Origin of the sequence: Nocardiopsis sp. FR4 (assembly GCF_009830945.1) — a bacterium.
Lineage (GTDB): Bacteria > Actinomycetota > Actinomycetes > Streptosporangiales > Streptosporangiaceae > Nocardiopsis.
The window spans coordinates 148408-204706 of record NZ_ML776455.1; the positions used below are offsets into that span (position 1 = coordinate 148408).

Here is a 56299-nt window from a genome sequence, read left to right on the forward strand (position 1 = left end):
TGACGGCCGCCACCGCGATCGCCGGTGTCGCCCTGGGTGCGGTGCTCGCTGCCTCGCCGGCCTCCGCCAGCGGTGGCCAGCAGTTCAACCAGAACCTGCAGCTGGTGCCGATCCAGCTCTGCAACGTGCAGGCCGCGGCCGGCCTGGTCGCGATCAACGTCCCGATCGCGTCGCCGCAGACGACGGGTGCCTGCATCAACGGCCCCGTTGGCACCAACATCGACTAGGAGGTTCTCGACATGCTGCGCAAGTTGACGGCCGCCACCGCGATCGCCGGTGTCGCCCTGGGTGCGGTGCTCGCTGCCTCGCCGGCCTCCGCCAGCGGTGGCCAGCAGTTCAACCAGAACCTGCAGCTGGTGCCGATCCAGCTCTGCAACGTCGACCTGGCTGTGGGCGTTGGCGCGGTCAACATCCCGATCCTGTCTCCGCAGTTCGCCGGCGACTGCGTCAACGGGCCCTTGGGGACCAACGTGAACCACGACCACCACAAGGGCGAGGACGACAACGGCCACGGTTACTGATCGGCCGCGGGCGCCGGGCCTTCCGGCCCCGCGGTGACAGTGAGGGACCAGATGGTTCGTCGAGGCCCCCCGGCATCCCGCCGGGGGGCCTTGCCGTCGCCGACCGGAGGTCCCGCGGGGCGGGGCCACACGACGAAGGAGGAAGACCGGATGAGGCACATGATCCTGACCGGAGCGGCGGTGCTGCTGGCGGTCACAGCCTGCGGACAGCAGGAGACCACGCCCGACGTGCCCGAGAGCGAGATGGGGGAGCAGGAGCCCACTCCGATCGACCCCGGGGCCACGGGAGGCCCCTACAACGAGGAACCCGTACAGACGGCCGAACCGGACGAGGAGGGCGCGGACGGCGGCGGCGCCCTCGTCCTCAACCGGTACGGCAACGAGAACGGCTTCAAGGACCGGCGCCCCACCGACTACGTCGCCACGGAGTTCACCACCTTCTCCGACATGGAGTGGGAGGAGTGGACGGACCAGATGGCCCATGGGGAGGGGGAGCTGTCGGGCACCTGGTGCATGGAGCAGGGGTGCCAGAACGACCCCTACGACGTCGAGGTGCAGCTGGGCGACCCGGTGGAGGTCGACGGAGCCACGTACTTCTCCACGTACACCGTGACCGAGCACCACGACATGCCCGAGGAGATGCTCCAGGCCATGGAGGAGGCCGACGGCGGACGCCTGGCGCTGCCGAGCGCGGAGTGAGCTTTCCCACGGCCGCGGAGAATCTGGGCAAAGTTCCTGAAAAGAATGTCCTTCCTGGTCAGAACGGGTGATGCGACCCCCTCGACAGGACCAGAAGGTGCCGAAACGGGCGTGGCGCGCCCGGGAGGTCTCTAGTCTGCTGAGTTGTGGGACTCAACCAGCGGACGGACGACCGCGCGGACGACGCACAGGGCACCGGAGGGCGACCGGCGCCGAGGCACGGCCGCGCCGCTCTGCTGCGCCTGGCCACCTGGTTCGAGGAGGCCGGCCCCGAACGCGCCGACGCCCTCGCCAACGCCGCCTACGCCCTCCACCCCGCCCTCCACCTGGAGGGCCGCGTGGACGAGGGCGTCGCCGCGACCAGCAGCTGGTGGCAGGCCGAGCCCGACCGCAGCACCGTCGTCGAGCACCCCGGCACGCGTCCCCCCGAACCGGTCCGCGACCACCGCGCCCAGCAGGCGCGCCTGCGCGACGCGGCCGAGTCCTCCGCGCACTGGCGCCGCGCCGGCGCCGCCCAGGTCCGCTCCCTGCTCACCGAGCCCACCGGGGACAGCGCCCGCCTGGACCTGTCCGGCGCCGGGATGGAGGTCCTCATGGAACTCCTCACCGCGGCGCTCGGCTCCGGCGACGCCAGCCGCAGGTCCACCTCGGCCGGGGACCTGGAGTTCGCCCTGCGCCTGCACGTGGTCTCCGCCCCGGGCGCCGAGGTCACCATCCGGGGCGAGGGCGGCGAGCTCACCCTGGAGGGGGTGCGCCTGTGCGTCACCCCCTACGAGCAGCACGTCCTCGACGCACCCGCCCCGGAACCCGCCGCGCCCGCGGCGGAGAGCGCCCCCGAACCCGGGACGGCCGACGAACCCGGGACAGCCGGCGAACACCGGACCGACCCCGGGGGCGCGCCCGAGGAACCCCCCGCCGACACCGGCGACCTCCCCGGACCGGACCCCGACACCCTGACCACGGGTCCGATCGAGCTGTCCCCGAACCGGCCCTGGACCCGATCGTGGGGGTGATGGAGACGGACATCTACAGCGAGGACGCCGCGCTCATCGGCGAACGGCAGGCGGCGGCACGCGCCCTCCTGGCCAGCCCCCTGCTCACCGAGCGCACCCACCCCGCCGAGTTCTCCCTCGTGCGCTCCCACGCGGAGTGGCTCGTCCAGCGCTTCCAGCGCGTGCTCGGCTACCGGCTGACCGTCGCCGACGACCACGCGCGCCTGGTCAAACGCGGACTCCCGGTCCGGGCCGCCGGGGCCTTCACGCGCACCACCGGCGCCCCCTTCACCCCCCGCACGCACACCTACCTCGCCCTGTCCCTGGCCGTCCTGGTCGAGGAGCACGGCCCCACCACCGTCCGGCGGCTGGCCGAACAGGTCCGCGCCGCCGCCTACGAGGCCGGGATCGACGCCGACCCCGGCCGCGGCCTCGGCGAGCGCCGCGCCTTCTGCGCGGCCCTGCGCCGCCTGGTCGCGCTCGGAGCGCTCACCGAGACCTCCGGCGCCGTCGCGGACCACCAGGCCGACCCCGCGGCCGACCCGGGCCTGCTCACGCACACGCAGGTCGCCCGCTCCGTGGCCGCCCACCTGCCGCGCGCCGCCGACGACCCCGACTCCTTCCTCCACGCCTTCGACGAGACCGACCCCGACGGGGACCAGCAGGGCGAGACCGCCCTGCGCCGCCTCCTGGCCGAGACCGCCGTGGTCTACCGGGAGGAACTGCCCCACCGCCAGCGCGACCGCCTCGCCGCCCACCAGTGGCGGGCCGCCGCCATGCTCAACAACCTCCTCGGCTGCGACACCGAGGTCCGCGCCGAGGGCGTGGCCCTGGTGATGCCGGACGAGGCCGGGGCCCGGCCCCGCTTCCCCTCCGACGACCCCGACGGACAGGTGGCCCTGGCCCTGGTCCGGCACCTCTCCGGCCGCCTGCACCCCGGTCAGCCCGCCACCTCGGTCCCCGTCCCGGACCGGGTGCTGGACGCCGCGCTGGAGGCCCTGTGCGGCGAGGACGCCCCCGCCCGGGCCGAGTGGGCCCGCACCGCCGGGCCCGAGGTCCCCGACCCCGCGCGGCTCCGCGCCCGGGTCCTGGGCCTTCTGTCCGACCTCGGGCTGCTGACCGGCGGCCCGGGCCGGTGGCGGCTCACCGCGGCGGCGGCCCGGTACGGGGCCGAAACGGACGAGCGCGTCCCCCTGATCCTGGACAATGACGAACACGGCCGGACCCGCCCCGACCCCACACGGGGCTCCGGTGACGACCACGAACCCGACGCTCCCGCCGACCCCGACGGCGACCTGAGCCGGGTGGCGTCCGTGCTGCGAGCGGTGGCGAACGAGAAGGTGAGCGCGACCAGTGGTGACCCAGGAGACCAGCCAGGCACCGGGAGCGGAGATGTCGACGGTTCCGGCTGAACCCGCCGCGGCCCCCTCCCGAGACGTCCCCCGCTACCGCCTCGAACGCGCGGGCATCCGCAACGTCTGGCAGTACGACGACCACGTCCTGGACTTCGCGGAGGGGCGGCTGCTGCTGCGCGGCCGCAACGGAGCGGGCAAGTCCAAGGCCCTGGAGATGCTGCTCCCCTTCCTGCTGGACGGGGACGTGCGCCGCCTGGACACCACCGGCACCAACCGCACCAGCCTGCGCTGGCTCATGGCCGAGGACCCCCGGGCGGGCCGCCTGCCCGAGGCCGAGGAGACCGGCCCCGACCTGCTCGGCGGACCCGAACCCGAGGAGGAGGGCCCGGAACAGGAGTCCACCGGGCCCGTCACCCGGCTCGGCTACCTGTGGGTGGAGTTCACCACCGAACGCGGCGAACGCGGGCTCGACGCCGCCGCCCGGAGCGGCACGGGCCCCCAGAGCGCCTCGGCCCTGCTCGCCGCCACCGCCCCGGAACCGCCCCGAGACCCCCAGACCCCGCCCAGCCACCTGACCCTGGGCGCCGCCGTCCTGGCCGTGGGCGACTCCGACCCCCGGTGCGTGTTCTTCGTCACCGAGCACCGGGTAGGCCACGACCTGGAGCTGGTCACCGACGGCCGCCCCAAACCCGTCGACCGCCTGCGCTCGGAGATCGGCGCCGAGAACTGCTTCACCAGCGCCGTGGCCTACCGCGCCCGGGTCATGCGCGACCTGTTCGGCATCGACGACTCCGTCCGCTACCGCAACCTCATCCACCTGCTCTACCGGCTGCGCCGCCCCACCATCGGCGACCGCCTGGAGGCCGGTGAACTGGTCGGCGTCCTGTCCGAGGCGCTGCCGCCCATGGACGAGTCCGTCCTGGACGAGGTCGCCCGCAACATCGCCGACCTGGAACAGGCCCGCGCCGACAAGGAGGCCCTCACCGGGGCCCGGGCGGGCGTCACCGCCTTCCTGGAGGACTACCGGGGCTACCTCGCGCACTGCCTGCGCGCCCGCCTGGACGAGGTCGGCGAGCAGATCGACGCCGCCGCCGCACGCACCGGCGAGACCGAGCGCCTGCGCGCCGAACTCGACCGCCTCATCACCGCCGAGAGCCAGATCTCCGAGGAGCGCGACCAGGCCCGCCGCACCCGCGACACCGCCCGCGCCGACGACGGCACCCTCGCCTCCGCCCGGAACGGCGCAGCCACGGCCACCTCCAACGAGCGCCGCGCCTACGACGCCGCCGTGGGCGCCTACATCCGCGCAGCCGAGGCCGCCTGGGTGGCCGCCGAACACGCCGAACGGGTGGAGCGGCACGCCATCGAACGGCTCGGCGAGGACACCGGCACCATCGAGCGCGCCCTGGAGGTGCTCCGCCAGACCCACTCCGAGGCCGCGCGCGCCGCCTCCGCCGCGGGCATCGACCCCGCCGTCCTCGGCACCGTCCCCGACCCCGTCCCCACCGTCCACGCCCCCCGCGAGAGCGCCACGCGCGTGGACCTGCAGGGGCTGGAGCAGGCCGTCGAACGCGCCCCAGTCGAGGGCATCGACCTGGACGCCCTGCGCGACCGCCTCGGACGCCTCCACGACCGGCTCACGAGCGCCGCCGCCCGCTCCACCGACCGCACCGACCTGGCCGCCCGCCTGACCGGCCTCACCGCCGCCGAGGCCGCCGCCGACCGCCGCCTGGTCGCCCTGACGAGCGAGGCCGAGGGTGCCGACGCGGTCCTGGAACAGGCCCACACCCGCGAGCAGAAGGCCATCGACGGCGTGCGGCGCGAGAGCGCGGCCTACGCCGAGGGCGTCCGCACCTGGGCCGCCCGCCTGCGCGACTCCAGCCACGCCCACGCCCTGGGCGAGGCCATCCACGAGCTGGAGGGCAGCGTCGAACTGCCCATCAACGACTCCCTGCGCGTCCTGGACCCGCACGTGCCCGCCACGGTCGCCCGCCTGGCGCACACGGCCGTGGACCCCCTCCTGGAGGAGCTGCGCGCCCGCCGTGACGTGGCCGTGGGCGAGGAGGGCCAGCTCTCCGACGAACTCGCCGAACTCGCCGAGCGCAGGACGAGGAACGCCGAGCACGCCCCCGAGCGCCCCGCCTGGGCCACCTCCGCGAGGCACGCCGGAAAGGGCGTCCCGCTCTACCTGGCGGTCGACTTCGCCGAGGGGCTCAGCACCCGCGAACAGGCCGGGCTGGAGGCCGCCCTGGAGGCCAGCGGGCTGCTGGCCGGATGGGTGCGCGCCGACGGCGCCCTGCACGAGCCGGGGACGCGCGACGTGATCCTGTCCCCGGCGCCCGTGCCCCTGCTCTCCCGGCCGGTCCGCGAACGCACCCTGCTCGACGTCCTCGTGCCGGTCCCCGACGCCCCCGTGGGCCAGGACGCCCTGCGCGCCCTGCTGTCCTCCGTCGCCCTGCACACCGACGCCGAGGGCGAGGAGGGGAACCCCCCCTCCGAGACCGAGCCCCGCCACCGCCGCGACAGCCAGAGCACCGTCTCCCTGACCAGCTCCATGTCCCTCTCCGGGAGCTGGCGCCTGGGCGTGGCCTCCGGATCCCACACCAAGGACGAACCCGAGTACATCGGCGAGGCCGCCCGCAAACGGGCCCGCGACCGCACGTCCGCCAACACCGACCGCCGCATGGCCATCGCCGAGGCCCTGCTCGCCGAGGCCGGGGAGCGCCGCTGGGCGGTCGAGCACTCCTACGCCGAGCTCCTGGAGATCTCCCGCGAACTGCCCGACCCGACCCCGCTCATCCGCGCCTGGGCCGCGCTGGACATCGCCCGCGCCGACCTGGCCGCCGCCCGGAACGCGCACGACGTGGCGCGCCGGGCCGCCGAGGCCTGCCGGGACGAACTGCTCGGCGTCCGGCGCAGGCTGCGCGACTCCGCCGCGGTGGCCGCGGCGGCGGACGGGGGACCCGCCCTGGAACGGGACCTGCCCACCACGCGGGCCGAACTCGACAGCGCCCTGCGCGCCCTGGACCACCTGCGGGTGCTCATCGCCTCGGCCCTGCGCGACCTGGACGTCCTGGCCTGGGAGCTCGCCGACCACGAACGGCACCTCGCCGCGTGGCGCTCCGCGCGCGCGGACCGGGTCCTGGCCGAGGACGCCCGCGCCGCGGCCATCGACGACATGATCACCGTCCGCCGCCAGATCGAACTCGGCGACCGCGCCCGCGGCGTGGCCCCCGAACAGCTCGACGCCGCGCGCGACCAGGTCCGCGCCCGGGCGGAGGAGGCCGCCGAGCGCCTGCCCGAGCTCGAACGCGGCGCCCAGCGGGCCCGCGACGAGAGAGTCAGCGCCGAGGCCCGCCTGGTCGTGGCCGCCCAGGAGCGCGCCGAGCAGGTCCGCCGGGCGCTCGCCGCCGGGGACGGCCTGGTCTCCGCGCTCACCACCGAGGGCGGGGACTCCGAGGTCCCCGACGCCGTACTGCTGCGCGCCGCCGGGCTGGAGGACCGGGCCGGGGACGAGGGCCCCCTCGCCGCCTACCTCGCCCTGCGGGAGGAGGCCGCCGCCCCCGACGCCCGCCTGGCCTCCCTCCAGGCCCTCGTCGAGAGCCTGGCCGAGGGCCTGGCCGCACAGGAGTCCGTCCCCGGGGTCGACGACAGCGCCATCCTCAGCAGCCGCGAGGACCTCAACCGGGTGCTCGCCTCCGCCGACTGGGCCCAGATCCGCACCGAGATGAGCGAGCCCCGGGGCGTCAAGCGCCTCACCGTCCACGACGAGGACGGCGCCCACGACGTCACCGCCTACGCCGAACGGGTCGCCGCCGCGGTCGTCAGGGCCGAGGAGGCCGTCGCGATCGCCGAGGAGGAGGCCTTCGAACGGCACCTGCTGGGCGAGCTGGCCAGCCACCTGGCACGCCAGATCGACGAGGCCCGCGCGCTCATCGCGACCATGAACGACGTCCTCAAGGACGTCACCACCTCCGCCGGCCTCGGCGTGCGCCTGGACTGGCGGCTCGCGCCCGACGCCGGGGCCGACGTGGAGGCGGTCGTACCGCTCCTGGCCACACCGCCCGAGGAGCGCACCCGCGTGCAGACCACGCGCCTGCGGGACGCGCTGCGCCGGTGCATCGAGGCGATCCGCCGCCTGGACCCCACCGCCACGGGCGGCGCGCAGCTGCGGGCCGCGCTCGACTACCGGTCCTGGTTCACGTTCTCCGTGTACGTCACCGACGCCACGGGCAACGAGCGCCGCCTGGGCCACCGCACGGCGCTCAGCCAGGGCGAGCAGCGGGTGGTGGCCTACCTGGTGCTGTTCGCGGCCGCCGCCGCGCACTTCGACGCCCTGGCCGCCCGGGCCCCGTGGGCGCCCAGGCTGATCCTGCTCGACGACGCCTTCGCGAAGGTCGACGAGCCCACCCACGGGCGCCTGCTCGGCCTGCTGGTGGAGCTGGACCTGGACTTCGTCCTGACCTCCGAACGGGTGTGGGGCTGCTTCGCCAGCGTGCCCAGCCTGAACATCTACGAGTGCCTCAGGGACCCCAACGTGCCGGGGATCGCGACCCTGCACTTCACCTGGGACGGCAGCAGGAGGCGTCTGGTGGGCGTGTAGGCCCCCGGCCCGGGGCGCCCGGAGGACGGTGTTCGGCGAGCGCTTCCTCCCCACCTGTCCTAGTCTGCTGATGCAAGAACGACACAGGAGCGGGGTGACGAAGTGACTCGGGGACCCGAGACGTTCGAGGGTGGGACGGCACTCCTGGACGCTCTGGCGCGCTCGGGGCTGCCCCGCGAGGTTCGCTCGTGGGTCACCGCGGCCCTGTGGGGGGAGGACGCCCTCACCGCCCGCCTCAACGGCGAGCAGATCCCGGACATGGAACCGGAGCCCCGGGCGGAGGGCGGCCACGGGTCCGCGGCGCACGTGCGCCGCGCCTACCTGACCGGGATCCGGGTCCAGGGCTTCCGCGGCATCGGCCGCCCGGCCGAACTCACCTTCGGCGCCGGACCCGGGCTCACGGTGATCGTCGGGCGCAACGGCTCGGGCAAGTCGAGCTTCGCCGAGGCCGCCGAGGCCGCCCTGACCGGGCGCAACCCCCGGTGGGACGCCATGCCCACCGGCTGGCGCGACGGCTGGCGCAACCTGCACTACGACGAGCGCACCGAGGCGTCCGTGGACATCCGCGTCGCCGGGGACGAGGGCTCCACCCGCGTCACCCGCAGGTGGACGGGGGACAGCGTGCGCTCGGCGCGCGGCGAGGTCGTCCTCCCCAACGGCGAGGTCGCCCCGCTGCGCACGCTGGAGTGGGGCGAGAACCTCGTCCGGTACCGCCCCTTCCTGTCCTACGACGAGCTCGGCCGTACGGTGACCGGGCGCTCCGCCGAGCTGTACGACACCCTGACCGGCCTGCTGGGGCTCAGCGGCCTGGCCGAGGCCGAACGCCGCCTGGCCAAGGTCTGCGACGGACTCGTCAGGCGCCGCGACCGGCCCTCGCGGGAACTGCGCTACCTGCTCGACGCCCTGCGCGCCTCCGACGACCCGCGCGCCCGCCAGGCCGTCCAGCTCCTGACGGCCTCCTACTTCGACATGGACGCCCTGCGCAGGATCGCCGCCGACGACGGGCCCAGCGACCCCGAGCAGCACGTGGTCCTGCGCCGCCTGCGGCGGCTGTCGGTGCCCGAGCGCGTGCTGATGTCCGACGTCGTCAACGAGCTCCGGGGCGCCGCCATGGAGCTGGCCATGGCCGCGGGCAGCAAGGGCGACCACGCCCACGGCGTGGTCCGGCTGCTGGAACAGGCCCTCGAACACCACCAGCGCCATCCCACGGACACCACCTGCCCCACGTGTTCCGCGCCGCTGGGCGCGGACTGGGCTCGTCAGGCCAAGGCCCAGCTGCGGGCGCTCCGGCCGCAGGCGGCCGCCGTCGCGGCCGCCTACGACCGCGCCGAGGCGGCCAGGGACCAGGCCCGCTTCCTGATGTCCCCGGCACCGAGCTGGCTGCCGCCGGAGAGCGAGCTGGGCCAGGTGTGGGCGCTGTGGGAGTCCGGCGCGGACATCTCCGACCTCGGGGAGCTGGCCGAGCACATCGAGACGGTCGGCCGCAAGCTGCGGGCCGCCGCGGTGAGCGCCCGCCGCGACGCCAGCGAACGGCTGGAGGACCCCACCGGCGGCTGGGCGGAGCTGGCGGGCCAGCTCTCGGCGTGGCTGGACGAGGCCCAGGACGCCCTCGCGGCGCGGGAGGCGCTGGCCGGGGCCGAGGCCGCGCTCACCTGGCTCTCCGAGCAGGCCATGGCGCTGCGCTCCGAACGGCTGGGCCCGCTCGCCGCGCAGGCCGAACAGGTCTGGTACCGGCTGCGCCAGGAGCGCCACATCGACCTCCAGGGCATGCGGCTCATCGGCCGGGGCGCCCGGCGCCGGGTGGAGGTGGACGTGGCCGTGGACGGCGTCGAGGACCAGACCAGCGCGCCCGGCCTGCTGAGCCAGGGCGAGTTCCAGGCGCTGGCGCTGTCCGTCTGCCTGCCGCGCACCCTGGTGGAGGGCAACCCCTTCGGCTTCCTGGTGCTGGACGACCCGGTGCAGGCGATGGACACCGAGACCGTCGAGGGACTGGCCACGGTCCTGGCGGAGGTGGGCAGGCACCGCCAGCTGATCGTGTTCACGCACGACACGCGCCTGTCCGACGCCCTGCTCCGGCTGGGCCTGCCCGCCGACATCCGCACGATCCACCGCGACGCCATGTCCAACGTGTGGGTCTCCGAGGGGGCGGCCTGAGTCACATCCGACTTCCGGAAGCCGCTGTGACCAGGGGTTCTGGAGGCCGGCGGGGCCCGGGGCGCATTCGATTTGGCAGAGCACCCCCGAATCCCTGTATAGTCATGACCAGCGCAAGGGGGCAACGCCCCCGGGGCGGACGGCAAGGAAGCCCCAGCAGCGCGCCCCTTTAGCTCAGTCGGCAGAGCGTCTCCATGGTAAGGAGAAGGTCTACGGTTCGATTCCGTAAAGGGGCTCCACCACTTGACGACGTCCGGTCCACTCAGGTGGGTGGCCGGTGAGGACCACCGGCCGGAACCGGGACCTGTCCGTTCGGACCAGGTCCCGTTCGATCGGGGCGGGGTAGCTCAGTCGGTAGAGCAAGCGGCTCATAATCGCTGTGTCGTCGGTTCAAGTCCGGCCCCCGCTACCAACCCGCTGACCCCTGAGTCTCCGCTCAGGGGTCGTCGCGGGCGCTTAGTACTGTTTACCAGCGAGAAAGGCACTCCGAAGTGGCTGCCACAGACGTGAGGCCGAAGATCACCCTGGCCTGCCAGGAGTGCAATCACCGTAACTACATCACCCGCAAGAACCGTCGGAACACCCCCGACCGTCTCGCGATCAAGAAGTTCTGCCCGAACTGCCGCAAGCACAACGAGCACCGCGAGACCCGCTAGTCCCTGACGAGCGCCCTCGAGTGCGATCGTCTCCGAGCGTGATGGCGCCAAGCCACTCTCGTGGACCCACGGCACACGGACTTCCGGCCCGGTGAGCGATCCGCTCACCGGGCCGTCCGTGTGTCCGGGCCCCTTCACGACAGGAGAGAGCAGAGCGTGGCGATCAACCCTGACTACCTCGGCCGGGAGTATCCCGCGCCGGAGCCCTACGAGGTGACCCGGGGCAAGATCCGGGAGTTCGCCGAGGCGGTCAACGACCCCAACCCGGTCTACACCGACCCGGCCGCGGCCAGGGCCGCCGGGTACCCCGACGTGGTCGCCCCGCCCACCTTCCCCGTGATCCTGGGCATGGCGGGCTCGGCCCAGGCCATCGCCGACCCCGACCTGGGCGTGGACTTCTCCCGGGTCGTGCACGGCGACCAGAGCTTCCACTACAGCCGCCCGACGCACGCCGGCGACCTGCTGGACAGCGTCACCCGCATCACGGGGATCCGCGCCCTGGGCGGCAACGAGCTGCTCACCCTGGAGACGGTGGCCCACGACGCCGGCGGCGAGCACGTGGTGACCGCCACGATGATGCTCGTCGTGCGGGGAGGAGACGAATGAACAGGCTGCGCCACGCCGACGTCGAGGTCGGCGCCGAGCTGCCCGAGCGGACCTTCCCGGTCCGCCGCCTGGACCTGGTCCGCTACGCGGGCGCCTCGGGCGACTTCAACCCGATCCACTGGAACGAGCGCTTCGCCAAGTCCGTGGGCCTGCCCGACGTCATCGCGCACGGTATGTTCACCATGGCCGAGGCCGCGCGGGTGCTCACCGACTGGGCGGGCGACCCCGGCTGCGTCGTCGACTACTCGGTGCGCTTCTCCGCCCCCGTGGTGGTCCCCGACGACGAGGGCGCCGAGATCACCGTCGGCGGCAGGGTCAAGGCCAAGAACGACGACGGCACCGTCGACGTCCTGCTCACCGCCCGGTCGGGCGGCGCCAAGGTCCTGGTGCAGTCCAAGGCCACCGTACGCCTGGCGAGGTAGACCGTGACCACGCTCTCCGAGTACACGACCCTGGGCCTGGGCGGCCCGGCCCGCTCCTTCCGCGCGGCGGCCACCACCGAGGAGCTCGTAGCGGCGGTGGCCGAGGCCGACGCCGCCGGTGAGCCCGTGCTGGTCCTGGGCGGCGGCAGCAACCTCGTCGTCTCCGACGAGGGCTTCCCCGGCACCGTGGTCCTGGTGGACTCCCGGGAGGTCTCCTTCGAGGAGGCCGGCACCGACGACGACGGCGAGCCCGTGGTCCTGCTGCGCGCCGACGCCGGCGTGGAGTGGGACCCCCTGGTCGAGCGCGCCGTCGCCGAGGGCCTGAGCGGCGTGGAGTTCCTGTCGGGCATCCCCGGGCGGGTCGGCTCCACCCCCATCCAGAACGTGGGCGCCTACGGCCAGGACGTCAGCCAGACCATCCGCGAGGTGCTCGTCCACGACCGGCGCACCGGTCAGCGGCGCCGGATGACCAACGCCGAGTGCGGCTTCACCTACCGCGACAGCGTCTTCAAGGGCGACGACCGCCACGTCGTGTGCGAGGTGGTCTTCGCCCTGCGCCGCTCCAAGCTCAGCCGCCCGATCGCCTATGCCGAGGTGGCCCGCACCCTGGGCACCGACGCGGGCGCCCGCGTGCCCCTGGAACAGGCCAGGGAGACCGTGCTGGAACTGCGCAGGGGCAAGGGCATGGTCCTGGACCCCGCGGACCCCGACACCCGCAGCGCCGGGTCGTTCTTCACCAACCCGGTGGTCACCGCCGAGGAGTTCGCCGAGGTCCGGGAGCGGGCCGCCGCGCGCCTGGGCACCGACGTCGAGGTGCCCGGCCACCCCGACGGCCGGGGCGGGATCAAGCTCTCCGCCGCCTGGCTGATCGACCGCGCCGGGTTCTCCAGGGGCTACGGCTCCGGACCCGCGCGGATCTCCGGCAAGCACACCCTGGCGCTGACCAACCCCGGCGGGGCCACCACCGAGGACCTGCTGGAACTGGCCCGCGAGGTGCGCTCCGGGGTCCAGGAGGCCTTCGGTGTCCGCCTGGTCAACGAACCGGTGATGGTCGGCGTCTCGCTCTGAGGCCGCACGCGCTTCCGCCGGTGTCCGCGCCCCTACGCAGGCCGCACCCAATTCGAAAGTTGGGTGCGGCCAACTTGTTTCTCAGGGCTGACTGATAAACGAATTCGACAATGCCATGAATTGCGTCATTTCGCCTTTCCCCCCTAAACTCGGAGGAGTCGAAGGGGAGTAGTCCCCAATGCGTGCGATCGACATCCTGGCCGTTCGGCCCGGTCGCACGAGCCCGGCCAGGCCGCGTGTCCTGTCAGGGGCGGACGAGACCTTTGACCCGGAAAACCGGGTTGGAGTGGCCCCCGCCGCCTCCTTCTGCCCAGCACCTCGGACACGAAGGCAGGACATGACCGCGTTTCTCGCCGGGCTGGTATTCAGCTCCTTCGCCATCTTCGTCGCCGAAATGGGGGACAAGACCCAGTTGGTGGCGATGTCCCTGGCCACCCGCTACCGCGTCCTCACGGTCATCCTCGGCATCACCGCGGCCACCGCCGTCGTGCACGCGCTGAGCGTGCTGACCGCCGAGGTGCTGGGCGCCGCGCTGCCCACCGACCTGCTCACGCTGGCCGCGGGCGGCGCCTTCCTGTTCTTCGGGCTGTGGACCCTGCGCGGCGACGAGATGACCGACAAGGACGAGGAGCGGGCCGCCTCCCGGCGCATCCGCTCGGCCTTCATGACGGTCTGCGTGGTCTTCTTCGTCGCCGAACTGGGCGACAAGACGATGCTGGCCACCATCACCGTCGGCACCCAGTACCACTGGCTGCCGGTCTGGATCGGCTCCACGGTCGGCATGGTCGCCGCCGACGCCATCGCCATCGCCCTGGGCGCCCTCCTGGGCAAGAAGCTGCCCGAGCGGGCGATCCAGATCGGCGCCGCGGTCCTGTTCTTCGTCGCGGGCGCGGTCATGCTGGTCCAGGGAGCGTGGATGGTCCTGGCCTGAGGAGGTCCGGCGCCGGGGGCCGCCGGTTCCGCTCCCCGGGCCTCCGGACGCCCCGGGAGCTCCGGCCCCGGAGGGAGCCCCGGCCGGGGACCTCAGTCGGGGTCGGCGGCCAGCCAGGCGTCCACCCCGGAGAGCAGCTCCTTGCGCAGCGACTCCGGGGCGCCCGAGCCGCGGATCGACATCCGCGCCAGCTCGGCCAGCTCGGCGTCGGAGAACCCGAACACCTCGCGGGCGATCCGGTACTGCTCCACCAGGCGCGGGCCGAACAGCAGCGGGTCGTCGGTCCCCAGCGCGATGGGCACCCCGGCGTCGAAGAGCCTGCGCAGCGGCAGGTGCTCCACCCGGTCGTACACCCCCAGGCCCACGTTGGAGGTCGGGCAGATCTCCAGCGTCACGCCCTGCGTGGCGATCCGCTCCACCAGGTGGGGGTCCTCCACGGCGCGCACGCCGTGCCCCACCCGGTCCGCGCCCAGCTCGTCCAGGCACTCGCGCACGCTCCGCGGCCCCTGGAGCTCGCCGCCGTGCGGCGCGGACAGCAGGCCCGCCCGCCGCGCGATCCGGAACGCCCCCTCGAACTCCAGCGCGCGCCCCCGGCGCTCGTCGTTGTTGAGCCCGAAGGAGACCACGCCCCGGCCCGCGTACTGGCGGGCCAGCCGGGCCAGGACCTTGGCGTCCAGCGGGTGCCTGGTGCGGTTGGCGGCCACCATCAGGCCGACGCCCACCCCGGTGGCCCGCTCGGCGGCCGCGGCCGCGTCCAGGAACAGCTCCAGGGCGGCGGTGAGCCCGTCGAAGCGCGACGCGTAGCCGCTCGGGTCCACCTGGATCTCCAGCCAGGCGGACCCGGCCTCGCGCTCGTCCTCGGCGGCCTCGCGCAGCAGCCGGTACACGTCCTCGGGTCTGCTCAGCACCGACCGGGCGATGTCGTACAGGCGCTGGAAGCGGAACCAGCCGCGCTCGTCGGTGGCGCGCAGCCGCGGCGGCCACTCCTCGACCAGGGCCTGGGGGAGGTGCACCCCGTTCTGGCGGGCCAGTTCCACGAGGGTGGGGTGGCGCATCGAACCGGTGAAGTGCAGGTGCAGATGGGCTTTGGGCAGCCGGTCCAACCGGCGGGTGCTGGTCGGTGTCTCCATGACGTAAGCCTGCCGTATGGCGGGCACCGCTGGTGCCCGGACACCCGACTTCGTTCCGGTCCGGGGCCGTGAACGCCGACGCGCCCCGCCGAGCCGGGGCGGAGGGGCGCGTCGGCGCGGTGCCGGCGGTACTATCTGGCCTCGGCCAGGAGCTTCTGCACGCGGCTCACGCCCTCGACGAGGTCCTCGTCGCTGAGCGCGTAGGACAGGCGCAGGTAGCCGGGGGTGCCGAAGGCCTCACCGGGCACCACGGCGACCTCGGACTCCTCCAGGATCAGCTCGGCCAGCTCGGTGGAGGTCCGCGGCGTCCGGCCGCGGATCTCCTTGCCGAGCACGCCCTTGACGGAGGGGTAGGCGTAGAAGGCGCCCTGCGGCTCGGGGCAGACCACGCCGTCGATCTCGTTGAGCATGCGCACGATGGTCTTCCGGCGGCGGTCGAAGGCCTCGCGCATCCGGGCAACGGCCTCCAGGTCGCCGGTGAGCGCGGCCAGGGCGGCCATCTGGGAGACGTTGGCGACGTTGGAGGTGGCGTGCGACTGGAGGTTGCTCGCCGCCTTGACCACGTCCTTGGGGCCGAGGATCCACCCGACGCGCCAGCCGGTCATGGCGTAGGTCTTGGCCACGCCGTTGACGACGACGGTGCGGTCGGCGATCTCGGGCACCTCCACGGGCAGCGAGGAGAACTCCGCGTCCCCGTAGACCAGGTGCTCGTAGATCTCGTCGGTCATCACCCACAGGCCGTGCTCGTGGGCCCACCGCCCGATGGCGCGGACCTGCTCGCGCGGGTACACGGCGCCGGTCGGGTTGGACGGGGAGACGAACACCAGGACCTTGGTGCGGTCGCTGCGCACCTCCTCCAGCTGCTCCACGCTGGCCAGGTAGCCGGTGCTCTCGTCGGTGACGACGAAGACCGGCACGCCGCCCGCGAGCTTGATGGACTCGGGGTAGGTGGTCCAGTACGGCGCGATGACGATGACCTCGTCGCCCGGGTCCAGCATGGCCGCGAAGGCCTCGTAGATGGCCTGCTTGCCGCCGTTGGTCACCAGGACCTGGGCCGGCTCCACCTCGTAGCCGGAGTCGCGCCGGGTCTTCTCGACGATGGCCTTCTTGAGCTCGGGGAGGCCGCCCGCCGGGGTGTAGCGGTGGAACCGGGGCTCACGGGCGGCCGCGACGGCGGCCTCGACGATGTAGTCGGGCGTCGGGAAGTCGGGCTCCCCCGCGCCGAAGCCGATGACGGGGCGGCCCTCCGCCTTCATGGCCTTGGCCTTCGCGTCCACGGCGAGGGTGGCGGACTCGGAAATGGCGCTGATACGTGCAGACACACGGGGTCGGTCAGTCATGGTTCCCATGTTGTCATGTGCGTCCCGGGCCCGGTGGGCCGGACGGCGGGCCCCGGCGCGGCCGGGGCGGTCCCCTGCCGGGCGGAGGGGCCCGTGCCCCGGCGAACCGGACAAACGGTTTGGTCCGGGACCGGTGAAACCCCTACAATCCGGAGCGTCGGCCGGTCGCGGTCGGATGCGGTTCGACACACGGTGTGCGTAGCGCGTCCGGACCGGCTATGGTGGGAGCGCAGTTTCCGCTAAGGGCAGTGGCTCAATTGGCAGAGCACCGGTCTCCAAAACCGGCGGTTGGGGGTTCGAGTCCCTCCTGCCCTGCAGGAACGCTCGCGCGGTGCGGCCCCTCGGGCGCGCGCCGCGCGAGCGTCGGAACTACGGGGACATCCAGTAGCCCGCGACCCTAAGGACCCTCAGGTGACTCAGACTGACGCCGACGCCAAGCCCGACAAGGAGCCCAAGCGTCGTACCGGTCCGGTGACGTTCACCAAGCAGGTCGTCGGCGAGCTGCGCAAGGTTCGCTGGCCCACGCGCCGCGAGCTGGTGACCTACACGATCGTGGTCCTCGTCTTCGTGGTGATCGTCCTGGCCTACGTCTCCCTGCTGGACTGGGGCTTCGGCGAGGCCGTCACCTGGCTCTACGGCACGTTCGGTACGCCGCAGGGCGTCTGACGCCCCCCTTCACCCGCGCCTCCCGCACGAGCCGGGGCGCTGCCCTCCTCGTCCGCGCGTTGGTCCCGGTTCGCCCGGAGAGACCGTAAGCTGGCATGACCGGGTACGACGCACGGCGCTTTCTCGCGTGCGTCCGCCCCTAGAGCGATTCCGACGAGAGAAAGAGCAGCCGTGTCCGAGTCCCCACTGACCTCTGACGACTTCCCCGAAGAGGAGCCGGATCAGGCGTCGGCGGAAGAGGCCGGCCTGGCTGGCGAGCTGCCGGAGGACGCGGCCGCAGCGGCCGACGCCGACAGCCCGGAGCTGACCGGCGACGCCGACGAGGCCGAGCAGGTCCAGGGCGCCGACGCGGCTGACGAGGCCGACGCCGAGGAGGAGGCCGAGGAGGCCCCCCGCCTGGATCCCGTCGAGGAGTTCAAGAACGAGCTCGTCCTGCTGCCCGGCGACTGGTACGTCGTGCACACCTACGCGGGTTACGAGAAGCGGGTCAAGGCCAACGTCGAGAGCCGCACCCAGTCCCTCAACATGGAGGAGTACATCTTCCAGGTCGAGGTGCCCGAGCACGAGGTCACCGAGGTCAAGAGCGGCAAGCGCCAGCAGGTCACCGAGAAGGTCCTGCCCGGCTACGTGCTCGTCCGCATGGACCTGACCGACGAGTCCTGGTCGGCCATCCGCAACACCCCGGGCGTCACCGGCTTCGTCGGGCTCTCCAACAAGCCCGCGCCGCTGAGCCTGACCGAGGTGGCCAAGCTCCTGGCGCCCGAGCCGGAGGAGGAGCCGGAGCAGGCGCAGCAGGCCCGTACCGGCGGTGTCGGAGAGGCCCGCATGGACGTGGCCTACGAGGTCGGCGAGTCCGTCACGGTCATGGAGGGCCCCTTCGCGACCCTGCCCGCGACGGTCAGCGAGATCAACCCCGACACCCAGAAGCTCAAGGTGCTGGTGTCGATCTTCGGCCGCGAGACCCCGGTCGAGCTCTCCTTCAACCAGGTCGCCAAGATCTAGGGCGCTCGCGCCCTCACCGGCGCCGCCCGGAGGACCTGCGAAGGCACCCCTCCGGGCACCATAGACTTGGTGGGTCCGCCCCGTGGCGGACCCACTCGCGTGTCCCGCCCCGGCGGACCGCACCCGGCCCGCCCGGCCCCGGCGGGCCGCCGTACCGCGCCCGCGGCGCGGATTCGCGCCCTCCCCGGCGCAGGTCCCGGCCCCCGTGGCCGACCGGCGCCGTCAGGGGGCCAGGGGCCAACACACATCGCAGATCAGGCGAAGGACCCGATATGCCTCCGAAGAAGAAACTGGCCGCACTCGTCAAGGTGCAGCTCCCCGCCGGTCAGGCCACCCCGGCGCCGCCCGTCGGTACCGCGCTCGGTCCGCACGGCGTCAACATCATGGACTTCTGCAAGCAGTACAACGCTGCCACGGAGTCCCAGCGCGGCAACGTCATCCCCGTAGAGATCTCCATCTACGAGGACCGTTCCTTCAGCTTCGTCACCAAGACGCCTCCGGCGCCCAAGCTGATCCTGAAGGCCGCCGGCCTGGACAAGGCCGCCACGGACCCGGGCCGCAACACCGCCGGTTCCATCACCGCCGAGCAGGTCCGCGAGATCGCGCAGACCAAGCTGCCCGACCTCAACACCGACGACATCGAGGCCGCCGCCAAGATCGTCGCCGGCACCGCCCGCTCGATGGGCATCGAGGTCAAGTAGCCCCGCCCGGTGGCACCGGCACCACGGCCGGGGCGACCAGGGGTGCTCCACCCCGACGAACCACAGTGGCAGGGCCAGGCGCTGGCCCCGTGACCACACGTTCCCTAGGAGAACAGCGTGAAGCGCAGCAAGAACCACCGCAAAGCCAGCCAGCTGGTGGACCGCGACAAGCTCTACAGCCCCATCGAGGCCGTGAAGCTCGCCAAGGAGACCGCCACCGTCAAGTTCGACGCGACCGTCGAGGTCGCCCTGCGCCTGGGCGTCGACCCGCGCAAGGCCGACCAGATGGTCCGCGGCACCGTGAACCTGCCGCACGGCACCGGTAAGACCGCCCGGGTCCTGGTCTTCGCGACCGGTGAGCGTGCCGAGCAGGCTCTCGCCGCTGGCGCCGACATCATCGGCGACGACGAGATGATCGAGAAGGTCGCCAAGGGCTTCACGGACTTCGACGCCGTGGTCGCCACACCGGACCTCATGGGCAAGGTCGGCCGCCTCGGCCGCGTCCTGGGTCCGCGCGGCCTGATGCCGAACCCGAAGACCGGCACCGTCACCCCCGACGTCGCCAAGGCCGTCACCGACATCAAGGGCGGCAAGATCGAGTTCCGCGTGGACCGCCACGGGAACCTGCACTTCATCATCGGCAAGGCCTCCTTCGGCGAGCAGCAGCTCCTGGAGAACTACCAGGCCGCGATCGACGAGGTGAACCGCCTCAAGCCGTCCGCCGCCAAGGGCCGCTACGTCAAGAAGGCCGTGGTCACCACGTCCATGGGCCCGAGCATTCCGCTCGAGGTCTGACCCCGGCCCCGTCGCCGTAGACGAGAGCGGCCCCCGGCCGTCCTGGAGAGGACGGCCGGGGGCCGCTCCACGTGTGCGGGTCGGTTCCGCTCGGCGTGCGGCTCCTACAGGTCGGTGATCTCGTCCTCGCCGGGGATCTCGAAGGACGTCTCGCCCAGCTCGGAGAAGACCATCGAGATGTCGGCCTTCTCGTCGGAGAAGTCCAGGCGCATCGGGAAGCCGCTGTCGTCGATCCAGAGCGAGACGTCGACGGTTCCCTCGACACCGCCCAGGAGGTCCTCGACGGCCTGCTTCTGCTCCGCTTCCAGGGCCTCGATGTCCTCGCTGGTCATCGTGCCCTCGACGAGGGTGGTCGCGACGCCGCTGACCTCCTCGGAGCCCACCTCTTCCATCTGCTCGATCCCGGCGAAGGCACCCGTGATGTCCGACAGCGTGCCGATGTCGAACATCTCCTCCGGGGCGAACATGTCGGTGTCCTGCACGCCGCGGGCCCACGGGGTGTCCACACCGTGGGTCTCGTTGTGGTTGGACACCAGGGCCTCGCCCTCGGCGGGCACGATGAGGATGGCGGTGCCCAGTTCCTCGGCGGTCAGGTCGGGGTTCGCGCCACCCAGCTGGGCGAGTTCCAGGAGGGACTCGCCGAGGAACGGCATGACCATGGTGACCTTGGAGGCGCTCGGGTCGTCCATGACCTCGAAGGTCATGGTCATGTCGATGTCGCCGAGGTCCGGGTCGGGCATGTGCATGGACATGTCGAGCGTGTAGTTGTCGACGCTCCGGGTCTTCTCGCCGAGGCCGGAGATCAGGTCGAGGACGCCTCCGCCTCCGTTCTCCTCCGCCTCCGCGGCGGCCTCGTTGGTGGTCTCCTCCTCGGGGGCCTCGCTGCCGCAGGCGGCCAGGGACAGGGCGAGGGCGCCGGCGGCGAACAGCGCCGGCATGCGGGTCTTCACGAAAACTTCGCTCTCTGGAATCGGGGGACGGGCACGTTCTCAACGGGGATGCCCGGAGGGGTCATGATTCCATGGGGGTCGGACTTCCGGAGCGGGGAGACGCCGGTCGTTACGGCGCCGTACGGCTTTCCGGTACGGTTCCGTGTCCTTCGCCGCGGACGCGCCCCGGGCCGTGAGCACGGTCACCCGGCCCCGCGTCCGTGCGTGGACGAGCGGCCCGGGGCGTGCAGTACGATGGTGTATTGCCGAAGACCGCTGGTCTCCGCCCGTAGGGGCGGCCTAAGGACCCATCCGAGATGGGCGCCCGCGCAGGTGTCACAGAAGCTTCCCGTTCCGGGCGCGCCCCGCGTGCCCAGCAGAACGCGGTCATGCCCCGTGCGCCTGGCACTCGGGGCTTTCTCTCGTGCTGACGCCGATCGCGGAAGTCCTTGGAGACCGCCAGCATTCTCCGGCCGGTTCCGGTGTCCCACCGGGGCCGGGGCCCTCCGCCCCACGGGCGGGGGACACAGTCAATGTTGGAAGGAGTCCCATGGCGAGGCCGGACAAGGCAGCCGCGGTCGCCGAGATCGCGGACGAGCTCCGCGAGTCGAGCGGCGCCGTGCTGACCGAATACCGGGGGCTCACTGTCGCGCAGATCACCGAACTGCGCCGCAGCCTCGGTCAGAACGCGCGTTTTCGCATCGTCAAGAACACGCTGACCAAGATCGCGGTCACTGAGGCCGGGATCGACGAGCAGGTCAAGGACCTGCTCGAGGGCCCCTCCGCGATCGCCTTCATCCGCGGCGACGTGGTGGAGGCGGCCAAGGGTCTGCGTGACTTCGCGAAGGCGAACTCGCCCCTGGTGATCAAGGGCGGCGTCATCGACGGCAAGTCGATGAGCGCCGAGGACGTCACCAAGCTGGCCGACCTGGAGTCCCGCGAGGTTCTCCTCTCGAAGCTGGCTGGCGCGCTCAAGGCCAAGCAGGGCCAGGCCGCCGCCGTCTTCCAGGCGCTGCCGTCCAAGACCGTGCGCTTGGCGCAGGCCCTGGCGGACAAGCGCTCCGAGGAAGCCGCCTAAAACCCGAACCCGTCGGGCGCCGACGGTGCCCGGCCACTGGCTCGCACGTGAAGCCGACAGGCGCGCGTGTCCGTAGAGAAAGAGAGATCGCACCATGGCGAAGCTCAGCAACGACGACCTGCTTGCCGCGTTCGAGGAGATGACCCTTCTCGAGCTCTCCGAGTTCGTGAAGCTCTTCGAGGAGAAGTTCGACGTCACCGCCGCCGCTCCGGCCGCCGTGGCCGTCGCCGCTCCCGGCCAGGGTGGCGGCGACGCCGCCGCCGAGGAGGAGAAGGACGAGTTCGACGTCGTCCTCGAGGCCGCCGGCGACAAGAAGATCCAGGTCATCAAGGAGGTCCGCGGCCTCACGAGCCTGGGCCTCAAGGAGGCCAAGGACCTGGTCGACAACGCTCCCAAGCCGCTGCTGGAGGGCGTGAACAAGGAGACGGCTGAGAAGGCCAAGGCCGCCCTCGAGGGCGCTGGCGCCACCGTCACCCTCAAGTAGTCCTCCGCGGGCGCACAGCGCCCGCTGGTCTGCTCCCACGGCCGCTCCTCCCCTCGGGAGGGGCGGCCGTTCGCGTGCGTTCCACGGTCCCGGCGCAGGGAGGGGCTCCGTTACCCTGGAACGCGGTCCGGCCGCCCCCGCGCGCCGGGCCGGGACCGCGCGTGCCACGCCGTACCCGCCGCCCACCACCGCGCGCCCCCCGGGGCGTGCGAAGCTGGGCGGACTCCGGGGGGCGTGTGCGAAGTGTCCTCCGGACGCGATAATGTCCCGTGCCGGGAAAGCTGGTGCGGCCCTGGGGAAGTGTTTACCCGCCCACGGCGGGGGAATCCTTCGGATGTCCGTTGGCTCCCACCCCCCGGGCCAGGGCAGGCGCACCAGTCCACCGAGAACGGTTCCGGCATCACCCGGCAGGTCAGGTTTTGGGGAATACTGCCTGGTTGGGGTTGACGGATCGCCCTCCACGGGCGATCCTGCCGGTGTCGTGAGTGGCGCTGTGGACCGTGAGTGGACAGCGGTGTGGTGTTCGGCTACACTGCTCTTTTGCGCTGCCCTTTGGTGATCCCTGTGCCGGTGAACGGCTACCGCCCGATCCATTTCCGGACATACGGTGGCCCGCTCCCGCTCGATGTGACCGTCTCAACCGTGTTGCGGCGGTCCCTCTCGTGACGGATCGTCTGGCGTGCGCGCTTCAACCGCCACAAGCCTTCGGAAGGACCCCTGTTGGCAGCCTCGCGCAACGCCTCCGCTAACGCCCTTGGTCCGCACCGCGTTTCCTTCGCCCGTATCCAGGAACCACTGGAGGTTCCGAACCTCCTGGCCCTGCAGACCGAGTCGTTCGACTGGCTGCTGGGCAACGAGAAGTGGAAGACCCGGGTTGAGACGGCCCGAAACGCTGGCCGCAAGGACGTTCCGGAGCAGTCCGGTCTCGAAGAGATCTTCGAGGAGATCAGCCCGATCGAGGACTTCTCGGGCACGATGTCCCTGTCGTTCCGCGACCACCGGTTCGAGCCGCCCAAGTACTCAGAGGATGAGTGCAAGGACAAGGACATGACCTTCTCCGCCCCGATGTTCGTCACGGCGGAGTTCATCAACAACGACACCGGTGAGATCAAGAGCCAGACGGTGTTCATGGGCGACTTCCCGCTCATGACCGCCAAGGGCACCTTCATCATCAACGGCACCGAGCGCGTCGTCGTGTCCCAGCTGGTTCGCTCGCCGGGCGTGTACTTCGACAAGTCCGTCGACAAGACCTCGGACAAGGACCTGTTCGGCTGCAAGGTCATCCCGTCCCGCGGGGCCTGGCTGGAGTTCGAGGTCGACAAGCGCGACTTCGTCGGCGTCCGCATCGACCGCAAGCGCAAGCAGGGCGTCACCGTCCTGCTCAAGGCCCTGGGCTGGACCACCGACCAGATCCTGGAGCGCTTCGGCCAGTACGAGTCCATCCGCAACACGCTGGAGAAGGACCCCACGGCGGGCACCGACGACGCGCTGCTGGACATCTACCGCAAGCTGCGCCCCGGCGAGCCGCCCACGAAGGAGTCGGCCCAGGCGCTGCTGGAGAACCTGTACTTCAACCCCAAGCGCTACGACCTGGCCAAGGTCGGCCGCTACAAGATCAACAAGAAGCTCGGTCTCGACACCGACTACACGCAGGGCACGCTGACCGAAGAGGACATCGTCGCCACGATCGACTACCTCGTCCGCCTGCACGCGGGCGAGGTCGAGAAGGAGACCGTCAACGGCCTCCGCCCGATCGAGACCGACGACATCGACCACTTCGGCAACCGCCGCCTGCGCACCGTCGGCGAGCTCATCCAGAACCAGGTCCGCCTGGGCCTGGCCCGCATGGAGCGCGTGGTCCGCGAGCGGATGACCACCCAGGACGTCGAGGCGATCACGCCGCAGACCCTGATCAACATCCGCCCGGTCGTGGCCTCCATCAAGGAGTTCTTCGGCACCTCGCAGCTGTCCCAGTTCATGGACCAGACCAACCCGCTCGCGGGTCTGACCCACAAGCGCCGCCTCTCGGCGCTGGGCCCGGGCGGTCTGTCCCGTGAGCGCGCGGGCTTCGAGGTCCGTGACGTGCACCCCTCGCACTACGGCCGCATGTGCCCGATCGAGACCCCCGAGGGTCCCAACATCGGTCTGATCGGCTCCCTGGCCGCCTACGGCCGGGTCAACTCCTTCGGTTTCGTGGAGACCCCCTACCGCAAGGTCGTCGACGGTCGCATCACCGACCAGGTCGACTACCTCACCGCGGACGAGGAGGACCTCTACGTCATCGCCCAGGCCAACACGCCGATGAACGCGGACGCCACCTTCGCCGAGACGCGCGTCCTCGTGCGCCGCAAGGGCGGGGAGTTCGAGCAGGTCACCGCGGACGAGGTCGACTACATGGACGTGTCGCCGCGCCAGATGGTGTCGGTCGCCACCGCCATGATCCCGTTCCTGGAGCACGACGACGCCAACCGCGCCCTCATGGGCTCCAACATGCAGCGCCAGGCCGTGCCGCTGCTGCGCGCCGAGGCCCCCTTCGTCGGCACCGGCATGGAGTACCGCGCCGCCACCGACGCCGGTGAGGTCGTCCTCGCCGAGAAGGCCGGCGTGGTCGAGGACGTCACCGCCGACTACGTCACGGTCATGGCCGACGACGGCACGCGCAAGACGTACCGCATGGGCAAGTTCCTGCGCTCCAACCAGGGCACCTGCTTCAACCAGCGGCCCATCGTCTCCGAGGGCCAGCGGGTCGAGGCCGGCCAGGTCCTGGCCGACGGCCCCTCGACCGACCAGGGCGAGATGTCGCTGGGCAAGAACCTGCTCGTGGCGTACATGTCCTGGGAGGGCCACAACTACGAGGACGCGATCATCCTCTCCCAGCGCCTGGTGCAGGACGACGTCCTGTCCTCGATCCACATCGAGGAGCACGAGGTCGACGCCCGCGACACCAAGCTGGGCCCGGAGGAGATCACCCGCGAGATCCCCAACGTCAGCGAGGAGGTCCTCGCCGACCTGGACGACCGGGGCATCATCCGGATCGGCGCCGAGGTCGTCGACGGCGACATCCTCGTCGGCAAGGTCACGCCCAAGGGCGAGACCGAGCTGACCCCCGAGGAGCGCCTGCTGCGCGCGATCTTCGGCGAGAAGGCGCGTGAGGTCCGCGACACCTCGCTCAAGGTCCCGCACGGCGAGACCGGCAAGGTCATCGGTGTGCGCGTGTTCAGCCGCGAGGAGGGCGACGAGCTCGCCCCCGGCGTCAACGAGATGGTCCGCGTCTACGTGGCCCAGAAGCGCAAGATCACCGACGGCGACAAGCTGGCCGGACGCCACGGCAACAAGGGTGTCATCGCCAAGATCCTGCCCCAGGAGGACATGCCCTTCCTGGAGGACGGCACGCCGGTCGACATCATCCTCAACCCGCTGGGCGTCCCGGGCCGTATGAACGTCGGCCAGGTACTGGAGGTCCACCTGGGCTGGCTGGCCAAGAACGGCTGGACGGTCGAGGGCGACGAGGAGGGGTGGCAGAAGTCGCTGCACGCCATCGGCGCCGACGACGTCCCGCCGAACTCGCGCGTGGCCACGCCGGTCTTCGACGGCCTGCGCGGCGACGAGCTCAGCGGCCTGATCCAGTCGGTGCGCCCCAACGCGGACGGCAACCGCCTGGTCAACGCCGACGGCAAGGCGCGCCTGTTCGACGGCCGCACCGGCGAGCCCTTCGCCGAGCCGATCTCCGTCGGCTACAAGTACATCCTGAAGCTCCACCACCTCGTGGACGACAAGATCCACGCGCGCTCCACCGGCCCCTACTCCATGATCACCCAGCAGCCGCTGGGCGGTAAGGCGCAGTTCGGCGGTCAGCGCTTCGGTGAGATGGAGGTGTGGGCGCTGGAGGCCTACGGCGCCGCCTACGCCCTCCAGGAGCTGCTCACCATCAAGTCCGACGACGTGGTGGGCCGGGTCAAGGTCTACGAGGCCATCGTCAAGGGCGAGAACATCCCCGAGCCGGGCATCCCTGAGTCCTTCAAGGTGCTCATCAAGGAGATGCAGTCGCTCTGTCTGAACGTGGAGGTGCTGTCCAGTGACGGTATGTCCATCGAGATGCGGGACAGCGACGAGGACGTCTTCCGCGCGGCGGAAGAACTGGGAATCGACCTGGGTCGGCGCGAGCCGAGCAGTGTCGAAGAGGTCTAACTTCCGCATTCTTCGAGAGCAGGGGACGAATTAAGTGCTCGACGTCAACTTCTTCGACGAGCTGCGCATCGGCCTGGCCACGGCCGACGACATCCGCCAGTGGTCGCACGGCGAGGTCAAGAAGCCCGAAACCATCAACTACCGCACCCTCAAGCCCGAGAAGGACGGACTCTTCTGCGAGAAGATCTTCGGTCCGACCCGGGACTGGGAGTGCTACTGCGGCAAGTACAAGCGCGTCCGCTTCAAGGGCATCATCTGTGAGCGCTGCGGCGTCGAGGTGACCCGCGCCAAGGTGCGCCGTGAGCGGATGGGCCACATCGAGCTGGCCGCTCCCGTGACGCACATCTGGTACTTCAAGGGCGTGCCCTCCCGCCTGGGCTACCTGCTCGACCTGGCGCCGAAGGATCTCGAGAAGATCATCTACTTCGCCGCCTACATGGTCACGTGGGTGGACACCGAGGCCCGCGAGCGCGACCTGCAGTCCCTGGAGGCGCGGATCTCGGTCGAGAAGCAGCACCTGGAGCAGCGCCGCGACTCCACCGTCGAGGAACGCCACCGCAAGCTGGAGGCCGACCTCGCCGAGCTGGAGGAGCAGGGCGCCAAGGGCGACGCCCGCCGCAAGGTGCGCGAGGGCGCCGAGCGCGAGATGCGCCAGCTGCGCGACCGCGCCCAGCGCGAGATCGACCGCCTCGACGAGGTCTGGAACCGGTTCAAGAACCTCAAGGTCCAGGACCTCGAGGGCGACGAGATGCTCTACCGCGAGATGCGGGACCGCTTCGGCAAGTACTTCCGCGGCGGTATGGGCGCCCAGGCCATCCAGGACCGGCTCGCCAACTTCGAGCTGGACGTGGAGGCCGAGAAGCTCCGTGAGACCATCCGCACCGGCAAGGGCCAGAAGAAGGCCCGCGCCCTGAAGCGGCTCAAGGTCGTCTCGGCGTTCCTCAACACCACCAACAGCCCCATGGGCATGGTGCTGGACTGCATCCCGGTCATTCCGCCGGACCTGCGTCCGATGGTGCAGCTGGACGGTGGCCGCTTCGCGACCTCCGACCTCAACGACCTGTACCGCCGTGTCATCAACCGCAACAACCGCCTCAAGCGGCTGCTGGACCTCGGCGCGCCCGAGATCATCGTCAACAACGAGAAGCGGATGCTGCAGGAGGCCGTCGACGCGCTGTTCGACAACGGCCGCCGCGGCCGTCCGGTCACCGGACCGGGCAACCGTCCGCTCAAGTCGCTGTCCGACATGCTCAAGGGCAAGCAGGGCCGGTTCCGCCAGAACCTGCTGGGCAAGCGCGTCGACTACTCCGGCCGTTCGGTCATCGTCGTCGGCCCGCAGCTGAAGCTGCACCAGTGCGGTCTGCCCAAGCAGATGGCCCTGGAGCTGTTCAAGCCGTTCGTGATGAAGCGCCTGGTCGACCTGAACCACGCGCAGAACATCAAGAGCGCCAAGCGCATGGTGGAGCGGTCCCGCCCCGTGGTGTGGGACGTCCTCGAAGAGGTCATCACCGAGCACCCGGTTCTGCTCAACCGCGCCCCGACCCTGCACCGCCTGGGCATCCAGGCCTTCGAGCCGCAGCTGGTCGAGGGCAAGGCCATCCAGATCCACCCGCTCGTGTGCACGGCGTTCAACGCCGACTTCGACGGTGACCAGATGGCCGTGCACCTGCCGCTGTCCGCCGAGGCCCAGGCCGAGGCGCGGCTGCTGATGCTGGCCACCAACAACATCCTCAAGCCGTCCGACGGCAAGCCCGTGACCATGCCCACCCAGGACATGATCATCGGCCTGTACTACCTGACGACGGAGAAGGCGAACGCCAAGGGCGAGGGCCGCTCGTTCCTGTCCCCGGCCGAGGCCATCATGGCCTACGACCTGGGCGACCTGGACCTGCAGGCCCGGATCAAGCTGCGCATCGCCGACGGCGCCCCGGCCCCGAAGGACTGGACGCCGCCGGAGGGCTGGCAGCCGGGCGAGCCCTACACCCTGGAGACCACCCTGGGGCGGTACCTCTTCAACGAGACCACCCCGGTCGACTACCCGTACGTCAACTTCCAGGTGGGCAAGAAGCAGGTCTCGGTCCTGGTCAACGACCTGGCCGAGAACTACCCCAAGGTGCAGGTCGCCACGACGCTGGACGCCCTCAAGGACGCCGGTTACCACTGGGCCACCCGGTCCGGCCTGACCATCGGCATCGAGGACGTCGTCGCGCCGCCGCGCAAGGCCGAGATCCTGGAGGGGTACGAGCGCAAGGCGGACAAGATCCAGCGCGAGTACGACCGGGGTCTGATCACCGACGACGAGCGCCGTCAGGAGCTCACCGAGGTGTGGACCCAGGCCACCACCGAGGTCGCGCAGAACATGGAGGAGAACTTCCCCGCCGACAACCCGGTGTGGATGATGGTCCAGTCCGGCGCCCGAGGCAACCCGATGCAGGTGCGCCAGATCGCCGGTATCCGCGGCCTGGTCTCCAACACCAAGGGTGAGACGATCCCGCGTCCGATCAAGTCCTCCTACCGTGAGGGCCTGTCCGTGCTGGAGTACTTCATCTCCACGCACGGTCAGCGCAAGGGCCTGGCCGACACCGCCCTGCGTACCGCCGACTCGGGTTACCTGACCCGTCGTCTGGTGGACGTGGCGCAGGACGTCATCGTCCGTGAGATCGACTGCGGCACCGACCGGTCGCTGTGGCACGAGATCGGCGAGAAGAACGCCGCCGGTGTCGTGGTGCGCAAGCACAACGTCGAGAACACCGGTTTCGGCCGGACCATCGCCGAGGACGTCCTGGACGCCGAGGGCAAGGTGGTCCTGCCCGCGCTGAGCGACACCTCCGAGCAGAACATCGACAAGCTGATCGAGGCCGGGATCACCCGCGTCCGCATCCGCTCGTCGCTGACCTGCGAGGCCAAGATCGGCGTGTGCAGCACCTGCTACGGCCGCTCCATGGCGACCGGCAAGCCGGTGGACGTCGGTGAGGCGATCGGTATCATCGCGGCCCAGTCCATCGGTGAGCCCGGTACCCAGCTGACCATGCGGACCTTCCACATGGGCGGTTCGGCTGGTCAGGACATCACCCACGGTCTGCCCCGTGTCCAGGAGCTCTTCGAGGCCCGCATCCCCAAGGGTGTGGCCCCGATCTCCGAGATGGAGGGCCGGATCCGGATCGACGACACCGAGAAGAGCCGCAAGATCGTCGTCATCCCCGACGACGGCACCGACGAGATCGCCTACCCGGTCCCGATGCGCGCCCAGCTCCTGGTGTCCGACGGCGACCACGTCAAGGTCGGCCAGCAGCTGATCCAGGGTGCGATCAACCCGCACGAGGTCCTGCGCATCCAGGGTCCGCGCGCGGTGCAGCAGCACCTGGTGTCCGAGGTCCAGGAGGTCTACAAGTCGCAGGGTGTGTCCATCCACGACAAGCACATCGAGATCATCGTCCGCCAGATGCTCAAGCGGGTGAACATCCTGGAGTCGGGCGACACCGAGCTGCTGCCCGGTGAGATGGTCGAGCGGCCCAAGTTCGAGCGGATCAACCGCCGCGTCGTGTCCGAGGGCGGCCAGCCCGCGGCCGGGCGCCCGGTGCTGCTGGGTATCACCAAGGCCTCGCTGGCCACGGAGTCCTGGCTGTCCGCGGCCTCCTTCCAGGAGACCACCCGGGTGCTCACCGAGAACGCGATCCACGGCAAGAGCGATCCGCTGCTCGGCCTCAAGGAGAACGTCATCATCGGTAAGCTCATCCCGGCCGGTACCGGTATTCCGCAGTACCGCAACATCCGGGTGGAGCCGACCGAGGAGGCCAAGGCCTCGATGTACTCGGTCTCCGGGTACGAGGAGCCGAGCGAGTACACCTTCGGTCAGGGGTCGGGCGAGGCCGTCCCGCTGGAGGAGTACGACTTCGGGCCGTACAACCGGTAGCGGTTTGCTGTACTGACGGCGGCGGTCTGCCACCCTCCCGCGCGGGGGGTGGTGCCGCCGCCGTTGCGCGTAGAGGGTCCGCTGACGCGGACGGGAGACGGCGCTACTGCGCTGGCGGGAGAGGCACAGGTGACTGATAACGGGGGAGAGCGGCGGGACTCCGGTGCGGGGGACTCGTGGTTCAAGCCGAGTGAGAACCGCTACCGCACACAGTCGGAGTACCAGGACCCGCTCGAGGGCGAGGAGGACGGGGAGACCGTCTTCCCGGACAGCGGAGGATACACCGGGCTGAGTTCGTCCCGCCCGGCGCTTGTGGAGCCGTACCCGGAGGCGCTGGGCGGCCCGCCGCCCGCCGCCCCCGGCATCTCCTACCCGGGGGCCGGGGCCTCGGCCTACCAGCCCCTCACCCGGATCCCGGGGGAGCGGGAGGATCCGGGGCTGCCGGGCGTGGCCGCCAGCGCGCGGGTGCCCCTGCCCGAGGAGCAGTCCGCCGAGGGCCCGCGGACCCAGCCGATCCCGGTCCCGGGCGACGGGGACGCCCCCGAGCGAGAGCCCTCGCCGTGGGAGGCCGAGCCGCTTCACGACACCGCGGGTTCCGGCCAGCCCTGGGGCGACACCGGTGCGACCGCGTCCGGCGGTGGCACCGGGAGCGGTGCCCGGTCGTCCTCTCCGGAGCGTTCCGGGGCCGACGAGCAGGGCGGCGCGCCCGCCTCCTCCGGCTGGGAGGGGCCGTCCGCCGACGCGGAGCCCCGTCCCTGGGAGCCCGCCGCCCCGGGTGGCGGGTACGGCTCGGCCGCACGGGACTCCGGGGGACTCGGCGGCGCCGCGGACAGCGGCGCGCCCTGGCAGGCGCCGGCGTCCGACGCCGGTCAGCCCTGGGACGCGTCGGTCCCGGGGGCCGGATCCTCTGGCACCGCTGCGTCCGGGAGGGCCTCATGGGACGACACCCGTCCCGCCCCGGGGGCGGACCACGGTTCCGCCGGGTCCGGATACGGATACGCGGAGCAGGGCCCGGGCTTCGGTGCCTCCGGCTCCCCGTCGTGGGAGGGGCCCTCGGCGTACGGTTCGGCCGAGCGGGGAGACGACGAGCTGGGCGGGGACTCCTGGGAGGCGTCGGGGTCCGGCGCCGACCAGCCCTGGGCTTCCGGTGACGGCGGGCACTCCGACACCGCCTGGGGGACGGGTTCCGACGGCCGGGAGTCCGCCGACCAGCGGCCCTGGGACGCGTCGGCCCCTCGATCCGGGACCGCCGACGCCGACGAGACGCGGTGGGACGACGCCCCCGCCTCCCCGGCCGTGCCCGAGGGCGGCGCCTGGTCGCCCTCCGCGGACCGGCCCTGGGCCGACGAGCAGGGCGGCGCGCCCGCCTCCTCCGGCTGGGACGGCGCCTCCGCCGACGCCCGTTCCTGGGAGCCCGGCGCTTCCGGCGCGGAGTACGGCTCCGCCCCCGGGGCTCCTGAGGGCCGGGGCGGAGCCGTGGACGGTGGTGCGTCCTGGGACACCGGGAGCCCCGCCACCGCCTGGGACGACACCGGTGCCTCCGCCTCCTCCGGCTGGGACGGCGCCTCCGCCGACGCCCGTTCCTGGGAGCCCGGCGCTCCCGGTGCGGAGTACGGCTCCGCCGGGTACGGGGAGCGGGACTCCGGCGCCGCCGGGGACCAGGCCGCAGAAGGAGCCTCCATCGGGTGGCGGGTCGACGTCCCCGAGCCCGGCGAGGCCCCGTGGGACGACGGCGCCGCCTCCGCCCCCGCGGACCGGCCCTGGGCCGACGAGCCGGGCGACGCGTCCGGTTCCTCCTGGGAGGGCTCGCCCGCCCCGGCCGACGCCCAGCCGTGGGAGACCCGCGCTCCGGACGCGCCCGCCTCCCGGGAGCCCGCCGGCGGTGACACCGGTCAGCCCTGGAGCTCCGCTGACAGCGGTGTCTCCGGTGCGGAGTACGGATCCGCCGGGCACGAGGGCCCCGGCGGTGCCGACGAGCACGGTCGGGCGGCGTGGGGCGGTTCCGCCCCCGAGATCGACGAGCTCGGTCCCGCCTCCTGGGACGCTCCGGCGGCCGGCTCCGGTCAGCCCTGGGCCGCCGAGGACACCGGCTCCGGCCGGGCCCCGGCCGCCCAGCCGTGGGACGACGATCCGCTCGCGGGCGACGGCGCGCGTTCCCGGGCCTGGGACGGCGACGAACTGGGCGGGGACTCCTGGAGCGCCGAACGGCCCGCGGAGGACGCGCCCGCCCGGGGCTCCGACGACCCGCTCGCGGACGGGGCGGCGCGTGGCCGCTCCTGGGACGAGGACGAGCTGGGCGCGGGCTCCTGGGGGGACGAGAGGCCCGCGGGGGACACCGAGGGCCTGGACTCGTGGACGCCCTCCCGGGAGGAGGACGAATCCTGGTCGGGATCGGGCACCAACGAGCCGTGGACCGAGGGCGGGGGGAGCGGGAACACCTGGGCCTTCGACCGCAACGACCTCCGGCTGCCGGACGTGGTCCGCGAGGCCGAGCAGCGGCGCAGGGAGTCCGCCACCGGGCGGCCCGAGGTCGTCGACTGGGGCGCTCCCGACACCGGTGAGCTCTCCGCGGCGGTCCCCGACTCGGACGACCCCCTGGGCGCGATCGCCGACATGCAGACCCGTGCCCGTTCCCGGGACGAGGAGTCCGGGGGCGCCACCCAGATGTTCGACGCCAGGGAACTGCTCGGGGACGAGGACGACGGGGACCCCGACGACGACCGGGACTGGGCGGACGAGGAGCCGCGGGACCGCGGATACGGCCCCGACCCCGCTGACGAGGAGCCCGGGACCGACCGGGACGGGGAGTACGAGGACGGGTTCACCCCGGCGGACTACGGGATGCCCGAGCCCGCGGCGAGGAAGCGGCGCAGGGATCCCATCGCCGACGACTTCCCCGGCTTCGACGACCGCCCCCTGGGCGGGGAGCCCGGCGACCCCTACCCCGGCTACGACAGCATCGACTTCCTGGCCGACACCGAGCGGGGGGCGATGGTCACCCTGTGGCTGGGTGTGGCCTCGCTGATCCCGGGCGTCGGTCTGGTCACGGCGCTGGTGGCCCTGCTGGTCACCGGTCCCCGGGCCAAGCGGGCGATCCGCGACTCCCGCGGACAGCTCGACGGGCTGGGGTTCATCACGGCCGGCACGGTCTTCGCCGTCCTCGGCATCCTGGTGACGGTGATCTCCGTCGCCCTCTGGCTGGTGCTGTAGCCCCGCGGCCGTCCCCCGGCGACAATGGTCGCGGGGGACGGCCGGCCGGGATCCGGCCGGCCGCCGGGTAAACCGGGGGCGAAAGCACTCCGGGACCGCGTAGACTGGTGGTGACCCACGGCTATGTGAGGACCGGTTCCACGGTTCTCGCCGCGTCGCACACCGTTTTGACCACCCTGTTGGCAAGCGGTAGCCTGTGTGATTGTGCCCGTGAGTCGACGGGTCACACGTGTGTGTGCGGCGCCCCGGTTCTGGCAACGGTGACTGCGGCGCGCGGCGCATGTGAACCCCCTCCCATAACCGGTCGCCCGGACGTGCGTGAGCGCCTTTTTCCCATGCTCGGGAACCAGCGCGACACGCCCGACATCGGGGGTCGGGGGAGGTCCGGGAAATTCAGCAGGTCAATAGCGATATCGGCTACGAGAACCGGCGTAGGTCACGAGGAAGACGGAGACGCGGTGCCCACCATCCAGCAGCTGGTCCGCAAGGGCCGACAGGACAAGGTCGCAAAGAACAAGACCCCGGCGCTGAAGGGGAGTCCGCAGCGACGTGGTGTGTGCACGCGTGTCTACACCACTACGCCGAAGAAGCCGAACTCCGCTCTGCGTAAGGTCGCTCGCGTCAAGCTGAGCAGCGGCATCGAGGTTACGGCCTACATCCCCGGCATCGGCCACAACCTCCAGGAGCACAGCATCGTGCTGGTGCGCGGCGGTCGTGTGAAGGACCTGCCGGGTGTCCGCTACCGAATCGTCCGCGGCTCGCTCGACACCCAGGGTGTCCGCAACCGCAAGCAGGCGCGTAGCCGCTACGGCGCCAAGAAGGAGAAGTAAGCATGCCGCGCAAGGGCCCGGCGCCGAAGCGCCAGCTCATCACCGACCCGGTCTACGGCTCGCCGCTCGTCACGGCACTGATCAACAAGGTGCTGCTCGACGGCAAGCGTTCCATCGCCCAGAGCGTCGTCTACGACGCCCTGGAGGGCGCCCGCGAGAAGACCGGCCAGGACCCGCTCGTCGTTCTCAAGCGGGCCCTGGACAACGTCAAGCCCGCGCTTGAGGTCCGCAGCCGCCGTGTCGGTGGCGCGACCTACCAGGTGCCGGTCGAGGTCCGCGCCTCCCGGTCCACCACGCTGGCCCTGCGCTGGCTGGTCTCCTACGCGCGCCAGCGCCGCGAGAAGACCATGACCGAGCGTCTGATGAACGAGCTGGTCGACGCCAGCAACGGTCTCGGCGCGGCCGTCAAGAAGCGTGAGGACACGCACAAGATGGCCGAGTCGAACAAGGCCTTCGCGCACTACCGCTGGTAAAGCGGCGACCGAAACAGACCGAGGGACGACGAGCCTCATGGCTGCTAAGACTGTTCTTGACCTGGCCAAGGTCCGCAACATCGGGATCATGGCGCACATCGACGCGGGTAAGACCACGACGACTGAGCGCATCCTCTACTACACCGGTGTCACCCACAAGGTGGGTGAGGTCCACGACGGCGCCGCCACGATGGACTGGATGAAGGAGGAGCAGGAGCGGGGTATCACCATTACCTCGGCTGCTACCACCACCCACTGGGACGACCACACCATCAACATCATCGACACGCCCGGCCACGTCGACTTCACGGTCGAGGTCGAGCGGTCGCTGCGTGTCCTCGACGGTGCAGTCGCGGTCTTCGACGCCAAGGAAGGCGTGGAGCCCCAGTCGGAGCAGGTCTGGCGTCAGGCTGACCGCTACGGCGTTCCGCGGATCTGCTTCGTCAACAAGATGGACAAGATCGGCGCCGAGTTCCAGCGCTGTGTCGACATGTTCCGTGAGCGCCTCGGCGCCAACGCCATGCCGATCCAGCTCAACATCGGCTCCGAGGGCGACTTCAAGGGCGTCATCGACCTCGTGAAGATGAAGGCCTACGTCTGGAACGACGAGGCCGCGCTCGGCGAGATGTACGACACCATCGACATCCCCGAGTCGCACGCCGACGCCGCCCGCGAGGCCCGCGACCAGTTCATCGAGACGCTGGCCGAGGCCGACGACGAGATCATGGAGATGTACCTGGAGGGCCAGGAGCCCACCGTGGAGCAGCTCATCCCCGCGATCCGCCGCGCCACCATCGCCGGCACCGCCGTTCCGGTCCTGTGCGGCACCGCGTTCAAGAACAAGGGCGTGCAGCCCCTGCTCGACGCGGTCACCGCCTACCTCCCCTCGCCCCTGGACGTCGAGGCCATCGAGGGCCACGACCCCAAGGACGAGTCCGAGGAGACCAAGCTCAGCCGCAAGCCGAGCAACGACGAGCCCCTCTCGGCGCTGGTCTTCAAGATCATGAGCGACCCGCACCTGGGCAAGCTGACCTACGTGCGCGTCTACTCGGGTGTCCTGCAGGCCGGCACCCAGGTGCTCAACAGCGTCAAGGGCCGCAAGGAGCGCATCGGCAAGATCTACCGCATGCACTCCAACAAGCGCGAGGAGATCGCCGAGGTCGGTGCCGGTGACATCGTCGCCGTCATGGGCCTCAAGGACACCACGACCGGTGAGACCCTGTGCGACCAGGGCAACCCGATCGTCCTGGAGTCCATGACCTTCCCGGCGCCGGTCATCGAGGTGGCCATCGAGCCCAAGACCAAGAGCGACCAGGAGAAGCTGGGCATCGCGATCCAGCGCCTGGCGGACGAGGACCCCTCGTTCCAGGTCGCCACGGACGAGCAGACCGGCCAGACCGTGATCTCGGGCATGGGCGAGCTGCACCTCGAGGTCCTCGTCAACCGCATGCGCGACGAGTTCAAGGTCGAGGCGAACATCGGCAAGCCCCAGGTGGCCTACCGCGAGACCATTCGCAAGAAGGTCGAGGGGCACACCTACACCCACAAGAAGCAGACCGGTGGGTCGGGCCAGTTCGCCAAGGTCAAGATCGACCTCGAGCCCCTGGAGACCGAGAGCGGCGACGCCACGGGGTACGAGTTCGTCAACGCCGTCACCGGTGGCCGCATCCCGCGGGAGTACATCCCCTCGGTGGACGCGGGCTGCCAGGAGGCCGCCGAGCTGGGCGTGCTCGCGCACTACCCGCTCGTCGGCGTCAAGGTGACGCTGCAGGACGGCCAGTACCACGAGGTCGACTCCTCCGAGATGGCCTTCAAGACCGCCGGTTCGATGGCCTTCAAGGAGGCCGTCAAGCTGGCCAAGCCGACTCTCCTTGAGCCGGTCATGGCCGTGGAGGTCACCACCCCTGAGGAGTACATGGGCGACGTCATCGGCGACCTGAACTCCCGCCGTGGACAGATCCAGTCCATGGACGAGCGTTCCGGCGTCCGGGTCGTCAAGGCCCAGGTGCCCCTCTCCGAAATGTTCGGCTACGTGGGTGACCTGCGCAGCCGTACGCAGGGTCGAGCCAACTACTCGATGGTGTTCGACTCCTACGCGGAGGTTCCGTCCGCTGTCGCCCAAGAAATTGTGGCGAAGGTCCGCGGCGAGTAGTCGCGGACGCGTAACCCATCCGATCCCCCGGCCCCGGGCCGGGGACGGACCAGATAGCTCTGTACGTCTAGGAGACATCCAGTGGCGAAGGAAAAGTTCGAGCGGACTAAGCCGCACGTCAACATCGGCACCATCGGTCACATTGACCACGGCAAGACCACGCTGACCGCCGCCATCACCAAGGTGCTGCACGACGCGTACCCGGACCTGAACCCGTTCACGCCGTTCGAGGACATCGACAACGCTCCCGAGGAGCGCGAGCGCGGTATCACCATCTCCGTCGCCCACGTCGAGTACCAGACCGAGCAGCGCCACTACGCTCACGTGGACTGCCCCGGTCACGCCGACTACGTGAAGAACATGATCACGGGTGCGGCGCAGATGGACGGCGCCATCCTGGTCGTGGCCGCCACCGACGGCCCGATGCCGCAGACCAAGGAGCACGTGCTCCTGGCCCGCCAGGTCGGCGTGCCCTACATCGTGGTGGCCCTGAACAAGGCCGACATGGTGGACGACGAGGAGATCTTCGAGCTCGTCGAGCTCGAGGTCCGCGAGCTCCTGAGCGAGTACGAGTTCCCCGGCGACGACGTCCCCGTCACCAAGGTCTCCGCGCTCAAGGCGCTGGAGGGCGACGAGGAGTGGGGCAAGTCGGTCCTGGAGCTCATGAGCACCGTGGACCAGTTCATCCCCGAGCCCGAGCGTGACACCGACAAGCCCTTCCTGATGCCGATCGAGGACGTCTTCTCGATCACCGGTCGCGGCACCGTCGTCACCGGCCGCATCGAGCGCGGCATCATCAACGTCAACGAGACCGTTGACATCGTCGGCATCAAGGAAGAGAAGCAGACCACCACGGTCACCGGTGTCGAGATGTTCCGCAAGCTGCTCGACCAGGGCCAGGCCGGCGACAACGTCGGTCTGCTCCTGCGCGGCACCAAGCGCGAGGACGTCGAGCGCGGCCAGGTCGTCATCAAGCCCGGTACGACCACCCCGCACACCGAGTTCGAGGCCCAGGTCGTCATCCTGTCCAAGGACGAGGGTGGCCGCCACACGCCGTTCTTCAACAACTACCGCCCGCAGTTCTACTTCCGCACCACCGACGTCACCGGCGTCGTGACGCTGCCGGAGGGCACGGAGATGGTCATGCCCGGTGACAACACCGAGATGACCGTCAACCTGATCCAGCCGGTCGCGATGGAAGAGGGCCTGAAGTTCGCCATCCGCGAGGGTGGCCGGACCGTGGGCGCCGGTCGCGTCACGAAGATCCTCAAGTAGTACGCACGCCGGACGGCCGCTCCCCCGGGAGCCGCCGTCCGGCGTGGCGGGCGGGCCGCCCACACGGCGGCCCGCCCGCCACACCACAAGACGTCATCGGGCTCTGTGACGGTGACGCACCGCAGGGGCAAGCCCTGTTGCGGTTTCTCAAGGGAATAGGGGCTCACGGCCACACGGCGGACTCGCCGGGCCTGGGCGTCTGTGACCGGGACAGATCACCGTTACGGACACTGAAGCGAAGGACGAACAGGCCACATGGCGGGACAGAAGATCCGCATTCGGCTAAAGGCCTATGACCACGAGGTCATCGACAGCTCGGCGAAGAAGATCGTCGAGACCGTGACGCGAACTGGCGCACAGGTCGCGGGCCCGGTGCCGCTGCCGACGGAGAAGAACGTTTACTGCGTCATCCGATCGCCGCACAAGTACAAGGACTCGCGCGAGCACTTCGAGATGCGCACGCACAAGCGGCTGATCGACATCATCGACCCCACGCCGAAGACGGTGGACTCGCTCATGCGACTCGACCTCCCGGCTGGCGTTGACATCGAGATCAAGCTTTAAGGACGCACAGACATGGCCACCAAGCAGATCAAGGGAGTTCTGGGCGAAAAGCTCGGCATGACCCAGGTCTTCGACGACGCGGGCCAGATGGTTCCCGTGACGGTTCTGAAGGCCGGTCCGTGCGTCGTGAGCCGCATCCGGACTCCGGACACCGACGGCTACTCGGCCGTCCAGCTGGGCTACGGGCAGATCAACCCGCGCAAGGTCAACAAGCCGCTCGGCGACTACCTGCGCAAGCACGACCTGACCCCGCGCCGGCACTACGTCGAGGTCCGCACGACCGACGCCACCGAGTACACGCTCGGCCAGGAGGTCACCGCGGACGCCTTCGAGTCCGGCCAGAAGGTCGACGTCACGGGTAAGAGCAAGGGCAAGGGCTTCGCCGGTGTGATGAAGCGCCACGGTTTCCGTGGTCTGTCCGCCTCGCACGGCACGCAGCGCAAGCACCGCTCTCCCGGTTCCATCGGCGGCTGCGCCACGCCCGGCCGCGTTTTCAAGGGCATGCGGATGGCTGGTCGCATGGGCAACGTGCGCAAGACCGTCCAGAACCTGACCGTTCACTCCGTGGACGCGGAGAAGGGGCTCATCCTGGTCAAGGGTGCCGTCCCCGGTCCCAACGGCGGTCTGGTGCTCGTCCGCACCGCTGTGAAGGGGGACAAGTAAGCCATGGCCGAGATCGAGGTCAAGAACCCCGAGGGCGGCGCCAAGGGCAGCGTCGAGCTGCCGGAGAGCGTCTTCGCCCAGCAGGTCAGCATCCCGCTGATCCACCAGGTCGTGAACGCCCAGATGGCCGCCGGCCGCCAGGGCACGCACGCCACCAAGACCCGCGGCGACGTCCGCGGCGGTGGCAAGAAGCCCTACCGCCAGAAGGGCACCGGTCGGGCCCGCCAGGGTTCGATCCGCGCCCCGCAGTACACGGGCGGTGGCACGGTCCACGGACCCCAGCCGCGCGACTACAGCCAGCGCACGCCCAAGAAGATGAAGGCCGCCGCCCTGCGCGGTGCCCTCTCCGACCGGGCGCGTCACGGCCGCATCCACGTCATCAGCCACTTCGTGCCTGAGGACCTGGAGAGCAAGTTCACGCAGACCGCTCTGAAGTCGCTGCGCCAGGTCACCGAGTCCGACAAGGTCCTGGTGGTGCTGGCCCGCGAGGACGAGCACAACCGGCGCGCCCTGCGCAACCTCGAAGAGGTGCACATCCTCGACGCGGACCAGGTGAACACCTACGACGTCCTGTACTCGGACGACGTGGTCTTCACCGAGGCGGGCTACGCCGAGTTCCTGGCCCACGCGGCCGGTGCCTCCAAGGCCGCTGAGTCCGAGGAGGACGACCAGTGAGGATCGCCGACCACCGGGACATCATCGTCGAGCCGGTGATCTCCGAGAAGAGCTACGGGCTCATGGACCAGAACAAGTACACGTTCATCGTCCGGCCCGACGCCAACAAGACCCAGATCAAGATCGCGATCGAGAAGATCTTCGACGTGAAGGTCACGAGCGTGAACACGATCAACCGCAAGGGCAAGCGCAAGCGCACCCGCTTCGGTTACGGGAAGCGTCCCGACACCAAGCGCGCGATCGTCAGCGTCGCCGAGGGCGACCGGATCGACATCTTCGGTGTCTGACCCCTCCCGGTCCGACCGCTACACACCAAGCAACACGTAAGGAATGCGCGAAGAAGATGGGCATTCGTAAGTACAAGCCGACGACGCCGGGTCGTCGCGGCTCCAGCGTGAGCGACTTCGTCGAGATCACGCGCTCGGAGCCGGAGAAGTCCCTGGTGCGTCCGCTTCACTCCAAGGGCGGGCGCAACGGCCACGGCCGGATCACCGCCCGCCACCAGGGTGGCGGTCACAAGCGGGCCTACCGCGTGATCGACTTCCGTCGCCACGACAAGGACGGCGTGCCGGCCAAGGTCGCTCACATCGAGTACGACCCCAACCGCACCGCCCGCATCGCCCTGCTCCACTACGTGGACGGCGAGAAGCGCTACATCCTGGCGCCCGCCGGCCTCAAGCAGGGCGACCGGGTCGAGAACGGTCCGCAGTCCGACATCAAGCCCGGCAACTGCCTCCCGCTGCGCAACATCCCCACGGGTACGTTCGTGCACGCGGTCGAGCTGAAGCCGGGTGGCGGCGCCAAGCTGGGCCGCTCCGCCGGTTCGCAGATCCAGCTCCTGGCCAAGGAGGGCCGCTACGCCACGCTGCGTATGCCCTCCGGTGAGATGCGCATGGTGGAGATCACCTGCCGCGCCACCGTCGGCCAGGTCGGCAACGCCGAGCAGTCCAACATCAACTGGGGCAAGGCCGGCCGCTCCCGTTGGAAGGGCAAGCGCCCGACCGTCCGCGGTGTCGTGATGAACCCGGTCGACCACCCGCACGGTGGTGGTGAGGGCAAGACCTCGGGTGGCCGTCACCCGGTCAGCCCCTGGGGCAAGAAGGAAGGCCGGACCCGGGCCAAGAACAAGGCCAGCGACAAGCTGATCGTGCGGCGTCGGCGTAGCGGTAAGAAGAAGCGGTAAGGAGCACGTCTGATGCCACGTAGCCTTAAGAAGGGTCCCTTCGTCGACGACCACCTGATCAAGAAGGTGGAAGCGCAGAACGAGAAGGGGACCAAGAACGTCATCAAGACGTGGTCCCGGCGGTCCATGATCGTCCCGGAGATGATCGGTCACACGATCGCCGTCCACGACGGCCGCAAGCACGTCCCCGTGTTCGTGTCCGAGTCGATGGTCGGCCACAAGCTCGGTGAGTTCGCTCCCACGCGTACTTTCCGTAGCCACGTCAAGGAAGACCGCCGTAGCCGCCGTTAGCGGTTGCAGCAGGAATCAAGAACCATTTCTCCACGGTGAGTGGAGATGAATTTCCGTGAGCGAGGGAAAAGCGATGGGAACGAGGGCACAGGCACGGTTCGTCCGTGTTACGCCCCGGAAGGCCCGCCGGGTGGTGGACCTTATTCGCGGGTTGCCCGCTGACGAGGCACAGGCGGTGCTCCGGTTCGCGCCCCAGTCGGCGAGCGAGCCCGTTGGCAAGGTACTGGCCAGTGCTATCGCCAACGCCGAGCACAACGACAAGCTGGACCGCGAGACGCTGGTGGTCGAGCGCGCGTGGGTGGACGAGGGTCCGACCCTGAAGCGCATTCGCCCCCGAGGCTTCGGCCGTGCTTTCCGGGTGACCAAGCGTACGAGCCACATCACCGTGGTCGTCGCTGAGCGCTCGGGCGCCTCGTCCAAGACGAAGGAAAGGACCCGATAGTGGGGCAGAAGGTAAACCCGCACGGGTTCCGCCTCGGCGTCACCACCGACTTCAAGAGCCGCTGGTACGCCGACAAGTCCTACAAGGACTACGTCAAGGAAGACGTCGCCATCCGCCGGATGCTGACCCGGGGCATGGAGCGCGCCGGTATCTCCAAGGTGGAGATCGAGCGCACCCGTGACCGTGTCCGCGTCGACGTCTACACCGCCCGGCCGGGCATCGTCATCGGCCGCCGCGGTGTGGAGGCCGACCGCATCCGCACGGACCTGGAGAAGCTCACCGGCAAGCAGGTGCAGCTGAACGTCTTCGAGGTGAAGAACCCGGAGATCGACGCGCAGCTCGTCGCCCAGGGCGTCGCCGAGCAGCTGAGCAGCCGCGTGGCCTTCCGCCGCGCGATGCGCAAGGCCATGCAGAGCGCGATGAAGAGCGGTGCCAAGGGCATCCGTATCCAGTGCGGTGGCCGTCTGGGCGGGGCCGAGATGTCCCGCTCGGAGTTCTACCGTGAGGGACGCGTCCCGCTGCACACGCTGCGCGCCGACATCGACTACGGCTTCTTCGAGGCCCGTACGACGTTCGGCCGCATCGGCGTGAAGGTGTGGATCTACAAGGGCGACGCCCCCGCGACCCGCGCCGAGCGCGAGGCGGCCCAGGCCGCCCAGCGTTCCGCCGGCGGCGGCGGTGGCGGCGGCGGCCAGCGCCGCGAGCGTCCGCAGCGCCGTCGCCGCGGCGGTGCCGCGGGCGCCGGCGGCCAGCAGCAGGGCAGCGAGGCCAAGGCCGAGGCTGCGAAGACCGAGGGGAGCTGACCAGTGCTTATTCCTCGTAAGGTCAAGTACCGCAAGCAGCACCACCCGGATCTGCGCGGCAAGGCCAAGGGCGGCACGACGGTCAACTTCGGCGAGTACGGCATCCAGGCCCTGGAGTCGGCCTACGTGACGAACCGCCAGATCGAGTCCGCTCGTATCGCCATGACGCGTCACATCAAGCGTGGCGGCAAGGTGTGGATCAACATCTTCCCGGACCGCCCGCTGACCAAGAAGCCCGCCGAGGTCCGGATGGGTTCCGGTAAGGGTTCGCCCGAGTGGTGGGTCGCGCCGGTCAAGCCCGGCCGCGTGATGTTCGAGCTGTCGGGCGTGCCCGAGGACGTGGCCAAGGAGGCCATGCGCCGTGCGATGCACAAGCTCCCGATGAAGTGCAAGTTCGTTAAGCGGGAGGGGGAGTGATGGCCAAGTCCGTGACTGCCCATGAGCTCCGGGACCAGTCCGTGGAGGACCTGGTCGCCAAGCTCAAGGAAGCCAAGGAAGAGCTCTTCAACCTCCGCTTCCAGGCCGCCACCGGCCAGCTCGACAACCACAGCCGACTGCGTACCGTCAAGCGTGAGATCGCGCGGATCTACACGGTGCTGCGGGAGCACGAGCTGGGCATCGCCCCGCTGTCTGGTGAGTCGGCGCAGGAGTCGAAGGAAGCAGCCGAATGAGTGAGAACCAGACCGCGACCCGCAACTACCGCAAGGTGCGCGAGGGTTACGTCGTCAGCGACAAGATGGACAAGACCGTCGTCGTCGAGGTCGAGGACCGCATCACGCACGCCAGGTACGGCAAGGTCATCCGTCGCACGTCCAAGTACAAGGCGCACGACGAGACGAACTCCTGTGGCGTCGGGGACCGGGTCCGACTGATGGAGACCCGGCCCCTCTCCGCGACCAAGCGCTGGCGCATCGTGGAGATCCTGGAGAAGGCTAAGTAACCCCAGCCTGTCGGCGGCCGACACCCGTTGTCGGCCGCCGGCGCGAGGGGTGAGACCACCTAGCCGTGCGGCAGTGGACCGCACGCATCACATCAGGAGCAGACGTGATTCAGCAGGAGTCGCGACTCAAGGTCGCCGACAACACGGGTGCCAAGGAGATCCTCACCATCCGTGTTCTCGGTGGCTCGGGTCGGCGCTACGCCGGAATCGGCGACACCATCGTCGCCACGGTGAAGGACGCCCTGCCTGGCGCTGGAGTCAAGAAGGGCGACGTCGTCAAGGCCGTTGTCGTGCGCACCGTCAAGGAGCGCCGCCGGCCCGACGGCTCCTACATCCGCTTCGATGAGAACGCTGCCGTGCTCATCAAGGACGGTGGGGACCCGCGAGGCACCCGCATCTTCGGCCCGGTGGGCCGTGAGCTGCGTGACAAGAAGTACATGCGCATCATTTCGCTGGCGCCGGAGGTGCTCTGAGCGATGAAGATCAAATCTGGCGACGAGGTCATCGTCCTCGCCGGCAAGGACAAGGGTGCCACCGGCAAGGTCGTCAAGGCCCTGCCGAAGGAAGACCGTGTCATCGTCGAGGGCGTCAACCTGGTCAAGAAGCACAGGAAGGCCAACCCCGCGGGCGGCCAGCAGGGCGAGGTCGTCACCAAGGAGGCCCCGATCCACGTGAGCAACGTCGCGCTCGCGGAGGACGGCAAGGCCACCCGGGTCGGCTACCGCTTCGAGGAAGACGGAACCAAGGTTCGGGTCTCCCGCCGCACCGGTAAGGACATCTGATGACGGTCACCAACGACATCACCGCGCCTCCGATGCCGCGGCTGAAGGAGAAGTACCGCAACGAGATCGTGCCCGCCCTCAAGGAGGAGCACGGCATCGCCAACATCATGCAGGTCCCCGGTCTGACGAAGATCGTGGTCAACATGGGTGTCGGCGAGGCGGCTCGTGACGCGAAGCTGATCCAGGGCGCGATCGCCGACATCACGGCGATCACCGGCCAGAAGCCGAAGATCAACCGGGCGAAGAAGTCCATCGCGCAGTTCAAGCTGCGCGAGGGCCAGCCGATCGGCGTCAGCGTCACGCTGCGCGGCGACCGGATGTGGGAGTTCCTCGACCGGCTGCTCTCGCTCGCCCTGCCCCGTATCCGGGACTTCCGCGGCCTGTCCCCGAAGCAGTTCGACGGCAACGGCAACTACACCTTCGGTCTGACCGAGCAGGTCATGTTCCACGAGGTGGACCCGGACAAGGTCGACCGGCAGCGTGGGATGGACATCACGGTTGTCACCACGGCCACGACCGACGAACAGGGCCGCAGCCTGCTCAAGCGGCTCGGTTTCCCGTTCAAGGAAGCCTGAGGGGTAAGCACACATGGCTAAGAAGTCCCTGATCGCCAAGTCGCAGCGGAAGCCGAAGTTCGGCGTTCGCGCGTATACTCGATGCTCGCGGTGCGGCCGCCCGCGCGCCGTCTTCCGGAAGTTCGGCCTGTGCCGTATCTGCTTCCGCGAGATGGCCCACCGGGGCGAGCTGCCCGGTATCACCAAGTCGAGCTGGTAGTTTCCGGCGGGGCCGACCGAGCGCTCCTCCCCGGAGGAGACGGTTCGGCCCCCCGAAGCACCGGTGTCTCATTGTGGCCGTGACCGCCCGACGCGGACACGGTCCGGCAACATCCAACCATCAGGGCACGGTAGTCCCCCCGGGGACCGCGGTGCCCACGACCACGCCGTAGGTCCGTTTGTGCACCTTCGCGGGTACGCCCGCGCGAGGACAGGCCCTGGGAAGGCCCGCACTCGGAAACCGCGGTGAGGAAGGGCCAGTCGGCCATGACGATGACCGACCCGATCGCAGACATGCTCACGCGTCTGCGTAACGCGAATTCGGCTTACCACGACACCGTGGCGATGCCGTATTCCAAGATCAAGGCGCACATCGCCGAGATCCTCCAGCAGGAGGGCTTCATTCAGGGCTGGCGGACCGAGGAGGCCCCCGTGGGCCAGAACCTCGTCCTGGACCTGAAGTACGGCCCCACCCGGGAGCGTTCGATCGCGGGCATCCGCCGGGTCTCCAAGCCCGGTCTGCGGGTGTACGCCAAGAAGGAGAACCTGCCCCGCGTGCTGGGCGGCCTCGGTGTGGCGATCATTTCGACGTCCGGCGGCCTGATGACGGACAAGCAGGCCAAGAAGCGTGGCGTGGGCGGCGAAGTCCTCGCCTACGTCTGGTAACAGGGAGAGATTGAAGCATGTCGCGCATCGGTCGACTGCCGCTCTCGGTCCCCAAGGGCGTCGAAGTCACGATTAACGGGCAAGACGTCACTGTCAAGGGTCCGAAGGGCGAACTGAAGCACACCATCACGGAACCGATCACCGCCTCCGTCGAGGACGGCGTGGTCACCGTGGCGCGTCCCGACGACAAGCCGGAGAACCGCTCGCTGCACGGCCTGACCCGTGCGCTGATCGCGAACCTGGTCGAGGGCGTGTCCAAGGGCTACACCAAGACGCTGGAGATCCACGGTGTGGGTTACCGCGTCCAGGCCCGCGGCTCCAACCTGGAGTTCTCGCTGGGCTACAGCCACCCGGTCGTGATGGAGCCCCCGCAGGGCATCACCTTCCGCGTGGAGAAGCCCACCCTCCTCCACGTCGAGGGCATCGACAAGCAGTTGGTGGGGCAGGTCGCCGCGAACATCCGCAGTCTGCGCAAGCCTGACCCGTACAAGGCCAAGGGCGTGCGGTACCAGGGTGAGCACATCCGCCGCAAGGCCGGAAAGGCTGGTAAGTAGGCATGGGTATCACCGTGAGCCGCAAGCGGACCTCCCAGCGGGCCACCTCCCGTGCGCGCCGCCAGTTCCGCGTCCGCAAGAAGGTCGTCGGCACCGCCGAGCGTCCGCGCCTGGCCGTGTTCCGCTCCTCGAAGCACATCGTCGCGCAGGTCATCGACGACACCCGGGGCCACACCCTGGCCGCGGCCTCCACCGTCGAGGCCGACCTGCGTTCCGCCGAGGGCACCAAGTCCGACAAGTCCGCCCGGGTGGGCCAGCTCATCGCTGAGCGCGCCAGGGCCGCCGGGGTCAGCGCCGTCGTCTTCGACCGCGGCGGCAACCAGTACGCCGGTCGGATCGCCAAGCTCGCCGAGGCGGCGCGCGAGGGCGGGCTGGAGTTCTAGTGATGACCTCTGTAACGGCCAAGAACAACCACGAGAAGAGGAACCACTGATGGCTGCAGCACCGCGGCGCGGCGCCGGTGGCGAGCGGCGTGATCGCCGTGACGATCGCCGCGGCGGCGCCGCAGACAAGGGTGTTACCTACATCGAGAAGGTCGTGACCATCAACCGGGTCGCGAAGGTCGTCAAGGGCGGCCGTCGCTTCTCCTTCACCGCCCTGGTCGTCGTCGGTGACGGCAACGGCATGGTCGGTGTCGGTTACGGCAAGGCCAAGGAGGTCCCGGCCGCGATCGCCAAGGGTGTCGAGGAGGCGAAGAAGAACTTCTTCCGCGTCCCCCGCATCCAGGGCACGATCGTGCACCGGGTCCAGGGCGAGGACGCCGCGGGCGTCGTCCTGCTCCGTCCGGCCGCCCCGGGTACCGGTGTCATCGCCGGCGGTCCCGTGCGCGCCGTGCTGGAGTGCGCCGGCATCCACGACGTGCTGAGCAAGTCGCTCGGCTCGTCCAACCCGCTGAACATCGTGCACGCCACCGTGGCGGCTCTGAAGGGCCTCAACCAGCCCGAGGAGATCGCCGCCCGCCGTGGCCTGCCGATCGAGGACGTCGCCCCGGCCGCCATGCTGCGCGCTCGCGCTGAGGCGAAGGCAGGAGCCTGACCATGGCCAAGCTCAAGATCACGCAGACCCGTTCCAAGATCGGCGGCAAGGCGAAGCAGCACGCTGCTCTGCAGTCGCTGGGCCTGGGCCGGATCGGCAAGTCCACCGTCCGTGAGGACCGCCCTGAGGTTCGCGGGCAGATCACGATCGTCGCGCACCTCGTCTCTGTCGAGGAGGTTGCCGAATGAGCGACTACAACCCCGACGAGCTGCTCAAGCTGCACCACCTGCGTCCCGCCCCGGGCTCGAACAAGGCCAAGATCCGCAAGGGTCGCGGCGAGGCCTCCAAGGGCAAGACCGCCGGTCGCGGCACCAAGGGCACCAAGGCTCGTAACACCGTCCGTCCTGGCTTCGAGGGCGGCCAGATGCCGCTCATCCGCCGGGTGCCCAAGCTCAAGGGCTTCAGCAACGCCCGGTTCAAGACGACCTACCAGGTCGTCAACCTGGACAAGCTGAGCGAGCTCTACCCCGAGGGCGGCGAGGTCACCGTCGAGGGCCTGGTCGCCAAGGGCGCGGTTCGCAAGAACCAGCTCGTCAAGGTCCTGGGCACCGGTGAGATCACCGCCGCCGTGCAGGTGAGCGCGCACGCGTTCTCCGCATCGGCGAAGGAGAAGATCACCGCGGCCGGTGGCTCCGCCACCGAGCTGTAGGGCTTCTCCGCCATGTGCGACCGGGGGCGTTCGCCGGGCGGGTCCGTGAGGGATCCGCTGGCGGACGCCCCCGCGCGCGTTGTGAGCGGTGATCGTTATGTCTCACGAACTCAACTGTCGCGTGATCACTGTTACAGTGCCATCTGTTTGAGTTCACGCCTTGACGTAATGTGAATACTTCCGAGCAACGGGCGACCGCCCGGAGCTGACGTTCTACGACGATTCAGGATCGGCCGCGATGTCTGGAACCCGTTCCGCCGCCGAAGCCGCGCAGGAGGAGACGTGCTAGGTGCGTTCGTTCGTGCATTCCGCACGCCCGACCTGCGCAACAAGCTGCTGTTCACACTGTTCATCCTGACGATCTTCCGTCTGGGATCGGTGATCCCGGCGCCGGGTATCAACTCGGCGGCCATCCGGGACCAGATGGAGGCGATCACCGCCGCCGACACCTCCGGTGTGTACGCGCTTGTCAACCTGTTCAGCGGCGGTGCGCTGCTGCAACTGGCGGTGTTCGCGCTCGGGGTCATGCCGTACATCACCGCGAGCATCATCATCAACCTGCTGACGGTGGTCATCCCCCGCCTGGAGGCCCTCAAGAAGGAGGGCCAGTCCGGGCAGAGCAAGATCACCCAGTACACCCGCTACCTCACCCTGATGCTCGCGGTCCTGCAGGCCACCAGCATCGTCGCCATGGCCAGGACGGGTGCCCTGTTCCAGGGGGCCATCCCGGTCAGCTCCTACATGCCCAACCAGGACATCCTCACCCTGGTCACCATCGTCTTCACGATGACCGCCGGCACGGCCATCATCATGTGGTTCGGCGAGCTCATCACCGAGCGCGGCGTCGGCAACGGCATGTCACTGCTCATCTTCACCCAGGTCATCGCGATGTTCCCCTCCGCGATCGCCGGGCTGTACCAGGAGCGCTCCGTCTGGATCTTCTCCATCATCTGCATCGCGGGCCTGGTGCTCATCACCGCCGTGGTCTTCATGGAGCAGGCCCAGCGCCGCATCCCGGTCCAGTACGCCAAGCGGATGGTCGGGCGCCGCATGTACGGCGGCAGCTCCACCTACATCCCGCTGAAGGTCAACCAGGCGGGCATCATCCCGGTGATCTTCGCCTCCTCGCTGCTGTACCTGCCCCAGCTGCTGGTGGGCCTGATGGGCCAGGAGTCCACCAACCCGGTGGTGACCTTCATCCAGGACTACTTCCTCACCGGTACACACCCCGTGTACATGGCCACCTTCTTCGTGATGATCATCGGCTTCGCGTTCTTCTACGTCGCGATTACCTTCAACCCCACTGAAGTGGCCGACAACATGAAGAAGTACGGTGGGTTCATCCCGGGTATCCGACCGGGGCGTCCGACCGCCGAGTACCTGGACTACGTCCTGACCAGGCTGACGACGCCAGGCTCTCTGTACCTGGGTGTGATCGCTCTGCTGCCGATGGTCGCCCTCGGCGCCACCGGCGCCAGCGCGAACTTCCCCTTCGGCGGAACGAGCATCCTCATCATGGTCGGCGTCGGGCTGGATACGGTGAAGCAGATCGAGAGTCACCTCCAGCAGAGGAACTACGAAGGTTTTCTGCGATAAATGCGAGCAGTATTGGTGGGGCCGCCTGGGGCCGGCAAGGGCACCCAGGCCCAGATCCTCGCGAAGGAACTGTCGATCCCGAAGGTGTCCACCGGTGACATCTTCCGGGCCAACGTCAGCGGCGGTACCGAACTGGGCAAGAGGGCCAAGGAGTACATGGACCGCGGTGACCTCGTCCCCGACGAGGTCACCAACGCCATGGTCAGGGACCGGCTGGCCCAGGACGACGCCGGGTCGGGGTTCCTACTCGACGGGTTCCCGCGCAACGTCCCCCAGGCGGAGACGCTCCAGGGGATGCTCGCCGACCTCGACACGCGCCTGGACGTCGTCCTGGAGCTGAGGGTCGACGAGGAAGAGGTCGTCAAGCGCCTCTCGGGACGCCGTTCGTGCCCCGAGTGCGGCCGGGTGTACCACGTCGAGTACGACCCGCCCAAGGTGGCGGGCCGGTGCGACAACGAGGGCGCCGAGCTGTACCAGCGTGAGGACGACCGCGAGGAGACCATCAGGCACCGCCTCAAGGTCTACCGGGAGCAGACCGCTCCGCTGGTGGAGTTCTACGAGGCACAGGGCCTGCTGGCCACCATCGCCGCCACGGGTGCCGTGGAGGAGGTGACGGCCCGCGCCAAGGCCGCCATCGAGGACAGGTCCGGAGCCGGTTCCTGATGCGTCGCAAGTCCGAACCGGCCGTGCAGATCAAGACCCCGGACCAGATCGCCAGGATGCGGGCGGCGGGCCAGGTCGTGGCCCGCGCCCTGGACACCCTCCGGGCCGCCGTGCGGCCCGGGGTGTCCACCCTGGAGCTGGACGCCGTGGCGGAGAAGGTGATCCGCGACGCGGGAGCCGTTCCCTCCTTCAAGGGCTACCACGGCTTCCCGGGGTCCATCTGCGCGTCGGTGAACGAGGAGGTCGTCCACGGCATCCCCAGCGCCGAGCGGGTGCTCGCCGAGGGCGACATCATCTCCATCGACTGCGGGGCCATCCTGGAGGGCTGGCACGGCGACTCGGCGATCACGGTCGCCGTCGGCGAGGCCCGCCCCGAGGACCTGCGCATGATGGAGGTCTGCGAGGAGTCCATGTGGCGGGGGATCAACGAGCTGCGCCCGGGCCGCCGCCTGGGTGACGTCGGCTTCGCGATCGGCGACCACATCTCCCGCAACGGCGGCTACGGCAACGTCCGCGAGTACGGTGGCCACGGCATCGGCACCGAGATGCACATGGAGCCGCACGTGCTCAACTACGGCAAGCGCGGCAAGGGGCTGAAGCTGGTCGAGGGCATGTGCCTGGCCATCGAGCCGATGACCACCCTGGGCCGCCACGACGTCGTCCAGCTCGACGACGGCTGGACCGTGGTGACCCGGGACGGCGGTCGGGCGGCGCACTTCGAGCACACGGTCGCGATCACCGCGGACGGTCCGCTCGTGCTGACCGCTCGCGAGTCCAACCGCGCTAAGATCGCCGACATGGGGTTCGTCCAGCCGACCTGGTAGGGCCTGCGTCCCGGTCGTGGGACGCGGGACCGCGGGTCACCGATGCGAGGTGCGCGCAGTGTCCGACCCGGTGCCGTCCACACGAACGTCCGACGCGGAACGCGACCGCGTCGCGCGGCTGCTCCAGGAGCACTTCGCCCAGGGGCGGCTGGACCAGGAGGAGTTCACCGAGCGCCTCAGCCGCACCTACAAGGCCCGCACCGCGGACGAGCTGGCCCTGGTCACCGGAGACCTCCCCGAGCGCGACCTCGCCGACCTCCGCGGCGCCCGGCCGGAGGACTTCGCGGTGGCGCCCCCGCTCAGCATGCGCGACCCGGCCCTGATGGTGCCGTGGGCGCTCTACGTCGGCGTCAACGTCCTGTGCTTCGTCATCTGGCTGATCCTGTTCCTCACCACCGACTACGACTACCCGTGGTTCCTGTGGGTGATGGGTCCCTGGGGGATCGTGATGGGTGTGGTGACCGTCGGCGTGCTGGCCGGTCAGCGGGGCCACCCCGACTCCCGCGAATGAGACTGCGCCCCTTCGGGCCTCCGCCTCGCTCCGGCCTGGTTCGGGCGCCCGAAGAGCGCGGTTCTCCGGTGTCTCCCGTGCCCGGCTCCTGCCCGCCCGTCGCCCGCCGCCCCCTCAAACGACGCCTACGGCGCGGTGCTGCCCGGCGGCGACGTCCGACCCCTGCGGAACCCCGCTGGCGCCCTCACATGAGAGGTGGTCAGGAGCACTTGCCGCGGGGGGATAGACTGTCACTGCCCATACGCGGGCTGTTGGGTCAGTCTGCCTTCTTTGCGCCACGTCTTCTCATCGACGTAAGCTCTTGCAGTTGACCTGATCTTCCAGTGTGCCCAGGCGTCGGTGACGGCCGGTGTGAACCGCTGTCGCCGGGGCCGTCGCGTCATGTGGGGCCACTGGGGTCGCGTCGGGTTGTCCTGATCAACCAATCGATGAGCGAGGCGTGGAGGACATGGCCAAGAAAGACGGCGCCATCGAGATCGAGGGTTCCGTTGTCGAGTCCCTACCCAACGCTATGTTCAAGGTAGAGCTCGACAACGGGCACCAGGTCCTTGCCCACATCAGCGGCAAGATGCGGATGAACTACATCCGTATTCTCCCCGACGACCGCGTCGTCGTGGAGCTGAGCCCGTACGACCTCACGCGCGGGCGCATCGTTTACCGCTACAAGTAGCCCGTGGCGGGCCCGCGGGCCCGGTACAGGATGAGTTCGGAGTCACCATGAAGGTCAAGCCGAGCGTGAAGAAGATCTGCGCGAAGTGCCGCGTGATCCGCCGTAACCGCCGGATCATGGTCATTTGCTCGGACCCGCGCCACAAGCAGCGCCAGGGCTAGTCCCCCGGTCCGCTGGTCGCGGCTTCACAGCGATCGGCCCGGCGGCGCAGCCCCCGGGCACACGAAACAACGCAAACCTGTTCCGACTCCCGCCGCCGACGCGGCGCGGGAGGTACCCCCGGTCGGAGGCCGGGGCCTCGTCGATTGGGCGACGAGAGGGTGGAACGGGCAAGACCTCCGCATAGGGCAAATAGGAGTCTCGCCCACATGGCACGTATCGAAGGCGTCGACCTTCCCCGCGACAAGCGGGTGGAGATCGCTCTCACGTACATCTTCGGGATCGGGCGCACCCGTGCGCTGGAGACCCTGAAGCAGACCGGCGTCGACGGCAACACCCGCGTCTACCAGCTGTCCGAGGAGGACCTGGTCAAGCTGCGCGAGTGGATCGGCGCGAACTACCAGGTCGAGGGCGACCTGCGCCGCGAGGTGCAGGGCGACATCCGTCGCAAGATGGAGATCGGTAGCTACCAGGGCATCCGCCACCGCCGTGGGCTCCCCGTCCGCGGTCAGCGCACGCAGACCAACGCGCGCACCCGCAAGGGCAAGAAGAAGACCGTGGCCGGTAAGAAGAAGGCCGGTAAGAAGTAGTCCGCTCGGACTGGACTGTCAACCGCGTCCGGACGACAACGGACCGATGATCTCTGGGAGTTACGCTCATGCCGCCTAAGGGCCGTCAGGGTGCCGCGCGCAAGGTGCGCCGCAAGGAAAAGAAGAACATTGTCCACGGACACGCTCACATCAAGAGCACGTTCAACAACACGATCGTGAGCATCACCGACCCGACCGGTGCCGTGATCTCGTGGGCCAGCTCCGGCCAGGTGGGCTTCAAGGGTTCGCGTAAGTCGACCCCCTACGCCGCGCAGATGGCCGCCGAGGCCGCTGCCCGCCGCGCCCAGGAGCACGGCGTCCGCAAGGTGGACGTCTTCGTGAAGGGCCCGGGTTCGGGCCGGGAGACCGCCATCCGCTCGCTGCAGGCGACCGGCCTGGAGGTCGGCTCCATCCAGGACGTCACCCCGGTTCCGCACAACGGCTGCCGTCCGCCCAAGCGCCGCCGGGTCTGATCCCGGCAGCGCGCGCCCGCGGTCCTATCCGCGCGGGCGCCGCGCCGCGCCTGATCCCGCGCGGTCCCCGGCTGGGGCCCGCGCGGGCGGGGTAGGAATCCGAGTAGTGGGCACCGCATCCGCGGTGTCCGTCCGGTGGCCGTCAAATAGCGGGCGGCCATGTGGAAGGGAAGACACGGACCATGTTGATCGCACAGCGTCCCACGCTCACCGAGGAAGCGGTCTCGGACCTGCGCTCGAAGTTCGTCATCGAGCCGCTGGAGCCGGGTTTCGGCTACACCATCGGTAACTCGCTCCGGCGTACCCTGCTGTCCTCCATCCCCGGCGCGGCTGTCACGAGCATCCGCATCGAGGGCGTCGAGCACGAGTTCACCACCGTGCCCGGTGTCAAGGAGGACGTCACCGAGATGATCCTCAACCTCAAGGGCCTGGTCGTCAGCTCCGAGCACGACGAGCCGGTGCTGATGTACCTGCGCAAGCAGGGCCCCGGTGTGGTGACCGCTGCGGACATCGCCCCTCCGGCCGGTGTCGAGGTGCACAACCCCGACCTGCACATCGCCACGCTCAACGGCAAGGGCAAGCTGGAGATGGAGCTGACGGTCGAGCGCGGCCGCGGCTACGTCTCGGCGACGCAGAACAAGCAGGCCGGGCAGGAGATCGGTCGGATCCCGATCGACTCCATCTACTCCCCGGTCCTGCGTGTGACCTACAAGGTCGAGGCCACCCGCGTCGAGCAGCGCACCGACTTCGACCGCCTGATCGTCGACATCGAGACCAAGCCGGCCATCCGTCCCCGGGACGCGGTCGCCAGCGCGGGCAAGACCCTGGTCGAGCTGTTCGGTCTGGCGCGCGAGCTCAACGTCGACGCCGAGGGCATCGACATGGGCCCCTCGCCCACGGACGCCGCCCTGGCGGCCGACCTGGCGCTGCCGATCGAGGACCTCAACCTCACGGTCCGGTCCTACAACTGCCTCAAGCGTGAGGGCATCCACAGCGTCGGAGAGCTGGTTGCCCGCTCCGAGCAGGACCTGTTGGACATCCGCAACTTCGGTGCCAAGTCCATCGACGAGGTCAAGCAGAAGCTCGTCGACATGGGCCTGTCGCTGAAGGACTCCCCGCCCGGATTCGACCCCAGCTCGGCGGCCGACTCCTACAGCTCCGAGGACGACGAGGGCGAGTCCTTCGTCGAGACGGAGCAGTACTAACCGACCTTCGTCGCCCACATGGTCCCCGGCCGAGTGCGGCCGTGGACCGCATCACTAGGAGAACGACACCATGCCCACGCCTACCAAGGGCGCCCGTCTGGGTTCCGGGCCCGCTCACGAGCGGCACATCCTGGCGAACCTGGCCACCTCGCTGTTCCAGCACGGCCGCATCCGCACCACCGAGGCCAAGGCCAAGCGCCTGCGCCCGTACGCGGAGAAGCTGATCACCCTCGGCAAGCGCGGTGACCTGCACGCCCGCCGCCAGGTCCTGACCAAGATCACGGACAAGGCCGTCGTGCACGAGCTCTTCACCGAGATCGGCCCGCGCTACGAGAACCGCCCCGGCGGCTACACCCGGATCACCAAGATCGGTCCGCGCAAGGGTGACAACGCGCCGATGGCGGTCATCGAGCTGGTCGAGGCGCTGAGCGCCCCCGCCGCTCCGGCCTCCGCCCAGGGCGCCGCCAAGGCGGAGGAGCCCAAGGCCGAGGAGACGACCGAGGCCCCGGCCGCCGAGGCGGGCGACCAGCCGGCCGAGGACACCACCTCCGACCAGACGGCCCAGGCCGACGAGACCGCCCAGGCCGAGGGCGACAAGTCCGAGGACAAGTAGGACGCGACACGTGCGGGCTGCCCGCGCGTACGCGTCCGGCGGAGTGCCCGATCCCCTGGGGGGTCGGGCACTCGTTCTTTGCGCGAAGAGGGGTGGCATGGACGAGACGACGGTCCGGGTGCGGCTGGACGTGGCCTACGACGGCACGGACTTCTCCGGATGGGCGGCGCAGCCGAACCGGCGCACGGTGCAGGGCGAGCTGGAGGCCGCGCTGGCCCGGGTGCTGCGGCTGCCCTCGGTGTCGTTGACCTGCGCCGGCCGCACGGACGCCGGTGTGCACGCCCGCGGCCAGGTGGTGCAGGCCGACATTCCCGCCGACACGTGGGAGAACGAGGGCGGGCGGGTGCTGCGCCGCCTGGCCGGGGTGCTGCCCGGGGACGTGCGGGTGCGCGCGGCCCGGTTGGCGCCCCCGGGCTTCGACGCCCGCTTCTCCCCGCTGTTCCGCCGCTACCTGTACCGGGTCAGCGACGCGCCCTACGGGGTGGACCCGCTGCTGAGGCGCGACGTGCTGTGGCACCGCAGTCCCCTGGACGCCGACCGGATGAACGAGGCGGCCCGGCGCCTGCTCGGCGAGCACGACTTCGCGTCCTTCTGCAGGAAGCGCGAGGGAGCGACCACCATCCGGGAGCTCCAGCGCCTGGAGTGGACCAGGGTGGACGAGCACCTGCTGCACGGCACGATCCAGGCCGACGCGTTCTGCCACAACATGGTCCGCGCGCTCGTGGGAGCGCTGCTGGCGGTCGGGGACGGCCGCCGGGAGGTGGACTGGCCGGGCCGGGTGCTGGGGGCCGCGTCGAGGGAC

60 protein-coding genes and 3 tRNA genes (1 of these 63 cut by a window edge) are annotated in these 56299 nt (G+C 70.1%); 60 read left to right on the forward strand and 3 right to left on the reverse strand.

Annotation, left to right across the window (positions count from 1 at the left end; translation table 11 throughout):
- Window positions 1-41 precede the first annotated feature (41 nt).
- The 14 genes from FYW95_RS02870 to FYW95_RS02935 all read left to right on the forward strand — a co-directional run bounded on the left by FYW95_RS02870 (window position 42) and on the right by FYW95_RS02935 (window position 14007).
- Window positions 42-227 (forward strand): hypothetical protein, encoded by a 186-nt coding sequence (locus FYW95_RS02870; RefSeq protein WP_370463235.1) that lies wholly within the window; start codon window positions 42-44, stop codon window positions 225-227.
- A gap of 12 nt (window positions 228-239) precedes the next feature.
- Window positions 240-521, forward strand: coding sequence for a hypothetical protein (locus tag FYW95_RS02875; protein ID WP_159941436.1), 282 nt, complete (start codon window positions 240-242; stop codon window positions 519-521).
- A gap of 150 nt (window positions 522-671) precedes the next feature.
- Window positions 672-1220, forward strand: a complete 549-nt coding sequence (locus FYW95_RS02880) for a hypothetical protein (protein WP_160049959.1) — start codon at window positions 672-674, stop codon at window positions 1218-1220.
- A gap of 146 nt (window positions 1221-1366) precedes the next feature.
- Entirely contained in the window at window positions 1367-2233 is an 867-nt protein-coding gene (locus FYW95_RS02885) for a DUF2397 family protein (RefSeq protein ID WP_160049960.1), read from the forward strand.
- A complete protein-coding gene (locus FYW95_RS02890) occupies window positions 2233-3624 on the forward strand; it encodes a TIGR02678 family protein (protein ID WP_160049961.1) in 1392 nt (463 codons plus the stop codon). The genes FYW95_RS02885 and FYW95_RS02890 overlap by 1 nt, the downstream gene beginning before the upstream one ends.
- On the forward strand, window positions 3566-8170 hold the full coding sequence (locus tag FYW95_RS02895) for a TIGR02680 family protein (protein ID WP_160049962.1): 4605 nt from the start codon (window positions 3566-3568) through the stop codon (window positions 8168-8170). The genes FYW95_RS02890 and FYW95_RS02895 overlap by 59 nt, the downstream gene beginning before the upstream one ends.
- Window positions 8171-8272: 102 nt before the next feature.
- Complete coding sequence (locus tag FYW95_RS02900) at window positions 8273-10324, forward strand: ATP-binding protein (RefSeq protein ID WP_159941441.1); 2052 nt, start codon at window positions 8273-8275, stop codon at window positions 10322-10324.
- A gap of 163 nt (window positions 10325-10487) precedes the next feature.
- Window positions 10488-10563 (forward strand) — tRNA-Thr (locus FYW95_RS02905).
- A 97-nt stretch (window positions 10564-10660) separates the two neighbouring features.
- Window positions 10661-10736, forward strand: a tRNA-Met gene (locus FYW95_RS02910).
- A gap of 79 nt (window positions 10737-10815) precedes the next feature.
- Window positions 10816-10980 (forward strand): 50S ribosomal protein L33, encoded by a 165-nt coding sequence (gene rpmG, locus FYW95_RS02915; RefSeq protein WP_013156089.1) that lies wholly within the window; start codon window positions 10816-10818, stop codon window positions 10978-10980.
- A gap of 156 nt (window positions 10981-11136) precedes the next feature.
- Window positions 11137-11586 (forward strand): MaoC family dehydratase N-terminal domain-containing protein, encoded by a 450-nt coding sequence (locus FYW95_RS02920; RefSeq protein WP_159941442.1) that lies wholly within the window; start codon window positions 11137-11139, stop codon window positions 11584-11586.
- Window positions 11583-12008: a MaoC family dehydratase gene (locus FYW95_RS02925; RefSeq protein ID WP_160049963.1), complete on the forward strand. Its 426-nt coding sequence runs from the start codon at window positions 11583-11585 to the stop codon at window positions 12006-12008. Before FYW95_RS02920 ends, FYW95_RS02925 begins: the two co-directional genes overlap by 4 nt.
- Before the next feature lie 3 nt (window positions 12009-12011).
- Window positions 12012-13076: a UDP-N-acetylmuramate dehydrogenase gene (locus FYW95_RS02930; RefSeq protein WP_160049964.1), complete on the forward strand. Its 1065-nt coding sequence runs from the start codon at window positions 12012-12014 to the stop codon at window positions 13074-13076.
- Between the two features lie 337 nt (window positions 13077-13413).
- Window positions 13414-14007, forward strand: coding sequence for a TMEM165/GDT1 family protein (locus tag FYW95_RS02935; RefSeq protein ID WP_160049965.1), 594 nt, complete (start codon window positions 13414-13416; stop codon window positions 14005-14007).
- Between the two features lie 92 nt (window positions 14008-14099).
- Here FYW95_RS02935 and FYW95_RS02940 read toward each other — a convergent pair whose 3' ends face one another.
- Together FYW95_RS02940 and FYW95_RS02945 are read right to left on the reverse strand one after the other, a co-directional pair.
- Window positions 14100-15137, reverse strand: a complete 1038-nt coding sequence (locus tag FYW95_RS02940) for an adenosine deaminase (RefSeq protein WP_160049966.1) — start codon at window positions 15135-15137, stop codon at window positions 14100-14102.
- Between the two features lie 131 nt (window positions 15138-15268).
- On the reverse strand, window positions 15269-16477 hold the full coding sequence (locus FYW95_RS02945; protein WP_160049967.1) for a pyridoxal phosphate-dependent aminotransferase: 1209 nt from the start codon (window positions 16475-16477) through the stop codon (window positions 15269-15271).
- 242 nt (window positions 16478-16719) lie between these two features.
- Here FYW95_RS02945 and FYW95_RS02950 point away from each other — a divergent pair.
- The 5 genes from FYW95_RS02950 to rplA all read left to right on the forward strand — a co-directional run bounded on the left by FYW95_RS02950 (window position 16720) and on the right by rplA (window position 19641).
- Window positions 16720-16792, forward strand: a tRNA-Trp gene (locus tag FYW95_RS02950).
- A gap of 96 nt (window positions 16793-16888) precedes the next feature.
- A complete protein-coding gene (secE, locus tag FYW95_RS02955) occupies window positions 16889-17143 on the forward strand; it encodes a preprotein translocase subunit SecE (protein ID WP_159941448.1) in 255 nt (84 codons plus the stop codon).
- A 171-nt stretch (window positions 17144-17314) separates the two neighbouring features.
- Window positions 17315-18145, forward strand: a complete 831-nt coding sequence (nusG, locus tag FYW95_RS02960; protein WP_160049968.1) for a transcription termination/antitermination protein NusG — start codon at window positions 17315-17317, stop codon at window positions 18143-18145.
- Between the two features lie 272 nt (window positions 18146-18417).
- On the forward strand, window positions 18418-18846 hold the full coding sequence (gene rplK, locus FYW95_RS02965) for a 50S ribosomal protein L11 (RefSeq protein WP_160049969.1): 429 nt from the start codon (window positions 18418-18420) through the stop codon (window positions 18844-18846).
- A gap of 117 nt (window positions 18847-18963) precedes the next feature.
- Window positions 18964-19641 (forward strand): 50S ribosomal protein L1, encoded by a 678-nt coding sequence (rplA, locus tag FYW95_RS02970; RefSeq protein ID WP_159941451.1) that lies wholly within the window; start codon window positions 18964-18966, stop codon window positions 19639-19641.
- Between the two features lie 104 nt (window positions 19642-19745).
- Here the strand turns inward: rplA and FYW95_RS02975 are convergent, their stop codons facing one another.
- The gene (locus tag FYW95_RS02975; protein WP_370463233.1) at window positions 19746-20591 is read right to left on the reverse strand and encodes an SCO4651 family lipoprotein; all 846 of its coding nucleotides are present in this window, start codon (window positions 20589-20591) and stop codon (window positions 19746-19748) included.
- Window positions 20592-21120: 529 nt separating this feature from the next.
- Here FYW95_RS02975 and rplJ point away from each other — a divergent pair.
- The 41 genes from rplJ to truA all read left to right on the forward strand — a co-directional run.
- On the forward strand, window positions 21121-21648 hold the full coding sequence (rplJ, locus tag FYW95_RS02980) for a 50S ribosomal protein L10 (RefSeq protein ID WP_159941452.1): 528 nt from the start codon (window positions 21121-21123) through the stop codon (window positions 21646-21648).
- A gap of 94 nt (window positions 21649-21742) precedes the next feature.
- A complete protein-coding gene (gene rplL, locus FYW95_RS02985) occupies window positions 21743-22132 on the forward strand; it encodes a 50S ribosomal protein L7/L12 (RefSeq protein ID WP_159941453.1) in 390 nt (129 codons plus the stop codon).
- 720 nt (window positions 22133-22852) lie between these two features.
- On the forward strand, window positions 22853-26320 hold the full coding sequence (gene rpoB / locus FYW95_RS02990) for a DNA-directed RNA polymerase subunit beta (protein ID WP_160049970.1): 3468 nt from the start codon (window positions 22853-22855) through the stop codon (window positions 26318-26320).
- Between the two features lie 34 nt (window positions 26321-26354).
- On the forward strand, window positions 26355-30233 hold the full coding sequence (locus tag FYW95_RS02995; RefSeq protein ID WP_159941455.1) for a DNA-directed RNA polymerase subunit beta': 3879 nt from the start codon (window positions 26355-26357) through the stop codon (window positions 30231-30233).
- 129 nt (window positions 30234-30362) lie between these two features.
- On the forward strand, window positions 30363-33443 hold the full coding sequence (locus FYW95_RS03000) for a hypothetical protein (protein ID WP_160049971.1): 3081 nt from the start codon (window positions 30363-30365) through the stop codon (window positions 33441-33443).
- Window positions 33444-33901: 458 nt separating this feature from the next.
- Window positions 33902-34273, forward strand: a complete 372-nt coding sequence (gene rpsL / locus FYW95_RS03005) for a 30S ribosomal protein S12 (protein ID WP_017538026.1) — start codon at window positions 33902-33904, stop codon at window positions 34271-34273.
- A 2-nt stretch (window positions 34274-34275) separates the two neighbouring features.
- Window positions 34276-34746 carry a 30S ribosomal protein S7 gene (gene rpsG / locus FYW95_RS03010; protein WP_159941457.1) on the forward strand — a complete coding sequence of 157 codons (471 nt, stop codon included), beginning with the start codon at window positions 34276-34278 and terminating at the stop codon, window positions 34744-34746.
- A 37-nt stretch (window positions 34747-34783) separates the two neighbouring features.
- A complete protein-coding gene (fusA, locus tag FYW95_RS03015; protein WP_159941458.1) occupies window positions 34784-36898 on the forward strand; it encodes an elongation factor G in 2115 nt (704 codons plus the stop codon).
- 81 nt (window positions 36899-36979) lie between these two features.
- Window positions 36980-38173: an elongation factor Tu gene (gene tuf, locus FYW95_RS03020; RefSeq protein ID WP_159941459.1), complete on the forward strand. Its 1194-nt coding sequence runs from the start codon at window positions 36980-36982 to the stop codon at window positions 38171-38173.
- A 255-nt stretch (window positions 38174-38428) separates the two neighbouring features.
- Window positions 38429-38737 (forward strand): 30S ribosomal protein S10, encoded by a 309-nt coding sequence (gene rpsJ, locus FYW95_RS03025; protein ID WP_014908366.1) that lies wholly within the window; start codon window positions 38429-38431, stop codon window positions 38735-38737.
- Window positions 38738-38749: 12 nt separating this feature from the next.
- Window positions 38750-39400 carry a 50S ribosomal protein L3 gene (rplC, locus tag FYW95_RS03030; RefSeq protein WP_159941460.1) on the forward strand — a complete coding sequence of 217 codons (651 nt, stop codon included), beginning with the start codon at window positions 38750-38752 and terminating at the stop codon, window positions 39398-39400.
- A gap of 3 nt (window positions 39401-39403) precedes the next feature.
- Complete coding sequence (rplD, locus tag FYW95_RS03035; protein WP_160049972.1) at window positions 39404-40075, forward strand: 50S ribosomal protein L4; 672 nt, start codon at window positions 39404-39406, stop codon at window positions 40073-40075.
- Window positions 40072-40362: a 50S ribosomal protein L23 gene (gene rplW, locus FYW95_RS03040; protein WP_159941462.1), complete on the forward strand. Its 291-nt coding sequence runs from the start codon at window positions 40072-40074 to the stop codon at window positions 40360-40362. Before rplD ends, rplW begins: the two co-directional genes overlap by 4 nt.
- 56 nt (window positions 40363-40418) lie before the next feature.
- Window positions 40419-41258 (forward strand): 50S ribosomal protein L2, encoded by an 840-nt coding sequence (gene rplB / locus FYW95_RS03045; RefSeq protein ID WP_017598540.1) that lies wholly within the window; start codon window positions 40419-40421, stop codon window positions 41256-41258.
- Between the two features lie 12 nt (window positions 41259-41270).
- Window positions 41271-41549 carry a 30S ribosomal protein S19 gene (gene rpsS, locus FYW95_RS03050; protein ID WP_116247426.1) on the forward strand — a complete coding sequence of 93 codons (279 nt, stop codon included), beginning with the start codon at window positions 41271-41273 and terminating at the stop codon, window positions 41547-41549.
- Window positions 41550-41622: 73 nt separating this feature from the next.
- Complete coding sequence (gene rplV, locus FYW95_RS03055) at window positions 41623-41991, forward strand: 50S ribosomal protein L22 (protein ID WP_097636094.1); 369 nt, start codon at window positions 41623-41625, stop codon at window positions 41989-41991.
- The gene (gene rpsC / locus FYW95_RS03060; RefSeq protein ID WP_159941463.1) at window positions 41991-42794 is read left to right on the forward strand and encodes a 30S ribosomal protein S3; all 804 of its coding nucleotides are present in this window, start codon (window positions 41991-41993) and stop codon (window positions 42792-42794) included. Before rplV ends, rpsC begins: the two co-directional genes overlap by 1 nt.
- Before the next feature lie 3 nt (window positions 42795-42797).
- Window positions 42798-43211 (forward strand): 50S ribosomal protein L16, encoded by a 414-nt coding sequence (gene rplP, locus FYW95_RS03065; protein ID WP_159941464.1) that lies wholly within the window; start codon window positions 42798-42800, stop codon window positions 43209-43211.
- Window positions 43211-43465 (forward strand): 50S ribosomal protein L29, encoded by a 255-nt coding sequence (rpmC, locus tag FYW95_RS03070; RefSeq protein ID WP_017573369.1) that lies wholly within the window; start codon window positions 43211-43213, stop codon window positions 43463-43465. The genes rplP and rpmC overlap by 1 nt, the downstream gene beginning before the upstream one ends.
- A complete protein-coding gene (rpsQ, locus tag FYW95_RS03075) occupies window positions 43462-43734 on the forward strand; it encodes a 30S ribosomal protein S17 (RefSeq protein ID WP_159941465.1) in 273 nt (90 codons plus the stop codon). Before rpmC ends, rpsQ begins: the two co-directional genes overlap by 4 nt.
- 104 nt (window positions 43735-43838) lie before the next feature.
- Window positions 43839-44207, forward strand: coding sequence for a 50S ribosomal protein L14 (rplN, locus tag FYW95_RS03080; protein ID WP_013156121.1), 369 nt, complete (start codon window positions 43839-43841; stop codon window positions 44205-44207).
- 3 nt (window positions 44208-44210) lie between these two features.
- A complete protein-coding gene (rplX, locus tag FYW95_RS03085; protein ID WP_017573366.1) occupies window positions 44211-44516 on the forward strand; it encodes a 50S ribosomal protein L24 in 306 nt (101 codons plus the stop codon).
- Entirely contained in the window at window positions 44516-45091 is a 576-nt protein-coding gene (rplE, locus tag FYW95_RS03090) for a 50S ribosomal protein L5 (protein WP_159941466.1), read from the forward strand. The genes rplX and rplE overlap by 1 nt, the downstream gene beginning before the upstream one ends.
- Before the next feature lie 13 nt (window positions 45092-45104).
- The gene (locus FYW95_RS03095) at window positions 45105-45290 is read left to right on the forward strand and encodes a type Z 30S ribosomal protein S14 (protein WP_013156124.1); all 186 of its coding nucleotides are present in this window, start codon (window positions 45105-45107) and stop codon (window positions 45288-45290) included.
- A gap of 266 nt (window positions 45291-45556) precedes the next feature.
- Window positions 45557-45955: a 30S ribosomal protein S8 gene (rpsH, locus tag FYW95_RS03100; RefSeq protein ID WP_159941467.1), complete on the forward strand. Its 399-nt coding sequence runs from the start codon at window positions 45557-45559 to the stop codon at window positions 45953-45955.
- Window positions 45956-45972: 17 nt separating this feature from the next.
- Window positions 45973-46509, forward strand: a complete 537-nt coding sequence (rplF, locus tag FYW95_RS03105) for a 50S ribosomal protein L6 (RefSeq protein WP_159941468.1) — start codon at window positions 45973-45975, stop codon at window positions 46507-46509.
- Between the two features lie 2 nt (window positions 46510-46511).
- Window positions 46512-46892, forward strand: coding sequence for a 50S ribosomal protein L18 (rplR, locus tag FYW95_RS03110; protein ID WP_160049973.1), 381 nt, complete (start codon window positions 46512-46514; stop codon window positions 46890-46892).
- A 49-nt stretch (window positions 46893-46941) separates the two neighbouring features.
- The gene (gene rpsE / locus FYW95_RS03115) at window positions 46942-47544 is read left to right on the forward strand and encodes a 30S ribosomal protein S5 (protein WP_159941470.1); all 603 of its coding nucleotides are present in this window, start codon (window positions 46942-46944) and stop codon (window positions 47542-47544) included.
- Window positions 47545-47546: 2 nt separating this feature from the next.
- On the forward strand, window positions 47547-47732 hold the full coding sequence (gene rpmD, locus FYW95_RS03120; protein ID WP_159941471.1) for a 50S ribosomal protein L30: 186 nt from the start codon (window positions 47547-47549) through the stop codon (window positions 47730-47732).
- Window positions 47729-48193 (forward strand): 50S ribosomal protein L15, encoded by a 465-nt coding sequence (rplO, locus tag FYW95_RS03125; RefSeq protein ID WP_160049974.1) that lies wholly within the window; start codon window positions 47729-47731, stop codon window positions 48191-48193. Before rpmD ends, rplO begins: the two co-directional genes overlap by 4 nt.
- A 282-nt stretch (window positions 48194-48475) precedes the next feature.
- Window positions 48476-49789 (forward strand): preprotein translocase subunit SecY, encoded by a 1314-nt coding sequence (gene secY, locus FYW95_RS03130; RefSeq protein ID WP_159941473.1) that lies wholly within the window; start codon window positions 48476-48478, stop codon window positions 49787-49789.
- On the forward strand, window positions 49790-50452 hold the full coding sequence (locus FYW95_RS03135) for an adenylate kinase (RefSeq protein ID WP_201294640.1): 663 nt from the start codon (window positions 49790-49792) through the stop codon (window positions 50450-50452).
- On the forward strand, window positions 50452-51276 hold the full coding sequence (gene map / locus FYW95_RS03140) for a type I methionyl aminopeptidase (RefSeq protein ID WP_159941474.1): 825 nt from the start codon (window positions 50452-50454) through the stop codon (window positions 51274-51276). Before FYW95_RS03135 ends, map begins: the two co-directional genes overlap by 1 nt.
- 58 nt (window positions 51277-51334) lie before the next feature.
- A complete protein-coding gene (locus FYW95_RS03145; protein ID WP_159941475.1) occupies window positions 51335-51787 on the forward strand; it encodes a DUF1707 domain-containing protein in 453 nt (150 codons plus the stop codon).
- 448 nt (window positions 51788-52235) lie between these two features.
- Window positions 52236-52457: a translation initiation factor IF-1 gene (infA, locus tag FYW95_RS03150; protein WP_013156135.1), complete on the forward strand. Its 222-nt coding sequence runs from the start codon at window positions 52236-52238 to the stop codon at window positions 52455-52457.
- A 47-nt stretch (window positions 52458-52504) separates the two neighbouring features.
- Window positions 52505-52618, forward strand: a complete 114-nt coding sequence (rpmJ, locus tag FYW95_RS03155) for a 50S ribosomal protein L36 (RefSeq protein ID WP_082206327.1) — start codon at window positions 52505-52507, stop codon at window positions 52616-52618.
- A 207-nt stretch (window positions 52619-52825) separates the two neighbouring features.
- Window positions 52826-53206 carry a 30S ribosomal protein S13 gene (rpsM, locus tag FYW95_RS03160; RefSeq protein WP_159941476.1) on the forward strand — a complete coding sequence of 127 codons (381 nt, stop codon included), beginning with the start codon at window positions 52826-52828 and terminating at the stop codon, window positions 53204-53206.
- 68 nt (window positions 53207-53274) lie between these two features.
- A complete protein-coding gene (gene rpsK, locus FYW95_RS03165) occupies window positions 53275-53679 on the forward strand; it encodes a 30S ribosomal protein S11 (protein ID WP_013156138.1) in 405 nt (134 codons plus the stop codon).
- Between the two features lie 182 nt (window positions 53680-53861).
- The gene (locus FYW95_RS03170; RefSeq protein ID WP_097636105.1) at window positions 53862-54884 is read left to right on the forward strand and encodes a DNA-directed RNA polymerase subunit alpha; all 1023 of its coding nucleotides are present in this window, start codon (window positions 53862-53864) and stop codon (window positions 54882-54884) included.
- Window positions 54885-54954: 70 nt separating this feature from the next.
- On the forward strand, window positions 54955-55497 hold the full coding sequence (gene rplQ, locus FYW95_RS03175) for a 50S ribosomal protein L17 (protein ID WP_159941477.1): 543 nt from the start codon (window positions 54955-54957) through the stop codon (window positions 55495-55497).
- 97 nt (window positions 55498-55594) lie between these two features.
- Window positions 55595-56299 carry the 5' portion of a tRNA pseudouridine(38-40) synthase TruA gene (gene truA, locus FYW95_RS03180; RefSeq protein WP_159941478.1) on the forward strand. Its footprint extends 135 nt past the window's final position, so only the first 705 of its 840 coding nucleotides appear in the window; it begins with the start codon at window positions 55595-55597; its stop codon lies off the right edge, out of view.

Excerpts from the sequence above, each read along its gene's own strand:
- FYW95_RS02875 (WP_159941436.1), top strand. The coding sequence starts at position 240 with ATGCTGCGCAAGTTGACGGCCGCCACCGCGATCGCCGGTGTCGCCCTG.
- FYW95_RS02880 (WP_160049959.1), top strand. The coding sequence starts at position 672 with ATGAGGCACATGATCCTGACCGGAGCGGCGGTGCTGCTGGCGGTCACA.
- FYW95_RS02890 (WP_160049961.1), top strand. The coding sequence starts at position 2,233 with ATGGAGACGGACATCTACAGCGAGGACGCCGCGCTCATCGGCGAACGG.
- FYW95_RS02925 (WP_160049963.1), top strand. The coding sequence starts at position 11,583 with ATGAACAGGCTGCGCCACGCCGACGTCGAGGTCGGCGCCGAGCTGCCC.
- FYW95_RS02935 (WP_160049965.1), top strand. The coding sequence starts at position 13,414 with ATGACCGCGTTTCTCGCCGGGCTGGTATTCAGCTCCTTCGCCATCTTC.
- FYW95_RS02940 (WP_160049966.1), bottom strand. The coding sequence starts at position 15,137 with ATGGAGACACCGACCAGCACCCGCCGGTTGGACCGGCTGCCCAAAGCC.
- FYW95_RS02945 (WP_160049967.1), bottom strand. The coding sequence starts at position 16,477 with ATGACTGACCGACCCCGTGTGTCTGCACGTATCAGCGCCATTTCCGAG.
- rplK (WP_160049969.1), top strand. The coding sequence starts at position 18,418 with ATGCCTCCGAAGAAGAAACTGGCCGCACTCGTCAAGGTGCAGCTCCCC.
- rplJ (WP_159941452.1), top strand. The coding sequence starts at position 21,121 with ATGGCGAGGCCGGACAAGGCAGCCGCGGTCGCCGAGATCGCGGACGAG.
- rplL (WP_159941453.1), top strand. The coding sequence starts at position 21,743 with ATGGCGAAGCTCAGCAACGACGACCTGCTTGCCGCGTTCGAGGAGATG.
- rpsG (WP_159941457.1), top strand. The coding sequence starts at position 34,276 with ATGCCGCGCAAGGGCCCGGCGCCGAAGCGCCAGCTCATCACCGACCCG.
- fusA (WP_159941458.1), top strand. The coding sequence starts at position 34,784 with ATGGCTGCTAAGACTGTTCTTGACCTGGCCAAGGTCCGCAACATCGGG.
- rpsJ (WP_014908366.1), top strand. The coding sequence starts at position 38,429 with ATGGCGGGACAGAAGATCCGCATTCGGCTAAAGGCCTATGACCACGAG.
- rplC (WP_159941460.1), top strand. The coding sequence starts at position 38,750 with ATGGCCACCAAGCAGATCAAGGGAGTTCTGGGCGAAAAGCTCGGCATG.
- rplD (WP_160049972.1), top strand. The coding sequence starts at position 39,404 with ATGGCCGAGATCGAGGTCAAGAACCCCGAGGGCGGCGCCAAGGGCAGC.
- rplB (WP_017598540.1), top strand. The coding sequence starts at position 40,419 with ATGGGCATTCGTAAGTACAAGCCGACGACGCCGGGTCGTCGCGGCTCC.
- rpsS (WP_116247426.1), top strand. The coding sequence starts at position 41,271 with ATGCCACGTAGCCTTAAGAAGGGTCCCTTCGTCGACGACCACCTGATC.
- rplV (WP_097636094.1), top strand. The coding sequence starts at position 41,623 with ATGGGAACGAGGGCACAGGCACGGTTCGTCCGTGTTACGCCCCGGAAG.
- rpmC (WP_017573369.1), top strand. The coding sequence starts at position 43,211 with ATGGCCAAGTCCGTGACTGCCCATGAGCTCCGGGACCAGTCCGTGGAG.
- rpsQ (WP_159941465.1), top strand. The coding sequence starts at position 43,462 with ATGAGTGAGAACCAGACCGCGACCCGCAACTACCGCAAGGTGCGCGAG.
- rplX (WP_017573366.1), top strand. The coding sequence starts at position 44,211 with ATGAAGATCAAATCTGGCGACGAGGTCATCGTCCTCGCCGGCAAGGAC.
- rplE (WP_159941466.1), top strand. The coding sequence starts at position 44,516 with ATGACGGTCACCAACGACATCACCGCGCCTCCGATGCCGCGGCTGAAG.
- FYW95_RS03095 (WP_013156124.1), top strand. The coding sequence starts at position 45,105 with ATGGCTAAGAAGTCCCTGATCGCCAAGTCGCAGCGGAAGCCGAAGTTC.
- rpsH (WP_159941467.1), top strand. The coding sequence starts at position 45,557 with ATGACGATGACCGACCCGATCGCAGACATGCTCACGCGTCTGCGTAAC.
- rplF (WP_159941468.1), top strand. The coding sequence starts at position 45,973 with ATGTCGCGCATCGGTCGACTGCCGCTCTCGGTCCCCAAGGGCGTCGAA.
- rplR (WP_160049973.1), top strand. The coding sequence starts at position 46,512 with ATGGGTATCACCGTGAGCCGCAAGCGGACCTCCCAGCGGGCCACCTCC.
- rpsE (WP_159941470.1), top strand. The coding sequence starts at position 46,942 with ATGGCTGCAGCACCGCGGCGCGGCGCCGGTGGCGAGCGGCGTGATCGC.
- rpmD (WP_159941471.1), top strand. The coding sequence starts at position 47,547 with ATGGCCAAGCTCAAGATCACGCAGACCCGTTCCAAGATCGGCGGCAAG.
- rplO (WP_160049974.1), top strand. The coding sequence starts at position 47,729 with ATGAGCGACTACAACCCCGACGAGCTGCTCAAGCTGCACCACCTGCGT.
- FYW95_RS03135 (WP_201294640.1), top strand. The coding sequence starts at position 49,790 with ATGCGAGCAGTATTGGTGGGGCCGCCTGGGGCCGGCAAGGGCACCCAG.
- map (WP_159941474.1), top strand. The coding sequence starts at position 50,452 with ATGCGTCGCAAGTCCGAACCGGCCGTGCAGATCAAGACCCCGGACCAG.
- infA (WP_013156135.1), top strand. The coding sequence starts at position 52,236 with ATGGCCAAGAAAGACGGCGCCATCGAGATCGAGGGTTCCGTTGTCGAG.
- rpmJ (WP_082206327.1), top strand. The coding sequence starts at position 52,505 with ATGAAGGTCAAGCCGAGCGTGAAGAAGATCTGCGCGAAGTGCCGCGTG.
- rpsM (WP_159941476.1), top strand. The coding sequence starts at position 52,826 with ATGGCACGTATCGAAGGCGTCGACCTTCCCCGCGACAAGCGGGTGGAG.
- rpsK (WP_013156138.1), top strand. The coding sequence starts at position 53,275 with ATGCCGCCTAAGGGCCGTCAGGGTGCCGCGCGCAAGGTGCGCCGCAAG.
- FYW95_RS03170 (WP_097636105.1), top strand. The coding sequence starts at position 53,862 with ATGTTGATCGCACAGCGTCCCACGCTCACCGAGGAAGCGGTCTCGGAC.
- rplQ (WP_159941477.1), top strand. The coding sequence starts at position 54,955 with ATGCCCACGCCTACCAAGGGCGCCCGTCTGGGTTCCGGGCCCGCTCAC.